The sequence below is a fragment of the Ralstonia sp. UBA689 genome (assembly GCF_002298975.1).
Taxonomy (GTDB): domain Bacteria; phylum Pseudomonadota; class Gammaproteobacteria; order Burkholderiales; family Burkholderiaceae; genus Ralstonia.
The window spans coordinates 56259-112949 of record NZ_DBMV01000037.1 but is presented as its reverse complement, the minus strand read 5'-3'; the positions used below and the strand labels follow the sequence as shown (position 1 = coordinate 112949).

Here is a 56691-nt window from a genome sequence, read left to right as displayed (position 1 = left end):
GGCGCGACTGACGGAATCGGACTTCTTCGTCATCGAGGCCGATGAATACGACACGGCCTTTTTCGACAAGCGTAGCAAGTTTGTCCATTACCGCCCTCGCACGGCCATTTTGAATAACCTGGAATTCGATCACGCAGACATCTTTCCCGATCTTGCTGCGATCGAAACGCAATTCCATCATCTCGTGCGCACCGTGCCGGGTCAGGGGCGCCTGCTCGTCAATGGTCGCGAAGACAGCTTGAAGCGCGTACTTGAGCGTGGATGCTGGTCGGAAGTCGAGTATTTCGGCGTAGAAGCCGGCGACGGTTGGAATATCGCCAATCTGGGTGACGACGATAGCTTCGATGTTGTCTTCAACGGCCAGACGCAGGGCCGGGTACGCTGGGCGCTGCAGGGTGATCACAACCGCATGAACGCGCTGGCCGCTATTGCTGCCGCACGTCACGTAGGTGTGCCGCCCGTCCAGGCCATTGAAAGCTTGGCCCGTTTCGAAAATGTGAAACGCCGCATGGAAGTGCGTGGCACCGTCGATGGCGTGACCGTGTACGACGACTTTGCGCATCACCCGACGGCCATCCGCACGACCATTGAAGGTCTGCGCCGCCGCGTCGGCAAAGCACGCATCCTGGCGGTGCTGGAGCCGCGCTCGAACACCATGAAGCTCGGTGTGATGAAGCAGCAACTGCCTGGCAGCCTGGAAGGCGCCGATCAGGTGTTCGCCTATGGCGCCGCCAACGGCCGTGATGCCATCGGCTGGGACCTGGCCGGCGCACTGGCCCCGCTGGGCGAGCGCGCGACGGCGTTTTCCGACCTGACCGCGTTGGTCGAGGCTGTGATCGCCGCCGCTCGTCCGGGCGATCATGTGCTGGTCATGAGCAATGGCGGCTTCGGCGGCGTGCACCAGAAACTGCTGGACGCGCTGGCCGAGCGCGCGAGTGTGCGTATTCGGGCCGCCAACTGATCCGCATATGCCGGCTTCCATCGTCTATCTGCACGGATTCCGCTCGTCGCCGCGCTCGTTCAAGGCGCAACTGCTAGGCAAGCGGATGGCTTCCGTTGGCCTAGCTGACCACTATGTCTGCCCGACGCTGCCGGTTTCACCGCGTGAGGCGATGGCCGAAGTCGAGGCGCTGATCGCTGACTTGAGTACGCGTGATGGCGCCCAGCCCGTGCTGATCGGGTCGTCGTTGGGGGGTTATTACGCCACTTGGTTGGCTGAGCAGCATGGCTTGCGCGCCGCGATGCTCAATCCGGCCACGCGTCCGGAGCGGGATCTCGCCAAGTACGTCGGTGAACAACCGTTGTGGCATGGCGGTGGCACGATCCGCGTCGAACCGCACCACCTGGATGAGTTGCGTGCACTGGCGGTGCGTGCCATCACCCAGCCCGAGCGTTACTACCTTCTGGCCGCCACCGGCGACGAAGTACTCGACTATCGCGAAATGCTCGCCCACTTCCCCGGAGCCGCCACCCGCGTTATTGACGGCGGCGATCACGGCATCAGCGATTTCGCGCAGTACATGGACGAAGTGCTCGTCTTCTGCGGCGTTTCTTCCGATCTGCTGGCTGCGCACCCATTTGACGGCGAGGCCGCCGGCGCATGACCGGATTTCCGTCGTACCCGCGCAGCCTATGGCGCAGCGCGTTGCCGCCGGCCGTCGTCTACGATCGGCATTGGGCGCGGTGGGCCGTTGGCACCGACTCGCTGACGGCGCGGCTGCGTGCCGCATCATCCGCCTTCCGCGTGCAGTTGCTCGGCCAGCAGCGCGCGATGCCGCTGCGCGACGAGTGGCGTTGCGTTGGCATGACCAGCCCTGCTGAAACGCTGGTCCGCGAAGTCCTGCTGATCTGCGACGAGATTCCGGTGGTCTACGCACACACTGTTGTGCACCCACGCAGCGTGGCATTGGACTGGCCGTTCCTGAAGGCGCTGGGGGCGCAACCGCTGGGTCATTCACTGTTTTCCGACCCGCGTGTTGAGCGGGGCGGTTTCGAGTTCGCGCTGCTGAACGGTCGTCACCCGCTGGTGCGCCGGGCGCATGACGCGCTGGGCGATGTGCCCGTCACCGGAACGGAGCGGCTGCCGGCCCGGCGTTCGGTGTTCCGGCGTGGGGCGAGCGCGATGCTGGTGACTGAGGTTTTCCTGCCGGCACTGGCCGACTTCAACGCGCCACAGTAAGCGTGTTTCGCGGGCCGGGCGGCTGGCCAGTGCGGTATCATCGCCCCCAACTTTTGTTCGCTGCACGTCGGGCTTTTGACGCTCGGACGTGTGGCCAATCCTCCTCATCCAAAGCGGCGTTCGCGCCGCAATCCAGACATATCCATGCAGTTGCTGTTCGAAGAAGGCGGCGAGATCCGCGCGGGCACCGTCTTGTCCCAGCAGGGCGAGGCATACCAGGTCGAGTTGCCGAGCGCCAAGCGCACCAAGGTCAAGTCGCGCGACGTGTTGTTGCAGTTCGCCCAGCCGTCGGCCGGCGAGCTGTCGCAGGCCGCGCACACGCTGTCGGCGGACATCGATCTGGATTTCCTGTGGGAATGCGCGCCAGCCGATGAATTCGGCTTTACCGATCTGGCGGGCGAGTACTTCGGCGCGGGGGCGGATGCCACGCAGCAGGCCGCGCTGGCGATCGCGCTGCACGGCTCGCCCATCTATTTCCGACGCAAGGGCCGCGGCCGCTACCAGCGCGCACCCGAAGATCAACTCAAGGCGGCGCTGGCCGGCCTAGAGCGCAAGAAGCAGCAGGCTGCCCTGCAGGCCGAGTACGAAGCTGAGTTGAAGGCGATGCGTCTGCCCGAGGCCTTCCGCGGCAAGACGCTGCAACTGCTGTTCAAGCCCGACAAAAACAGCCTCGAATACAAGGCGCTGGATGCCGCGTGCACGGCGCTGGGACTTTCGCCGATGCGGCTGATGGTGGCCGTGGGCGGTATCGCCAATGCGCGCGCGCTGCACGAGGCGCGCTTCTTGTCGGAGTGCTTTCCGAAAGGCATCGGCTTCCCTGAGGTGGCCGTGCCGGAACCGGCACTTGAGTTGCCCGCAGCCGAGGTGCGCGCGTTCTCCATCGACGACGTGACGACCACGGAAATCGACGACGCCATCTCCGTCACGCCCATCGACGATGTCACCGTGCGCATCGGCATTCACATCGCGGCGCCGGGTTTCGGCATTCAGCGCGGCGATGCGCTGGACGCGATTGCGCGCCAGCGGCTGTCGACGGTGTACTTTCCCGGCGACAAGATCACGATGCTGCCGGAGTCGGTGGTGGATCGCTACACGCTGCAGGAAGGGCGCGCGTGCCCGGCGCTGTCGTTGTATGCAACGGTCGACCGCGCGACGTGGACGGTGACCGCCAGCGAGACGCGCTGCGAATCCGTGACGGTGGCCGCCAACCTGCGCCACAACCTGCTCGACGACGTGATCACCGCCGAGGCGCTGGCCGATGGCTCGGGCGAATATCCTTTCAAGGCCGAACTGACCGTGCTGTGGCCGTTTGCGTGCGCGTTGTACGACGCTCGCCAGCAGGCACGCATTGCCAGCGGGCTGAGGCCGGAAGGCGCACAAAAGGGCGATTACTCCTTCTATCTGGACTCAGTTCCCGAGGCCGAAGGCGGTGGTGAACGCGTGCGGATCGAGCAGCGCAAGCGCGGTTCACCGCTGGACAAGATCGTCGCCGAGATGATGATCCTGGCCAACAGCACGTGGGGTCGCATGCTGTCCGATGCCGGTGTGCCCGGCATCTACCGCACGCAGAAGGCGTGGGGCATGCACCGCACGCGCATGCAGACGTATCCGGCGCCGCACGAGGGGCTGGGCGTCGCGCAGTACGCGTGGAGCACGTCGCCGCTGCGCCGCTATGTCGATCTGGTCAACCAGTGGCAGATCGCGGCGGTGGCGCAGCACGGCGTGACGGCCAAGCTGGTGGCACCGTTCAAGCCGAAGGATGCCGACTTGCTGGCCGCCGTGGCCGATTTCGAGGGCACGTACGCTGCCTACGCCGACCACCAGTCGACCATGGAGCGTTACTGGTGTCTGCGCTGGCTCAAGCAGGAAAACCGCACGCGCATGCAGGCCGTGGTGCTCAAGGACGGCGCCGTGCGCTTTGCCGAGATTCCGCTGGTGACCAAGGTGCCGGAGCTGGCGCAGACGGCGCGTGGCACGCATGTGGTGCTCGACATTCTCGACACCGACGAGATCAGCCTGGAAGTGTCGTGCCGCGTGGTGGAAATCCTCGCGCCCGCCGCCGGTGCGGAGGCTGAAGCCGAGGCGATCGAAGAGGAATTGGCGGAAGCGGAGGCCGCAGCCGATGCTCCGGCCGAGCCGCAGCCGGCCGCCGATGGCGAAGAGGCCCGCGCAGAGGCCGACGCGGCTGTGGTGCCGCCGCCGCAGGATGCCGAGAGCGGTGGATCGCCTGCCGCCGCCTAACTACAATCGCAGTCTGATCACCTTCTTCGCGCATCGCCCAGGAATCGCCCCAATGGCCGCCCTCGCAAACCGTCCGGACTGGTCCGGCAGCAGTACGCTCACCAAGGCACTGGTGGTGTCGCTTGCCGTGCACGTCCTGCTGCTGTTCGTGCGCGTGGTCGCACCCGAGGCCTTCGATATCAAGCGCGACGATCCCGGCCTGGATGTCGTGCTCGTCAACGCCAAATCGTCCACCGCGCCGGCCAAGGCGACGGCCGTGGCGCAGGTCAACCTGAACGGCGGCGGCGAATACGACCAGCAGCGCGCCACCACGCCGCTGCCCTCCGACACCAACGAGCAGACTGGCGATGCCATCAAGCTCACGCAGCGCCGTCTCGACTTCCTGGAGCTGGAACAGCGTCGCCTGCTCACGCAATCGAGAGACCGTGCACCGCTGGTCAACGAACGCCAGGTCAAGCCCGGCGAGCGTCCGCAGCCGTCGCCCACCAACGGCACCGACGACCGCACCACGCAAACCGAGATCGCCCGCCTGCAGGCCGAGATCGACCGCAACCTCGAGAACTACGCCAAGCGCCCGCGCCGCAATGTGCTGACCGCCGCCAGCGCGCGCCAGGTCGACTACGCCCGCTACTACGACGCCGTGCGCCGCAAGATCGAGACGCGCGGCACCGCCAACTTCCCGACCCAGAACGGCCGGCCGCTGTACGGCGAACTGATTGTCGTGATCAGCATCAACCGCGACGGCCAGCTCGGCTACAACCAGGACGGCTACAAGATCGAAGGCATCGAAGTGGCCAAGAGCTCGGGCAACCCGGCGCTGGATCGCCAGGCCGTGGCCATCGTGCGCTCGTCCTCGCCGTTCGGCGGCTTCCCGGCCGAGATGCGCAAGCGCGTCGACATCCAGGATGTGGTCGCCACCTTCAAATTCACCCGCGCAGGGCTGGAAACCCACCTGCAGACCCGATAATGTCGCCGCATCAAGAGGCCATCCTCGCTGCCGCGAGTGCGCCGCCCACGGACCGCTATGGCGTGATCGGCAATCCGATCTCGCACAGCAAGTCGCCCGCCATCCACGCCGCGTTTGCGCAGCAGACCGGTCAGCTCATCCGCTACGACCGCATCTACGCCGAGTTGATCGCGTTTGAAGAGACCGTGTTCACCTTCATTCGCGAAGGCGGACGCGGCCTGAACGTGACCGTGCCGTTCAAGCTTGACGCGTATGCGCTGTCAACCTCGCTCACATTGAGGGCCGAGTCCGCCGGCGCAGTCAACACGCTCAAGTTCGACGGCGACGAGATTCTTGGCGACAACACCGACGGCGTCGGCCTGATGCGCGACATCACGCACAACATTGGTAACAACCTCGAAGGCGAACGCGTGCTGCTGCTGGGTGCTGGCGGCGCGGCGCGCGGTGTGCTCCTGCCGCTGCTGGAGCACAAGCCTGCGCGCGTGTTCATCGCCAACCGCACGGCCGATCGCGCCGCCAAGCTGGTGGAGCGCTTCGAAGTCTCGGCCAAGCTGCACGAGGTGGAACTGGTGGGCGGCGGCTACGACGAACTCGCCGTCGACGACGTGTTCGACGTCATCATCAACGCCACGGCCAGCAGCCTGCAGGCGCAGGTGCCGCCGATCCCCAGCAGCGCGTTCGGACCGAACGCGCTGGCCTATGACATGATGTACGGCCCGCAACCGACGCTGTTCATGCAATTCGCCAAGCGCCATGGCGCCCGCACGTGGGACGGTCTGGGCATGCTGGTCGAGCAGGCGGCGGAATCGTTCTTCGTCTGGCGTGGCGTGCGCCCGCAGACCGCGCCCGTGCTGCTGGCCATGCGCGAAGGGCTGCAGGGCGAAGCCGCCGTTGCAGCGCGCGCTCGCCGCTGAAGCTGGGCAGACTCCCACGATGATGCGTTGGCTCGCCTACGTGATCGGCTGCTTCGTGGCAGGCGTGGTCGCGCTCAACTTCTACTTTTTCGCCGCGATTGCAAGCTGGCAGGTGTTCGATCCGTCGTCCACCGCCTTCATGCGCGCCGAGCGCATGCGCCTGTGCGGCGCGAACGTCTTTACCTGCAAGATCGATCACCGCTGGGTCGGCTACGACCAGATTTCGCGCAACCTCAAGCGTGCCGTTATCGCCAGCGAGGACGCGGATTTCGTCTCGCACAGCGGGTGGGAAGTCGACGCCATGCTCGACGCGTGGGAGAAGAACAAGCGGCGCGGCCGAGTCGTGGCCGGCGGCTCGACCATCACCCAGCAGCTCGCCAAGAACCTGTTCCTCTCGGGCGAGCGCCATTATCTGCGCAAGGGTGAGGAGCTTGCCATCACCTGGATGCTGGAGTTCTGGCTCGACAAGGAGCGCATCCTGGAGATCTACCTGAACTCGGTGGAATGGGGCGAGGGCGTATTCGGGGCGGAGGCCGCCGCGCAGCATTATTTCAAGCGCCCGGCATCGCAGTTGACGGTGGGGCAGGCGGCGCGCTTGGCCGCGGCGCTGCCAGCGCCCAAGTGTTTCGACAAGAAGAGCTATTGCGCCAACGTGCATGTGAACTTCACGCGCAAGGCCACCGTCATCGCCAACCGAATGGGCTCGGCCACGCTGCCGGATTAGCGCTGCTGAGAAAACGTCCCCTGGCGTTGTTGTTGCCGCCTTGCCGTACTTGAGTACTGTCTGCGGCGACACGCCTAGCCAGGGGCGTTTTTCAGCAGCGCTTTTTACTTGAGCCAGCCCTTGCGCCGGAAGTACACCAGCGGAATCGCCGCCGAAATGATCATCAGGACGATCGCGTAGGGGTAGCCCTCGACCCACTCCAGTTCCGGCATCACCTTGAAGTTCATACCGTAGACCGAGGCGATCAGCGTGGGCGGCATCAGCGCCACCGATACCACCGAGAACAGCTTGATGATCTTGTTCTGGTTGATGTTGATGAAGCCGACCGTGGCGTCCATCAAGAAGTTGACCTTGTCCGACAGGAACGCCGTGTGGTTTTCGATGGACTCAATGTCGCGCAGCACCTGGCGCGCTTCGTTCTGCTGGTCGGGCGAGAGCAACTGGCTGCGCAGCAGGAACGACACCGCGCGGCGTGTATCCATCACGTCGCGGCGGATGCGGCCGTTGAGGTCTTCCACGCGCGCAATGATCTCCAGCACGTCGCGGGCCGCCTGATCGGTCACCTCATCGGCCAGCACACGTTTGCTGGCATCTTCCAGCCGTTCGTAGACTTCTTCGATGGCGTCGGCCGAGTATTCCGCGTCGGTCGAGTACAGGTCCATCAGCACGTCCTTCGCGTTGCGCACCGAACCGGGGCGCAGCCGCGCACGCATGCGCACGAGGCGGAAGGCGGGGAGGTCTTCGTCGTGGATGGAGAACAGCACATCCTTGGTCAGCACGAAGGCCACGCGCACGTTGCGCGAAGAGGTTTCTTCGTCGAGCAGGAAGTCGGTGCGGATGTGGATGTGGCCGTCTTCACCCTCGAAGTAGCGGGCGGAGGCCTCCAGGTCCCCCAGTTGCTCAAGCTCGGGCAGGACCACGCCGTAGGCTTCCTTGATCCAGGCCAGCTCTTCGTCGTCCGGATCGATCACGTCGATCCAGATCGGCTTGTGCTGCAGCAACTCACTGCGGTGTTCGACCTGTTCTTGCGCGAGACGGCCTTTTTGCACAACGAACAGGTTGATCATGCGGCATTCCTTGATACGGTCGTTGGACGGGCGGGATGAAAAATCGCGCCGAGTGTAGCGTAAAGAAAGGGTGGATTTGGCCAGAAACGGTGACTTGGCGCGCATGCGTGGGGCCGATGCTACGCCCGGGAGAGTCTGCCACCGGGTCGGGCGGCGGGTAAAATGCAAGCAAGTCATGCGGCAGTCCGGCCGCGTCCTCACATTCCCGACATCATGCGATTCACTGAGCAACTGGCTGCCGCCTGGCAGCGCAACAATTCCCTGCTGTGCGTCGGGCTCGATCCCGATCCGGCGCGCCTGCCGGCATCGATGACCAGCACGGGTGGAGCGATCTTCTCATTCTGCCGCGCCATTGTTGACGCCACGGCTGATCTGGTTTGCGCGTTCAAGCCGCAGATTGCCTATTTCGCCTCGCAGCGTGCCGAAGACCAGCTCGAGCAGCTCATCAGCTACATCCACGAGGCATACCCGGGCATTCCGGTCATTCTCGACGCCAAGCGCGGCGACATCGGCTCCACCGCCGAGCACTACGCCAAGGAGGCCTTCGAGCGCTACCAGGCCGACGCCATCACGGTCAGCCCCTACATGGGCTTCGACTCCATGCAGCCGTACCTGGCGCACGCCGACAAGGGCGTGATCGTGCTGTGCCGCACGTCCAATGCGGGCGGCAGCGATGTGCAGTTCCTGGAAACCGGCGGCCGTCCCGTCTACCAGGTTGTGGCCGAGCGCGCACGCAACGTGTGGAATACCAGCGGCCAGATGGGCCTGGTGGTGGGTGCGACCTTCCCGCAGGAGATTGCCAAGGTGCGAGAGATCGTCGGCGACATGCCGCTGCTGATTCCAGGCATTGGCGCCCAGGGCGGCGATGTCGAAGCGACCGTGCGCGCCGGCCGTACCGCTGACGGCACCGGCATGATGATCAACTCGTCGCGCGCCATTCTCTACGCCAGCAGCGACAGCGATTTCGCCGACGCCGCCCGTCGCGTAGCCATTGCCACACGCGACCAGATCAACCAGTTCCGCAACTGATCCGTACCGTCCGCGCTATCGGTCCGGTTGCCGGGAGGACGCCATGACCACGTATCCGCAGCACCCCGCTTTCGGTTTGCGCAGGGAAGAAGAGGGCAAGGATCCGGACCGCACCTTGGAAAAGGAACGAGACGACACGCGTGAGCATGACCGCGATCGCCGTCGCGAGCATGACCACGATCACCAGCCGGAGCACGAGCACGAAGAGCGCCGACGGCCGGATCATCCGCACGAGACCGTGCGCGGATTAGAGCGCGAACGCTAGGACTCCGCAGATTCCAGGAAATCGAGCAGGCCGCGCAGCGCGTGTTCGGCGGCCTGCAGGCGGATCTGCTTGCGGTCGCCCTTGAAGTGGCGTGTCTGCACGCGCGTTTGCAGCCGGTTGCTCCAGCCGAAGCACACCATGCCGACGGGCTTGTCGGGCGTGCCGCCAGTCGGGCCCGCCACCCCGGTAATCGCCACCGCCACTTGCGCGCGGCTGTTGAGCACTGCGCCCTCCGCCATCGCATGCGCCACCGGCTCGCTCACCGCGCCGTGCTCGCGGATCAACGCCGCCGGCACCCCCAGCATCTGCGATTTGGCTTCGTTGGAATACGTGACGAAGCCGCGCTCAAACCATGCCGACGAGCCCGATACGTCGGTGATGGCGGCGGACACCAGCCCGCCGGTGCACGATTCAGCCGTCGCCACCATCAGGCTGCGCTTGTGCAGCGTATCGGCGGCCAGTTCAGCCAACTGGGCCAGGGCGCGGGATTCAGCCATTGCAAGACCTTCAGAGCTTCAGCACATCAGAACGAGCGCCACAGCGCAAACACGAGCAGCGTGTAGAACGCCGCCAGGATGTCGTCGACCATCACGCCATAACCGCCGCGCAGGCCGAAGCCCTTGAGCGATCGATCGTACTGGCGTATGGGCGCGGGTTTGACCATGTCGAAAAAGCGGAACCACAGGAACGCCGCGAACTGGCCGCCCAGCGTGGTGGGCGTCACGAACGCCAGCACCAGCCAGAACGCCACCATCTCATCCCACACCATGGCGCCGTGATCGGGTACGCCGAGGTCGCGTGAGGTGCGGGCGCATGCCCAGATGCCGATCACGAAACCGATGGCTGAGATCAGCAGCCAGCCCGGCCCGGGAATCCAGCGCGCGAGCACCACGTAAATCAGCCACGCATACAGCGTCCCCATTGTGCCCGGCAGGATGGGCGAGAGGCCCGAGCCGAAGCCCAGTGCCAGGATGCGCGCCGGATGGCCGAACATGAAGCGCACGGTCGGACGACGCACCTGCGCGGTCTGCCCGGCTTCGAGCGTTACCGTCTCGGGCTGGCCCGGCGCGTTGGAAGATGAGGAAGGCGGAAACGGTGCGGAAGACATCATGATGCGGAGGAGAAATGATCGAAGCTGCCGTGCGTGAAGGCGACCGGCGCGCCGTGTGCATCGACCAGGCGTAGCCCAGCCTCGGCATCGATGCGGCCGATGCGCGTGACGGCCACGCCGGCGTGTTGGCCGGCTGCGAGCACAGCGTCGCGCGCGTCAGCGGGCGCGGTGAAGCAGAGTTCGTAATCGTCACCGCCGGCCAGCGTGCACTGCAACTGGCGCGCCAGCGGCTGGGCGGCGAGTGTGGCCGAACGCGGCACGCGGTTCACCTCGACGGTTGCCCCGACGCGCGATTGCGCGAGGATGTGGCCAAGATCGCCCAGCAATCCGTCGGACACGTCGAGCGCCGCCCGGGCGACCCCGCGCAGGGCCAAGCCGAGCGCCACGCGCGGGGTTGGCATGTCCATGCGCGGCTGAACCTGGGCAAGCGCCTCGGGCGTGAGTGCCCACTCGTTGCGCAGGGCCCCCAGGGCAAGCCGTGCGTCACCGACCGTGCCTGAGACCCAAAGGTCATCGCCGGGCCGGGCGGCGTCGCGGCGTAATGCCGCAGCGGCTGGTACGTCGCCGAACACGGTCAGGCTGAGCGTGAGCGGCCCGCGCGTGGTGTCGCCGCCGATCAGTTCGCAGTGGAAGGCGTCCGCCAAGGCCAGCAGGCCTTCGGAGAACGGTCCGAGCCAAGCCGGATCGGCCGCTGGCAAGGCCACGGCCAGCGTGAATGCGCGCGGCTCGGCACCCATGGCAGCCAGGTCCGACAGATTCACGGCAAGCGCCTTGTGGCCCAGTGCACGCGGTTCCGCATCCGCAAAGAAATGTCGGCCGGCGACCAACATGTCGGTGGAAATCGCCAACTCATGGCCGGGGCGGACCCCGAGCAGCGCGCAGTCATCGCCGACGCCCAGAATGGCTTGCTTGGCGGGTCGCGTGAAATAACGACGGATCAGCCCGAATTCGGATAATTCGGCAGCGTGATCGGCGGAGTTGGCGGGGGTGGCAGGCTTGGGCACGGCAGCAGCGTTGGAAGAAGGAGGGCAAGCCCGATGGTGCCGTGGCAGGACGGTGAAATATTGTAGCGGTTGCACACAGCACTCCCACCCAAAATCCCGTTGTGAGATCGGTTTTCACTATATAAAATGACGGACCCAAGGAGGCGGACCGTAATCCCGTGACCCTCATATGGTTTCCCGGTGGCCCGCTAGATGCGACGGCCGGCGCGCGCGCTGGCCACCCGATACGAGAGACCCCCCCATGACCACGGTGGATACCCAGCCTCAACAGCCCGCCCGCACGGATGAAGAACTCAAGGCGCAGCAACGCGCCGCCCTGCGTAAAGCCGCGCTGGAATACCACGAGTTTCCGACCCCGGGCAAGATTTCCGTCACACCGACCAAGCCGCTGTCGAACCAGCGTGACCTGGCCTTGGCATACTCCCCTGGCGTGGCCGCAGCGTGCGAAGAGATTGTCAGCGACGTGACCAACTCCTTCCGCTACACCGCGCGTGGCAACCTGGTGGGCGTGGTGACCAACGGCACCGCTGTGCTTGGCCTGGGCGATATCGGCCCGGACGCCGCCAAACCAGTCATGGAAGGCAAGGCCGGTCTGTTCAAGAAATTCGCTGGCATCGACGTTTTTGATATCGAGATCAATGAAAAAGACCCGCAGAAGCTGGTCGATATCATCGCCTCGCTGGAGCCGACCTTCGGCGGCATCAACCTGGAAGACATCAAGGCGCCGGAATGCTTCTTCGTCGAGCGCGAGCTGCGCAAGCGCATGAAGATCCCCGTCTTCCACGACGACCAGCACGGCACCGCCATCGTGGTGGGCGCGGGCATCACCAACGCGCTCAAGGTGGTCGGCAAGGACATCAAGAAGGTCAAGCTGGTGGCTTCGGGCGCGGGCGCTGCAGCGCTGGCCTGCCTGGACCTGCTGGTCGATCTTGGGCTGCCGCGCGAGAACGTCTGGGTGACGGACCTCGCCGGCGTAGTCTATGAAGGCCGCACCGAGTTGATGGACCCGGACAAGGCCGTCTTCGCGCAAAAGACTGACAAGCGCACGCTGGCGGAAGTCATCGACGGCGCCGACATCTTCCTGGGTTTGTCCGCCGCTGGCGTGCTCAAGCAGGACATGGTCAAACGCATGGCCGACAAGCCGATCATCTTCGCGCTGGCCAACCCGAACCCGGAAATTCTGCCGGAGCTGGCCAAGGAAGTGCGCCCGGACGTCATCATGGGCACCGGCCGCACGGACTATCCGAACCAGGTCAATAACGTCCTGTGCTTCCCGTTCATCTTCCGCGGCGCGCTGGACGTGGGCGCGACCACCATCACGCGTGAGATGGAAGTGGCCGCCGTGCACGCGGTGGCTGAGCTGGCCCGCCAGGAGCAGAGTGACATCGTCGCCTCTGCCTACGGCATCCAGGACCTCGCGTTCGGCCCCGAGTACCTCATTCCCAAGCCCTTCGATCCGCGCCTGATCGTCAAGATCGCGCCGGCCGTCGCGCAGGCCGCCATGGATTCCGGCGTTGCGCTGCGCCCCATCGAAGACATGGACGCTTACCGCCAACACCTGCAGCAGTTCGTCTACCACTCGGGCACGCTGATGAAGCCGATCTTTTCGGCCGCCCGCAAGGTGCCGATGGACCGCAAGCGCATCGTCTTCGCCGAGGGTGAAGAAGAGCGCGTGCTGCGCGCCGTGCAGATCAGTGTGGACGAAAAGCTTGCCAGCCCAATCCTGGTTGGCCGCCCGGGCGTGATCGCCCACCGCATCGAGCGCTTCGGCCTGCGCCTGCGCGAAGGCGTGGACTTCACCGTGGTCAACCCCGAGCACGACGAGCGCTTCCGCGACTACTGGGAAACGTATTACAAGCTGATGGCACGCAAAGGCGTGACGCCGCAGTACGCCAAGCTGGAAGTGCGCCGGCGCTCCACGCTGATCGGCGCTGTCATGATCCACAAGGGCGAAGCCGACGGCATGATCTGCGGCACGGTCAGTAACACCGCCGCGCACCTGCGTTACATCGACCAAGTCATCGGCGGCACCAACTGCGTGTATGCAGCCATGAACGGCCTGGTATTGCCGGGCCGCCAGATCTTCTTGACGGATACGCACGTCAACGTCGACCCGACCGCCGAGCAACTGGCCGAGATCACCATCATGGCCGCCGAGGAGCTGTGTCGTTTCGGTATCAAACCGAAGGTCGCGCTGATGTCGCACTCGAACTTCGGTTCGTCGGAGGCGCCTTCCGCCGTCAAGATGCGCGAAACGCTCGCCATCTTGCGTGAACGTGCTCCCAACCTGGAAGTCGATGGCGAAATGCACGGCGATGCTGCGCTCGATCAGAAGCTGCGCGATTCGCTGGTGCCGGACTCGCCGCTCAAGGGTGAAGCCAATCTGCTGGTGATGCCGAACATCGACGCCGCAAATATTGCCTACAATCTGTTGAAGACGGCCGCCGGCAATAACATCGCGATTGGTCCGATCCTGCTGGGCGCCAAGAAGCCGGTGCATATCCTGACGCCGTCGGCCACGGTGCGACGCATTCTTAACATGACGGCTCTGACCGTGGTGGATGCCGCCGCGCAGGCGCAACGCTGATCCGCAGTGCAACAAAAAAGGGAGCGCACGATACTGTGCTCCCTTTTTTTTGCGCGTTAAGTTTGCGTGCGCTTACATTTGTGCAAACTTAGGTGTGGTGTCAAAAAACCCTTCAAACATTCACCGCCGGTTGATTGTTGTCATCGATGAGCGTACCCTTACGGGCTGAAGGGGTGCTTCTGAGCACATGAGGTCTGCACCGGGCTGGACGGGTTCAAAAAAGCGGTTTTCCGCGCACACGTCTGACCAGGTCGCCTTGTTCTGGTGCGCGCAATTTGCAGGCGTTTGCAGGCGGAAGGATTCCCCAAGTCTTCGGCATTCGCCCGACTTGTCTTTCCCTGTCAGTCTCTCACGCACGCATTGAGCCGCTTCGCTTTCAGCTGCAAACCGGCCGTCCTGGTATTTTGGGCGGTCACCTGCGCTTGTGACCTGCGCCGGGCTGTCCGGTCGGCGCGATTCTCCCGTTAGGGCCTGCTGATGACAAAGCGACTTGGAGCGTGGATCGGCCGCTCCGTATCTCTGGCGATGGTGCAAGGAGCGCTGGCGGCAACGTTCGCGTTGTCCGTGGCCGGCCTGCCTGCCAACGCGATTGCCCGAGATACCACCGGCATGGCCGCGGTGGGAACCATTCATGCGGCAGACTTGCCCAATGAGGCGCAGCGCACACTGACACTGATCGAGCAAGGCGGCCCGTTTCCGTATGCGAAAGATGGCGTCACGTTCGGCAACTATGAGCGGCGTTTGCCTGCGCAGCGGCGTGGCTATTACCACGAGTACACCGTCAAGACGCGCGGCGCACGCAACCGGGGTGCCAAGCGCATCATCTGCGGCGGTGACCAGCGAGCAGTCAACGACTGCTATTACACGGAAGATCACTACAACAGTTTTCAACGGATTCAGCGATGACGACCAACATGTTTGGGCTGGACGACTCGCTCACTGCACGTGATGAGCGCGTAGCCCGCGAAGCGTGGCACAAGGCGCAAAATCTGTACGATGGCGTGGTCGGGATGCAAGCCCTGGGCGCGCGCGTTGGGGGTGCGGCAAAGTTGCCGCAGAATGTGCCGCAAAACATCATGACGCAGGACATCAGCAAGACGGACGACGGAGGTCGCGAAGACGCCATGAACTTGTTCAAGACAGTGCGTCCGAACATCGTGCAGTCGATCCGCGCGTTTCGCGTGGCAGACCTGGCGGAATCGGCGGCCAGCCTCGGCCAGCATTTCCTGTACGCCAACTGCTCTACGGCGACGACCAAGAGCGAAGTGCTCGACGTGATCGCGCGCGAATTCCTGTTCCCGAAGCATTTCGGCAAGAATTTCGATGCGCTGGCCGATTGCCTGACCGACATGATCCACAAGGCCGGCCCGCAGCCGGGCTTCGTCATTGTGCTCGAAGGCCTGCCGTGCCAGCCGAAGTTCGATAAGGAGGCGCGCGAGGTGCTGCTTGACGTATTCCGCGATGCGGCCGAGTTCTGGGCCGAGCGCAAGGTGCAGTTCCGCGTGTTCTACTCCTTCGCGTGAGCTTGAAGGACGATTCAGCGCCGATGGATCGGCGCTGAAATAAGAAAGCCCGCAGATGCGGGCTTTTTGCTTTTCTGCGGTTGCCCGTTCAGGCGGCCGGCAGGGTGCCTTGCGGAGTCAGATGATTGACGGCTTCGGGCAGGCCCTCGGCAAGCTGGTTGGCGAGGTCGCTTTCATTGATGCCGAACGTGGAGGCCAGTTGCGACAGTGCGCCGGTGCCACCGAGTGCCTGAGCGATCTGCTCGCCGGAGACGGGCAGGTTCTGGCCGCTGCCGATCCACGATTTGACCTGCTCGCCCAGGCCGGCTTGCTCCAGGATCTGTTGCAGCGGGCCGATGCCGGACGGTGCCGCGGCGTCCACTGCGGCGGCATGATCGGCATTGCCGCCGCCACTCAGCAAGCCACCGAGCAGACCGCCAAGGCCGCCCGATGCGCCCGCTCCGCCAAGCAGGCTGCCCAGCGCGCCGGCGCCGCCTGCTGCACCAAGAAGGCCGCCCAGCGAACCGAGCAGGCCGCCGCCCTGGTTATCCTGTGCCTGCGCCGCAGCATCGCCGGCGCCTTGTGCGTTGCCGCCATGCTTCATTGCCAGGTAGGCCAGCGCGCCCACGGCTAGCAGCACTTTCTTGTTGCCTAGCAAGGACGATTGCGCGCCGCTGGCGTCATTGCCGCCTTGGCCGAGCACCAAATCGAGTAGACCCATGATGAAACTCCTTTGGTCAATGGCGGGTGGGGAGAGGGGCCCGCCGGGTGGGATCAAACGGTCAATCTTCCGTCGTCAAAATTCAGAATTCGCCGAGCACGGCATGCAGCGCGGACACAGCAACCAGCGCCGCCGATTCGGTTCTCAGAATACGTCGCCCAAGTGTCAGCGGTAAGAATCCGGCTGTTTCGGCAAGCGCCTCTTCGTCGGGCGACAGGCCGCCTTCGGGGCCGATCAGCAATGCGATGCCGGCACGCTCGACTTGTGTGCGTGATTGCGCTGCCCACTGCGTGAGCGACTGCGTACCGCGCGGTGACAGCAATACGCGCGGAGCCTCCGTCGACTTGGCTGCCGCCAGCCATTCGCACAGCGTGGCGACGGGCGCAACGGCCGGAACACGCGCTCGCCCGCATTGCTCGCACGCGGCTTGCACCAGCGCCTGCCAGTGCTGCACGCGTTTGCCCGCGCGCTCGCCGGAGAGCCGCACCACGCCACGCTCGGTTTGCAGTGGGACGATGGCGTGCACGCCCAGTTCGACGGCCTTCTCGATCAGCCAGTCCATCTTGTCGCCGCCGGCAATGCCTTGCGCTAGCGTGATGGCATAGCGCGCCTCGGTGTCGGGCTGTGTGGCCTCGGCGAGGCTGGCAGTGGCGTCGCGTTTGTTGATGGCGTCGAGCCGCGCGCGGAATTCCTGACCGGAACCATCGAACAGGCACACGTCGTCGCCCACGGCCAGGCGCAGTACGTGGATATGGCGCGTGACGGCTTCAGGCAGGGTGACGGCCGTGTGCGGAGTGAGCGGCGAGTCGATGTAAAAGCGGGGTAGCCCCATGCAAGCAATCCTTGTGGTGAATCAGGCGGCGATGGCTCGGCGGCAGGCGATGCCCCAGCGGTAGCCATCAGGGTCGCGCACGGCGGCGTAGCGCTCGCCCCAGAAGGCATCGTGGGGCGCCATGATGGACGTGGCGCCCTGTTCCAGCGCGCGCTGATAGACGGCGTCGACGTCTTCGCAGTACAGGTGGAAGCTCTGCGGACACTCGAAGTTCGCGCCGGCCGGAGCCTTGGCGGTGGAGCCGAACGCGCCCTCGGGCGCGAACATCAGCATCAGCTCGCCCTGGTAGGTCATCTCGACGTGGATCGGGCGGCCGTGATCACGCACCTCATCCTGTACGCCGAAGCCGAAGGCGTTCCGATAGAAGGCGATGGCCGCCGATGTGTCGTGCACGGTAAGGTACGGGACGAGCCACGGTGTGTTGGCGGGGCGGGGGAAGCTCATTGCGGGCTCTCTTCGAATGGGAAAACGCCGGACGACTAGTGTAGAGCGCCCGCAACGCCACAATCAAAAAGAAATCAAAACACCTCGCCGGGTACCTGATGGTTGCGCGCACGGCCGCCGCTGCGCGCGACCTCATCGGCGAGCCATTGGCGGAACAGTGCAAAGCCCGCGTGCTCGACCGCCTGATGCGGGTGGATCAGGTAGTACGACAGGCGCAGCGACGCCTCTGTTGTCAGCGGCCGCACTAGGCGTCCAGCGGCAATGTCGTACTCCACGAGAATGCCCTGACCGAGCGCCACGCCCTGGCCGTCGATGGCGGCCTGCAGGGCCATCAGCGCTTCGGAGAACGCCGGCCCGCGCGTGGCGTCGATCTGGCGCACGCCCACTTCGTCGAGCCATTGCTGCCAGGTCGGATGGTGCGCCAGATGCCGCCCGCCGCGCTCGTGCAGCAGCGTGTGGGCGGCCAGATCTTGCGGCATGCGGATGGCCGCCTGCAGCGTGGCGTTGCACACGGGAAAGAAGTCCGTTGAGGTGAACCATTCGACGCGCAGGTTGGGCGCGTTGACCTGCCTGTCGTCGATACACAGGTCGAACTGGCCGTGGTCTTGCACGTCGGCGGTGGAGACCTCGACGCGCACATGCGGGTGCTGGTTGAAGAAACGATACAGCCGCGGCACCAGCCACTTGGCGCCGAAGGTTGGCGGCACGGCCACGCGCAGCGGGGCGTCGGCGGTGTCCATCAGCAGGTCGGTGGCCTGTTCGAGCGCGCGCAGGGCGTCGCGCACGCGGGGGAGGTAGTTATCGCCGGCGTCCGTCAGCGCGAGCTGGTTGTTGTTGCGCCGGAACAGCTTCTTACCGAGGTGGTCTTCGAGCTGCTTGATCTGGTGACTGACGGCGGCATTGGTCACGCAAAGCTCGTCGGCTGCTCGGCTGAAGCTCAGGTGACGGCCCGCGACTTCAAAGACGCGCAATGCATTGAGGGGTGGAAGGCGCCGCGCCATGCATTCTCGTTAAGAAAAATTTAACGACACACGAAGAATTTGTAGTTTGCCACGTTTAGGGCGGGCCGAATACAAATACGCCTGGGGACGGCGGCCACCTTCGCATCCGCGATCTCAAACCAGCGAAGCGCCGGACCCCACCTACAAAAAACATCACAGGAGACGTCATGAATCGAACCACCGCTGTTCGCGGGATGCCGGCGTGCGCGCTTGGGCTCATGCTTGCGCTGGCAGGCTGGAGCGCTCCCATCCTCGCCGATACGAATGTCACCCTCTACGGCCGTGTCGCCACCGGCATTGACTACCAGAACAACGTCGCCCCCACGGCGACGGCGCCGGGCGGCAGCCTATGGCGCGCCGCCGACAACCAGTGGGGGACCAGCATGTTCGGCCTGATGGGCAAGGAGGATCTGGGTGGTGGTCTGCAGGCGGTGTTCCGGCTGGAGTCCGGCTTTGGCGCCGCCAAGGGCCGCACGAACGGTGACGCGCTGTTCAACCGCCGTTCGTACGTCGGCCTGTCGAGCCCGACCTGGGGCACGCTGACCGCCGGCAAGAACCTCTTCATCAGCAACGACGTCTGGTACCTGGACCCGACTGGTCAGCAGTTCATCGGCTCGGCCACGCTGGTGCGCGGGCGCAACTGGCCCGGCGCCAACAACGTCGTCGAATATCAGAGCCCGACCTGGGGTGGTTTCCAGATCGGCCTGCAGACCGGGTTGGGCGAGCAGCCGGGCTCTTTCACCAATAGCCGTCGGGATGGCGTCTCGGCCGTCTATTCGGCCGGGCCGGTGGAACTGCGCGCGATCTACGATGTGATTCGCGACCCGAATGGTAAGTACAGCGATATCTTCAATTTTTCGAAGGAGGCGACGCTGGGCGGTATCTTCACCATCGGCAAGGCGAAGCTGTTTGCGGTGTATGAGAACCTGTCTGCGCCCGACGCAGCAGCCGGCGCGCCCACCAAGGCCAACCATTACTGGCTGGGCGTGAACTACGAGCTCACGCCGGCGCTGACGCTGATTGGCGCGGCCTACCGCATCAACGTGAACAACGGCGGCGGCAATGCCAACCTGTTCATGCTGGGCGCGAACTACAACCTTTCCAAGCGCACGATGCTGTACGCCAGCGTCGGAACCGTGCAGAACAGCGCCAACGCCAACTTCTCGGTAGAGGCGACCAACAACAACCCGGCGCCGGGCAAGAACCAGTTGGGCGCCTATACGGGTATCGTCCACTCGTTCTGACCCCGGGCCCACTCCCCAAGCAATGCCACGCATGAACATCCTCACCATCGACACCGGTACCACCAACACGCGCGTCACCGTCTGGCGTGACGACGTTGCACTTTGCCAGGCTGCACGCCAGGTCGGTGTGCGCGACACCGCTATCACCGGCAACAAGACGACGCTGCAGCGCGGTGTGCAGGACACCATCGAAGCCGCACTGCAGAAGGTCGGCTTAGGCATGAGCCAGGTCGACCTGGTGCTGGCGTCCGGCATGATCACCTCCAACGTCGGCCTGCACGAAGTGCCGCATCTGGTGGCGCCGGCCGGCCTGCGCGACTTGGCCGCAGGCATGGTGCAGGCGAGCATCCCCGAGGTGTGTGCCCAGCCGATCTGGTTTGTGCCGGGCGTGCGCAATCCGGTGGAGAACCTCGGCCTGCACAACATCGAGTCGATGGACATGATGCGTGGCGAAGAGGTCGAGACGATGGGCCTGGTCTCGCGACTTGGGATCACCGAACCTGCGGTGATCGTGCTGCCGGGGTCGCACTCGAAGTTCGTGCATCTGGATGCGGATCAGCGCATCACTGGCTGCGTGACCACGCTGGCCGGCGAGCTGCTGCACGTGATCACGCACAACACGATCCTGGCCGATGCGTTGGATTCCGACTTCGCCAGCGAGGTCGATCCTGAGATGCTGCTGGCCGGCGCGCGCAGCGCCAGCAGCATCGGCCTGGGGCGCGCCTGCTTCATGGTGCGCACGCTGGGCCAGTTCACGATCTACGAGCGCAATGCGCGGGCCAACTTCCTGCTGGGTGCGGTGCTGGGCGCAGATCTGCTCACGCTCAAAAACAGCAGTGCGATCCGCATGAACCCGGGCACGCAGTTCGTCATTACGGGCAAGCCGCTGTTGCGCGAGGCGCTGGCCGTGCTGGTGTCGGACGACGATTTCTTCTCGGGCAAGGTGACGGTAACAAGCAGCGAACAGCAGGAACACCTGGCCGGCAGCGGCGCGATCGCCATCGCACGCGAGCGTGGTCTGGTGAAAACACTCAAGGTGGCGCAGGCCTAGCGCCGATGCCATCTCCATTCACTCACAGCAGAACAGGTGCTGCAACGACGGCACCACCAGGAGACAACATGAACCAACAACGACGCGGGACGCTTAAGACCATTCGGGCCATTGCGGCCGCCACCCTGTTTGCCATGGCCGGCGCTATTCCTGTCTTTGCCCATGCGGCCGAAGACGTGAAGATCGGCTTCCTGGTCAAACAGCCCGAAGAGCCGTGGTTCCAGGACGAATGGAAGTTCGCCGACCAGGCCGCCAAGGAGAAGGGCTTCAAGCTGGTCAAGATCGGCGTGCCCAGCGGCGGCGAGGTGCTGACCGCCATCGACAACCTGGGCGCGCAGCACGCGCAGGGCTTCGTGATCTGCGTGCCGGACGTCAAGCTCGGGCCGGCGGTGGTGGCCAAGGCCAAGCAGAACAACCTCAAGCTGATGACGGTGGACGACCGCCTGGTCGACGGCGGCGGCAAGCCGATCGAAGCCGTGCCGCACATGGGCATCTCGGCCGCCAAGATCGGCGAGCAGGTGGGCGACGCCATCACGCAGGAGATGAAGAAGCGCGGCTGGAACCTGGCCGAAGTCGGCGCCATTCGCATTGCGTATGACCAGTTGCCGACCGCCAAGGAACGTACGGACGGCGCCGTGGCCGCGCTCACCAAGGCTGGCTTTCCGGCCGCCAACGTGCTGACCAGCCCGCAGGCCAAGACGGATACCGAGGCCGCCTTCAACGCCGCCAACATCACGCTTACCAAGAACCCGAAGTTCAAGCACTGGATTGCATTCGGCCTGAACGACGAGGCGGTGCTTGGCGCGGTGCGCGCAGCTGAAGGCCATGGCGTGAAGCCGGCAGACATCATCGGTGTGGGCATCGGCGGCAGCCAGTCGGCGCTCAACGAGTTTGCCAAGCCCGAGAAGACCGGTTTCTTCGGCACCGTGCTGATCAGTCCGAAGCGCCATGGCTACGAAACCTCGGTCAACATGTACGAGTGGATCAAGAACAACAAGGCACCGGACCCGCTGATCCTGACCAGCGGCCGCCTGATGACACGCGACAACGAGAAGCAAGTCCGCCAGGAAATGGGTTTGTGATCTTGCGGACAACGTTGTTGAAGGAGACTTGCCATGTCGGCGTTTCTTGAGTTTCGTGGCATCAGCAAGGTGTTCCCGGGCGTGCGGGCGCTGTCCGATGTGTCGTTTGGCATCGAATGCGGTCGCGTGCACGGCTTGCTGGGCGAGAACGGCGCGGGCAAGTCGACGCTGCTGAAGATCCTCGGCGGCGACTATCAGCCCGATGGCGGGCAGATCGTCGTCGAGGGGCGTCCGGTGACGTTCCCGACCACGCGCGCGGCGCTGGACGCCGGCATCGCCGTCATCCACCAGGAGCTGCAGACGGTGCCCGAGCTGACGGTGATGGACAACCTGCTGCTCGGCCACCTGCCGGCCAGCGGCGGCTTCATCCGCCAGCGCGAGGCGATGGCGTGGACGCGCGAGCAACTCGCGCGCATCGGCGTCGACCTGGACCCGCGCGCCAAGCTGAAGCATCTGTCGATCGGCCAGCGCCAGATGGTGGAGATCTGCAAGGCGATCCTGCGTGATGCGCGCGTGATTGCCCTGGATGAGCCGACGAGTTCGTTGTCGATCCGCGAGACCGACATCCTCTTCCGCCTGGTGAAGGATCTGCGCGCGCAGGGCCGGGCGCTGATCTACATCTCGCATCGGTTGGATGAAATCTTTGAGCTGTGCGACGGCTGCACGATTTTCCGCGACGGTCGCAAGGTGGCGGATTTTCCGTCGATAGCCAACGTCACGCGCGATGAACTGGTCGCGCAGATGGTCGGCCGCCAGATCGACGACATCTTCGACTACCGCCCGCGCGCGCTGGGCGACGTACGCCTGCAGGTGGACGGCATCATGGGCCCGAAGTTGGCCGAGCCGGCCAGCCTGTCCGTGCGGCGCGGCGAGATCGTCGGGCTGTTCGGGCTGGTGGGTGCCGGGCGCTCGGAGCTGGCGCGGTTGATTTACGGGGCAGATCGCAAGACCGCCGGCAGCATCGCGCTGGACGGCGCGCCGATCCGTATCCGCGATGTGGCCGACGCCATCCGCTTGGGGCTGGTGCTGTGCCCGGAAGATCGCAAGGAAGAGGGCATCATCGGCTGCCGCTCGGTGTCGGAGAACATCAATATCAGTTGCCGGCGCAACCAGCGGCGCTTCGGGCTGTTCGTCAACGACCGCCAGGAAGCGAAGATCGCTGATCACTACATCGCCCGCCTGCGCATCAAGACGCCCAACCGCGAGCAGCCGATTCGCCTGCTGTCGGGCGGCAACCAGCAAAAGGCCATTCTGGCGCGCTGGCTGGCTGAGGACGACATGCGCGTGCTGATCATCGACGAGCCCACGCGCGGCATCGACGTGGGCGCCAAGAACGAGATCTACCAGGTGCTGTACGAGCTGGCCGAGCGCGGCGTCGCCGTGCTGATGATTTCCAGCGAACTGCCGGAGATCCTTGGCGTGGCGGACCGCGTGCTGGTGATGAGCGAAGGCCGCATCGCCGGTGAATTGCCGCGCGAGCAGGCCAACGAGCATGCCGTGCTCAAGCTCGCCCTGCGACCCGAATCTGCGCCCGTGGCCTCCGCGCCGCTGGCCGCCTGAGAATCAGGAGTACGTGATGTCCCAGTCTCAACCCTTGCAACATTCCGACGCCCTGGCTGCGTCGGCCCTTCATAACAAAACTGCGGCCATGAACAAGACGCGCCTGCTCCGCTTGCTGGACGATTTCAGTCTGCCGCTGATCTTCGCCATCCTGTTTGTCGCGCTGTCGTTCTCGGTCGAGTATTTCTTCTCGTGGCAGAACATGGTGGGCCTGGCGCTCTCGGTCTCGCAGATCGGCATGGTGGCCTGCACCATGATGTTCTGCCTGGCCTCGCGTGACTTCGACCTGTCGATCGGCTCGACGGTGGCGTTTGCCGGCGTGCTGTGCGCCATGATCATCAATGCCACCGGCAGCATCGCACTGGGCATCGGCGCGAGCCTGGTGGCGGGGGCGGTGATCGGCGGTATCAACGGCTTCGTGATCGCCAGGCTGAAGATCAACGCGCTCATCACCACGCTGGCTACCATGGAGATCGTGCGCGGCCTCGCCTTCATCGCTTCGCACGGGCAGGCGGTGGGCGTGTCGGAGATGGCTTTCTTCGATCTGGGCAACACCATCATCCTGGGCGTGCCGACGCCGGTGTGGGTGGCGGCGCTGTGCTTTGTCGTGTTCGGTGTGTTGCTCAACAAGACGGTCTACGGGCGCAATACGCTGGCCATTGGCGGTAACCCCGAGGCCGCGCGGCTGGCGGGCGTGAACGTCAACATGACGCGCATCGTCATCTTCCTGATCCAGGGCGTGATTGCCGCGCTGGCGGGCGTGATCCTGGCTGCGCGCATCACCAGCGGTCAGCCGAACGCAGCGCAGGGCTTTGAGTTGAACGTCATCTCCGCGTGCGTGCTCGGCGGCGTGTCGCTGCTGGGTGGCCGCGCCACCATCAGCGGGGTGCTGGTCGGCGTGCTGATCATGGGCACGGTGCAGAACGCGATGAACCTGCTGAATATCGACGCGTTCTACCAGTACCTCGTGCGCGGCGGCATCCTGCTGGCTGCGGTGTTGGTCGACCAGTTGAAGAATCGCGGTGGCCGCGACTGACGGAGACCGCATGACGATCGCAACCACGTTGTCCGACCTGCGCTGTACGCTGGGCGAAGGCATCCTTTGGGATGACGCGCTGGGCGTGCTCTGGTGGACCGACATTCAGGAATCCCTGCTGTGGCAGCACGACCCGGCGACCGGCCGTGAGCGCCAATGGCCGTTGCCGCAGCGCCTGGGCTCCTTCGTGCTGACGGGCGAACCCGGCGCGCTGATCCTGGGCCTTGCCAAGAACATCGCGCGTTTCGACATCCGCACCGGCAAGTTCACGCTGCTGGCCGATGTCGAACCCGGCAACCCCGCCACCCGCATCAACGACGGCCGGGCGGACCGCACGGGCAACTACGTCTTCGGCACCATGCACGAAGGCGGGCCCGAGCCGCTGGGCAGCTTCTACCGTTTCACACCGCTGGGCGCGCTGCAGCGTCTCGACTTGCCCAACATCGCCATCGCCAACAGCATCGCCTTCAGCCCCGACGGCGAGACGATGTACTGGTGCGATACCCCCAGCCGCCGCATCCACGCGTGCGACTACGACGGTCAGACCGGCGAGGTCGGCAACATCCGCGTGTTCGCAGACTTGCGTGACGCCGATGCCGGCACCCTCCACAAGGGCTCGCCAGACGGTTCCACCGTCGATGCCGATGGCTGCCTGTGGAATGCGGAGTGGGGCGGGAACCGCCTGACACGCTATGCGCCGGATGGGCGCGTGCTGGCGCATGTTCCAGTACCGGCATCGCAGCCGACCTGTCCGGCGTTTCGCGGCGCCGCGCGCGATGTGCTCTACGTTGCGAGCGCGCATGAGGGTTTGTCCGCGCATCGGCGGGCAGAAGACGTGAATGCGGGCGCGGTCTTCCGGCTGACCGTGCCGGGCGTGCACGGGTTGCCCGAGGCTCGTTTTGGCCATGCCCATGTTCCGGCTTGAGAACGGCGTTCTGCGCGCCGACGTGCTGCCAGGTGCGGGCGGCGGGCTGCTGCGTTTCGATGCGCTGCGTGGCGGAACAAGCGGGGGCGATGCGATCCCCGTCTTCCGCCCGGCGCACCTCGACGATGCGCTGCGCGAGCCCAAGGCGCTGGCGTGCTATCCGCTGGTGCCGTGGTCGAATCGCATCGGCGGCGGTCGCTTCATCTTCCAGGGCCGGACGATCGAAGTGCCGCGCACGCGCGATGACGAACCGTATCCGCTTCATGGCCATGGCTGGCTGATGCCGTGGCATCCGGTCGCGCAGGGCGAGACTTTCGTTGAGCTGGCCGCCATGGTGGACCGCGGCGGTCCGTATCGGTATCTGGCGTTGCAGCGCTACACGTTGGCCGGCAACACGCTGCAGATCGCGCTGACGGTGCGCAACGAAGGCATGCCGCTGCCGTTCGGCCTGGGGCTGCATCCGTTCTTCCCGCGCACACCCGACGTGCGCTTGCACGCGCCCGCCACCGGCATGTGGCAAGCCGCGCCCGATCATCTGCCGACCCTCTTGCAGGCTGCGCCCGCAGATGCCGATTTCCGTAAGCTCCGGCTGTTGGCAGCCGGCGCCGACATCGACCACAGCTTCGAGGGCTGGGACGGACATGCCGAGATTGTCTGGCCCGACCGGCGCCTTTCGCTGGCGATTTCCGCAGATACCTCGCGCTACGTGCTTTACACCCCAGTCGGCCAAGACTTCTTCTGCTTCGAGCCGGTCGACCACACCATCAACGCGCACAACCTGCCGGGCTCGTCGTGTGCGCAGCAGGATCACGGCCTGACCATTCTTGCTACCGGCCAGAGCTTGCAGCGCAGTTACCAATTCACCGTGACATCGTTCTGACGCATGACTGCAACTCCTACGTCCTTCCCGCCGCGCTTGGCCGGCAAGGTCGCCTTGGTGACCGGCGCCACGCAGGGCATCGGCGCTGCCACCGCCAAATTGTTCGCCCAGCACGGTGCGCGCGTGATCGTCAACGCGCTGGTGCGTGACGAGCGCGCCGAGGCCTTCGCGGCCTCCCTCGGCGACGCCGACAACATCCTCCTCATGCAAGCCGACGTGCGCCACCGCGATCAGGTTGACGCGATGGTGGCGGCCGGTGTCGAGCGTTTCGGCGGCATCGATGTGCTGGTCAACAACGCGGGCATCAACGTGTTTTCCGACCCGCTCAAACTGAGTGAAGACGACTGGGCGCGCTGCCTGTCGGTCGACCTGGAGGGCGCCTGGCATTGCGCGCGCGCCGTGCTGCCGCACATGCTTGCGCGCGGCGCCGGCAGCATTGTGAATATCGCATCGGTGCACGGGCACAAGATCATCCCGGGGGCGTTTCCGTATCCGGTGGCCAAGCACGGGTTGATCGGGCTCACGCGGGCGCTGGGCATTGAATATGCGGCGCGTGGCATCCGCGTCAATTCGATCTCGCCGGGGCTGATCCTCACGCCGATTGCCGAGGCCGGCTTTGCCGCCGCCCCCGACCCCGAGGCCGAGCGCCGCCGCCAGGCGGAACTGCTGCCGTGCAAGCGCATCGGTGAGCCTGAAGAGGTTGCCTACACCGCGCTGTTCCTCGCCTCCGACGAGGCACGCTTCATCAACGCGGCCGACATCCTGATTGATGGCGGCCGCTCGCAGCTCTATCACGAGTAACGCATGACCTGGACCGCTCATCTTCCGTTGATCGCCATCCTGCGAGGCATCCGCCCTGACGAGGTGCTGGCGCACACGCAGGCGCTTGTCGATGTCGGTTTCGACGCGATCGAGATTCCGCTCAATTCGCCCGATTGGGCGCAGAGCGTGCAACTGGCTGCACGCGCGTTTGGCGATCGCGCGCTGATCGGCGCCGGCACCGTGCTGCGACCAGCAGACGTCGAGCTGATGGTCGCAGCAGGCGGCAGGCTGGTTGTCACGCCCAACACGAATGCCGACGTCATTCGCGCCGCCGCCGCGCGCAAGCTGGTCACCTGCATCGGCTGCATGACCGCCACCGAGGCGTTCGCAGCACTCGACGCCGGCGCCGAAGCGCTGAAGATCTTCCCCGCTGGCGAACTCGGCCCCGGCTACGTGCGTGCGCTCAAGGCGGTGCTGCCGCCCGAGGTGCCGGTGTTTGCCGTCGGCGGCATCACGCCGGACAACCTGGTCGACTACCTTGCCGCGGGCTGCGTCGGCGCCGGGCTCGGCGGTGACCTGTATCGCCCCGGCCAGCCCCTCGAGCGCACCGCCGAACGCGCGCGCGCCTTCGTCACCGCATACCGTTCCGTCCAATCCGACCGCACGATCCATCCATGAAAATCACCCGCCTGACCACCTACCGCCTGCCTCCGCGCTGGATGTTCCTGAAAGTCGAGACCGACGAAGGCGTCACCGGCTGGGGCGAGCCCGTCATCGAAGGCCGCGCGCGCACGGTGGAAGCGGCGGTGCATGAGCTGTCCGACTACCTCATCGGCCAGGACCCGCGCCGTATTAACGACCTCTGGCAAACCATGTACCGCGCGGGCTTCTATCGCGGCGGGCCGATCCTGATGAGTGCCATCGCCGGCGTCGACCAGGCGCTGTGGGACATCAAGGGCAAGGTGCTGGGCGTGCCGGTGTACGAACTACTCGGCGGCCTCGTGCGCGACAAGATGCGGACCTATAGCTGGGTCGGCGGCGACCGCCCGGCCGACGTGATTGCCGGCATGAAGGCGCTGCAGGCCGGCGGCTTCGACCACTTCAAGCTCAACGGCTGCGAGGAGATGGGCATCATCGACACCTCGCGCGCGGTCGATGCGGCGGTGGCGCGCGTGGCGGAAATCCGCTCGGCCTTCGGCAACACGGTCGAATTCGGGCTGGACTTCCACGGCCGTGTTTCTGCGCCGATGGCCAAGGTGCTCATCAAGGAACTGGAGCCGTACCGCCCGCTCTTCATCGAAGAACCCGTGCTGGCGGAGCAGGCCGAGTGCTACGCCCGCCTGGCCGCGCAGACCCACCTGCCGATCGCCGCCGGCGAGCGCATGTTCTCGCGCTTCGATTTCAAGCGCGTACTGGAGGCAGGCGGGGTGTCGATCCTGCAGCCGGACCTGTCGCACGCGGGCGGCATCACCGAATGCCTGAAGATCGCCGGAATGGCCGAGGCCTACGATGTGGCGCTGGCGCCGCATTGCCCGCTGGGGCCGATCGCCCTGGCGGCTTGCCTGCATATCGACTTCGTGAGCTGGAACGCCACGTTGCAGGAGCAAAGCATGGGCATCCATTACAACAAGGGCGCCGAATTGCTCGATTACGTGCGCAACAAGGCCGATTTTGCGCTCGAAGGCGGCTATATCCGCCCGCCGCGCCTGCCGGGGCTGGGCGTCGACATTGACGAGGCGCTGGTCATTGAGCGCAGCAAGGAGGCGCCCGACTGGCGCAACCCGGTGTGGCGCCACGCCGACGGTTCCGTCGCGGAGTGGTAAGCAGGGCGGGCAAGGGGTGAGAAACGGGCAGTTGCAGCGCATTTCAATGACCACGATCACCCCAGCTGGGTCATCCTCGTCTGGTAAAATCGCGCCTTTCCCGCCTTCCGTCCGCAGGTTTGCATGACCGCCCCCGCCCTCCATTCGATTACCACCCAGCCCACCCAGCTGATGGCCAATGCCATCCGCGTGCTTGCCATGGACGCCGTCCAGCAGGCCAACTCGGGCCACCCCGGCATGCCGATGGGCATGGCGGACATCGCCGTGGCGCTGTGGAGCCGCCACCTGCGCCACAACCCGCTGAACCCCCGCTGGCCTGATCGCGACCGCTTCGTGCTGTCCAACGGTCACGGCTCGATGCTGCTGTACGCGCTGCTGCACCTGACGGGCTACGACCTGCCGATGTCGGAACTGAAGAACTTCCGTCAACTGCACAGCAAGACCGCTGGCCACCCAGAATATGGCATCACCCCGGGTGTTGAAACCACCACCGGCCCGCTCGGCCAGGGCATCACCAATGCCGTCGGTATGGCGCTGGCCGAACGCCTGCTGGGCCAGGAATTCAACCGCCCGGGCTTTGACATCGTCAACCATCACACTTACGTCTTCCTGGGCGACGGCTGCCTGATGGAAGGCATCAGCCACGAAGCCTGCTCGCTGGCCGGCACGCTCAAGCTGAACAAGCTGGTCGCGCTGTGGGACGACAACGGCATCTCCATCGACGGCGACGTCGTCCACTGGTTCAATGACGACACTCCGAAGCGCTTCGAAGCCTACGGCTGGAATGTGATCCGCGCCGTGGACGGCCATAACGTGGCTGCCGTGGAAGGCGCCATTGCCGAAGCCAAGACGTCCGACAAGCCGACCCTGATCTGCTGCCGCACCGTGATCGGCAAGGGCGCGCCGAACAAGGAAGGCGGCCACGACGTGCACGGCGCTCCGCTGGGCGGCGTCGAGATTGCCGCTGCGCGCGAAGCGCTGGCGTGGCCGCACGCCCCGTTCGAAGTGCCGCAAGCTGTGTACGACGCGTGGGACGCGCGCGGCCAGGGCCAAGCGCTGGAGAAGGCCTGGAACGCGCTGTTCGATGCCTATTCCGAGCGTTACCCGGCCGAAGCCGAGCAGTTCGAGCGCCGCATGCGCGGTGAGCTGCCGGCCAGCTTCGAGAAGGCCGTCGCCGAGTTCGTCGAAAAGTGCGAACTGAAGGCCGAGACCATCGCCACCCGCAAGGCCAGCCAGAACACGCTGGAAGCCTACGGCCCGGTGCTGGGCGAGCTGCTGGGCGGCTCGGCCGACCTGACCGGCTCGAACCTGACCAACTGGAGCGGCAGCAAGGCCGTGCGCGTGGATGCCTGGGGCAACCACATCAACTACGGCGTGCGCGAGTTCGGCATGAGCGCCGTCATGAACGGCATCGCGCTGCACGGCGGCTACATTCCGTATGGCGGTACGTTCCTGACGTTCTCCGACTACAGCCGCAGCGCGCTGCGCATGGCCGCGCTGATGAAGATCCGCTCGATCTTCGTCTTCACGCACGATTCAATCGGCCTGGGCGAAGACGGCCCGACGCACCAATCCATCGAGCACGTCTCGAGCCTGCGTCTGATCCCGAACATGGATGTCTGGCGCACCGCCGACACCACCGAAACCGCCGTCGCCTGGGCTGCCGCCATCGAGCGCCAGCACGGCCCGAGCTGCCTGATCTTCAGTCGCCAGAACCTGCCGTTCCAGGCGCGCAACCCGGCCACCCGCGAGGCCATCGCCCGCGGCGGCTATGTGCTGCGCGATGCTGCCGATGGCAAGCGACCGGATGTGGTCATCATCGCTACGGGTTCGGAAGTCGGCCTGGCCGTTGGCGCCGCTGATCACCTGGCCTCCGAGGGCATCCAGGCGCGCGTGGTGTCGATTCCCGCCACCACCGTGTTCGACAAGCAGGACTCGGCCTACAAGGCCAGCGTGCTGCCGGCCGGCGTGCCGCGTATCGCCGTTGAGGCTGGCGTGACCGATTTCTGGTGGAAATACCAGGTGCAGGCCGTGGTCGGCATCGACACGTTCGGTGAGTCGGCCCCGGCGGGCGTGCTGTTCAAGCACTTCGGCTTCACCGTCGAAAACGTGGCGAACACGGCCAAGAGCGTCATCGCTCCGGTTGTTTGAAAGTTAGTTGCGCGCGGCACCCACGAGGTGCCGCGTTGCTTTCGTCGATTTCACCTTTGCTATCAGGAGACTGACCATGACCATCAAGATCGGCATCAACGGCTTCGGCCGCATCGGACGCATGGTGTTCCGCGCCGCCATCGCCAACTTCAAGGACATCGAAGTCGTTGCCATCAACGACCTGCTCGAGCCCGACTACCTGGCGTACATGCTCAAGTACGACTCGGTGCACGGCCGCTTTGACGGCGAAGTGTCGGTCGACGGCAACACGCTGGTCGTCAACGGCAAGAAGATCCGCCTGACCGCCGTGAAGGATCCGTCCGAGCTGCAATGGGGCGCCGTCGGCGCCGACGTGGTGGTCGAGTCCACCGGCATCTTCCTGACCAAGGAAGGCGCACAGAAGCACATCGACGCGGGCGCCAAGAAGGTGATCATGTCGGCTCCGTCCAAGGACGACACCCCGATGTTCGTCTACGGCGTGAACCACGAAACGTACAAGGGCGAGGCGATCATCTCCAACGCTTCGTGCACCACCAACTGCCTGGCACCGGTTGCCAAGGTGCTGAACGACAAGTGGGGCATCAAGCGCGGCCTGATGACCACCGTGCACGCTGCCACCGCCACGCAGAAGACCGTTGACGGCCCGTCCAACAAGGACTGGCGCGGCGGCCGCGGCATCCTGGAAAACATCATCCCGTCCAGCACCGGCGCTGCCAAGGCCGTGGGCGTGGTGATCCCGCAGCTCAACAAGAAGCTGACCGGCATGTCGTTCCGCGTGCCGACCTCCGACGTGTCGGTGGTCGACCTGACCGTCGAGTTGGAAAAGTCCGCTTCGTACGAAGAAATCTGCGCCGAGATGAAGGCGCAGAGCCAAGGCGCGCTCAAGGGGGTGCTGGGCTACACTGAAGACAAGGTCGTGGCTACGGACTTCCGCGGCGACGCCCGCACCTCGATTTTCGACGCCGAAGCCGGTATCGCGCTGGACGGCACCTTCATCAAGGTGGTGAGCTGGTACGACAACGAGTGGGGCTACTCGAACAAGGTGCTGGAAATGGCTCGCGTGGTGGCCAAGTAATCCTGCACGTTGCCGCACGGAAAGCACGCGTGCGGGAGTTTATGATGCAAACTAAGTAATTTGACTGGTGCTTCATGCGAAGGCGGCATGATGGGTTCTCGAGCCTGTCATGCCGCCTTTGTTATAGTGCGTAACGAAAACGTTTGCGCCGAAGCAAGTTTCGAGTGCAGGCGACAGGAATTTGCTTTGAAAATCGGGGCCTGTTCCGTACACTGAACAAATACTACATTTTGACGTGGCAGCGATTTCGCCGCGTCCGGCCGTTGCTTGCGCAACGTTTGCCTTTTCGGCTTTCCAACCGTCTGAGCCAAGGCGTCCCATGGTCAACGTCGATACCAAGCTGTTGGTGATTTTTGTCGAGCTGCTCAGCAAGCGGAACGCCGCCTACGTGGCTGAAAAGATGCACATGACCGCGCCGGCCGTATCCCACTCGCTGGGCCGCCTGCGCGAGATCTTCGACGATCCGCTTTTCATCCGCGTCCCGCACGGTCTGACGCCGACGCCCAAGGCGCTCGAACTGGGCCCCAAGGTGCGCGAGATGCTTGACTTGTGGGCGGCCATCAACGAGGGCGATATCGCCACGTTCGATCCGGCCGAAGCTACCGGCACGTTCAACGTCAGCTTTGCCGGCACGCTGGGCGATGCGCTGTTCGACCGCTTCCTGCTGCGCATCAAGCGTCTGGCGCCGGGTCTGCAGGTGCGCTTGACGGAGTCCTCCTCGTGGGAGACCGACGTGGCCGCCATGCGCGCCAACGAACTGGACCTCGCGTTCTCGCCGTTCCCCACGCGTCACCCCGAGATCATGGAGGAGGTCGTGACCTCCTTCAACATGTGGGTCTGCTCGCGCAAGGGCCATCCGACCCTCGCCGACCGCTGCACGCTCGAACAGTACCTCGAGTGCGAGCACATCTTCGTCGCGCAGGGCAGCCCGGGTAACCGCGTGGCGCCGTCTCTCATTCCGCTCGACTACGCCCTGCAGCAGCGCGGCCTGAAGCGCAACTCCACCATGACCGTGCATGGCTGGCGCACCCAGGCCGAGGTCGCCTCGCAGACCGACATGATCTTCACGGTCAACTCGCTGATGAAGGATCTGGTGTGCCAGGTCTACGACCTCAACGCCTTCCCGCTGCCGGCGGAGCTTGAGACTGTGCTGGGTCTGAACATGCTGTGGCACCGCAGCCGCAATACGCATCCGATGCTGGTCTGGGCGCGCAACCTGTTCAAGCAGGTCGTGGCCGAATACACCGGCCAGGCAATTGGCGCACCGGCGCATCCGCCGCCGCTGACCGACGAATCGGGCAAGACAGGCAAGGCCAGCAAGAATGGCAAGGGCGACGCAGAAAAGGAGGGTGAGACGCGGTTGTCCGCCTGACCCCCGCGACATTCCCGCCCCAATGAAAAACGGCCGCAGACGATGCGGCCGTTTTCTTTTGCAATGGATGAACTTTGGCGCTAAGGCGTCAGCGCTTAGGGCGGTGCGGGCACGGCTCCTTCGTGCAGTTTCCGTAGAGCGATAGCGCATGCTCCTGCAGTGCAAAGCCGCGCGCGCGCGCGATGCTTTGCTGGCGCTGTTCGATCTCAGCGTCGAAGAACTCCTCCACGCGGCCGCAATCGAGGCACACGAGATGGTCGTGGTGCTTGCCCTCGTTGAGCTCGTAGATGGCCTTGCCGGATTCGAAGTTGTTGCGCGACAGCAGCCCGGCTTGCTCGAATTGCGTCAGCACGCGGTAGACCGTGGCAAGGCCAATGTCCATGTGCTCGGCGAGCAGGATGCGGTACACGTCTTCGGCGCTCAGGTGGCGCTCTTCGCTGGTCTGAAAGATCTCGAGGATCTTCAACCTCGGCACCGTGGCTTTCAGACCGATGTTCTTGAGGTCTGCAGGACTCGGCATGCGCCTGGCTCCCTAGAGTACAATGTTCGGATATTCCAATCATAAGGGTTTTGGCGGCAAAAGTCCTGCCGGACAGGCGCGCCGGATGTGCCTGCGCCCCCGCCAACCCTCTTGCACCGGGCTTACCCGGGACCGTTTGAAGGCCGATCGCTAATGACCTTTTCTTTTGCGCACAGTCCTGTCCGTTTTGCCAATGCCGCAGCCTGTCGCCGCGGCTTCGTGCTGGGCGCTGTGCTCGCCGTTTCCGCCGCGTCGGCGCTGCTGGGCGGGTGTTCGGCCTACGACAACACCACGCGCAAGATCGCCAATGCCATCACGCCGTATCGCATCGATATCGTGCAGGGCAACTTCGTTTCGCGCGAGCAGGCGGCGCAGCTCAAGGAAGGCATGACGCGCGACCAGGTGCGCTTCGTGCTCGGCACGCCGCTCCTGACCGACATGTTCCACGCCAACCGCTGGGACTACGTCTTCTCGTTCAAGCGCGGCAACACCAACGTCGTGCAGGAGCGCAAGCTGACCGTGTGGTTTGACGGCGACCGCCTGAGCAAATGGGTCGGCGCGGATGAGCTGCCGTCCGAGGCCGAGCTGATTGCCGAGATCGACGGCATCAAACGTCCGAAGAAGGAGGCTGCCGAGGCCGCTGCCGCTGCGGGCGCCGCGCCGGCAACGCGTGCACCGTCGATCCCGTCGGCCGAGGTGAGTGACCGCGTGCAGTCGACCGCCGGCTCCAAGAACACGGTGGACGTGACGCTACCGGAACACCGCACCGGCGGTGGCGGCACCGACACCAGTGTGCCGCCGCCGGCCACAAAGTCGCCCTGAAGGGTGAGCGGCCGGCAACAGGCCTGACATCTTTTGAGCGAGCGGCGGACCGGTTCCGCCGCTCGTGCGTTTTACAGACCGATTTCTCTTTTTTCTTCCGACCGTCATGAAGATTGCGATTGCAGGTGCCTCGGGCCGCATGGGCCAAATGCTGATCGACACCGTATTGCGCACCCCGGGCGTGACACTGGGCGCGGCGCTGGACCGTCCGGGCAGCGATGCCGTCGGCCAGGATGCCGGCGCCAAGCTGGGCAAGACCACGGGCGTGATCGTCACCGACGACGTGCGCGCGGGACTGTCGCAGGCCGATGTGCTGATCGACTTCACTCGCCCCGACGCGACGCTCAATCACTTGAACGTGGCGCGCGAACTGGGGACGGGCGTGGTGATCGGTACCACCGGCTTCACGGCTGAGCAGAAGGCGAGCTTCAAGACCTATGGCGAGTCGATCGGCGTGGTCTGGGCGCCCAACATGAGCGTGGGCGTGAACGCAACCTTCAAGCTGATCGAAGTGGCCGCGAAGATCCTGGCGCAGGGCTACGACGTGGAGATCATCGAGGCGCACCACAAGCACAAGATCGACGCGCCGTCGGGCACCGCGCTGAAGATGGGTGAGATCGTCGCCGAGGCGCAGGGCACCAAGCTGGCTGATCGCGCTGTCTATGCGCGCGAGGGCGAGACCGGCCCGCGCGAGAACGGCACTATCGGCTTTGCCACCATTCGCGGCGGCGATATCGTCGGTGACCATACCGTCCTGTTCGCCGGCGACGGCGAGCGCATCGAGATCACACATCGCTCCAACACGCGCCAGTCGTATGCCGAAGGTGCAGTGCGCGCGGCGGTGTTTGTGGCCGGCAAGAAGGGCCTGTACGACATGAACGACGTGCTCGGCCTGTAAGGCGGGCGGGCGCGGAAGGGGCACCGGCAGGCCTGTCCGGCGCCTTTTTGCAGCGTTGCCATCGCCCGGATGGGGTGGGTGGCGACGGTATAATCGGACCTTTTCCGTCATCTAATCCCGGCTGCGTGTGCACAGCGCCGCAGCTGCAATCGCCCGGGTGTCCGGGCGTACCGTCACCATGCAAGACAAATACTCCCCGTCCGACGTCGAACAGCAGGCGCAGCAACACTGGCAGGCAGAAGATGCCTACCGCGTGACCGAACATGCGCGCGCTGCTGACGGCTCGGACAAGCCCAAGTTCTACGCCTGCTCGATGCTGCCGTATCCGTCGGGCAAGCTGCACATGGGCCACGTGCGCAATTACACGATCAATGACGTGATGACGCGTCACTTGCGCATGAAGGGGTACAACGTGCTGATGCCGATGGGCTGGGACGCCTTCGGCATGCCGGCGGAAAACGCGGCGCTCAACAACGGCGTGGCGCCTGCCGCCTGGACCTACGACAACATCGCTTATATGAAGAGGCAGATGCAGTCGATGGGCCTAGCGATCGACTGGTCGCGCGAGGTTGCCACGTGCGACCCCGACTACTACCGCTGGAACCAGTGGCTGTTCCTGAAGATGCTGGAAAAGGGCATCGCCTACCGCAAGACCGGCACCGTCAACTGGGACCCGGTTGACCAGACCGTGCTCGCCAACGAGCAGGTGATCGACGGACGCGGCTGGCGCTCGGGCGCCGTGGTGGAAAAGCGCGAGATCCCGATGTACTACCTGGGCATCACCAAGTATGCGCAGGAACTGCTCTCCGACCTCGATCCGCTGGGCTGGCCCGAGCGCGTCAAGCTGATGCAGCAGAACTGGATCGGCAAGAGCGAGGGTGTGCGTTTTGCCTTCCCGCACAGCATTTCCGGCGATGACGGCAAGCTGATCAACGACGGCAAGCTGTACGTCTTCACCACGCGCGCCGACACCATCATGGGCGTTACCTTCTGCGCCGTGGCCGCCGAGCACCCGATTGCCACGCATGCCGCGCAGACTAACCCGGCGCTCGCCGCGTTCATCGACGAATGCAAGCACGGCAGCGTGATGGAAGCCGACATGGCGACCATGGAAAAGAAGGGCATGCCGACCGGCCTGACCGTCACGCATCCGCTCACCGGCGAGGCCGTGCCCGTGTGGGTCGGCAATTACGTGCTGATGAGCTACGGTGACGGCGCCGTGATGGGCGTGCCCGCGCACGACGAACGCGACTTTGCCTTCGCCAACAAGTACGGCCTGGCGATCAAGCAGGTCATCGACGTGAAGGGCCAGCCGTACGACACCACCGCCTGGGCGGAGTGGTACGGCGACAAGGAGCACGGCGTGCTCTTCAATAGCGGCAAGTACGACGGCCTGAATTACCAACAGGCCGTGGATGCCGTGGCCGGAGATCTGGCTGCCGAGGGCCTCGGCGAGAAGAAGACCACCTGGCGCCTGCGCGACTGGGGCATCTCGCGCCAACGCTACTGGGGCACGCCGATCCCGCTGATTCACTGCGAGAGCTGCGGCGTGGTGCCTGTACCGGAAAAAGACTTGCCAGTGCGCCTGCCCGAAGACCTTGTGCCGGACGGCACGGGCAACCCACTGAACAAGGACCCGCGCTTCCTGGAATGCACGTGCCCGTCGTGCGGCAAGCCCGCGCGCCGCGAGACCGACACGATGGATACCTTCATCGACTCGTGCTGGTACTACATGCGCTATACGTGCCCAGACGGCGCCACCATGGTCGATGCCCGCAACGATTACTGGATGCCGATGGACCAGTACATCGGCGGCATCGAGCATGCGATCCTGCACCTGCTGTACGCGCGCTTCTGGACCAAGGTCATGCGTGACCTGGGCCTGGTCAAGTTCGACGAGCCGTTCACCAACCTGCTCACGCAGGGCATGGTGCTCAACGAGACGTACTACCGCGAAGACGCTTCCGGCAAGAAGCAGTGGATCAACCCGGCGGATGTCGACGTGCAGACCGACGAACGCGGCCGGCCCGTGGGCGCCACGCTCAGGGCCGACGGCCAGCCGGTGGTGATCGGCGGTGTGGAGAAGATGTCGAAGTCCAAGAACAACGGCATCGACCCGCAGGCCCTGATCGACCAGTACGGTGCAGACACCGCGCGCCTGTTCACGATGTTTGCCGCGCCGCCCGAGCAGCAGCTCGAGTGGAACGACGCCGGCGTGGAGGGCGCATCGCGCTTTTTGCGTCGCTTGTGGAATTTCGGCGTGGCGCATGGTGATGCCATTCGCGCCGGTCACGGCAATGGCGTCGCCGACGGCGCAACGGATGCTGACCGCGCACTGCGCCGCGAGCTCTTCACCGTGCTCAAACAAGCCAACTACGATTACGAGCGCCTGCAGTACAACACCGTCGTCTCGGCGACGATGAAGATGCTCAACGCGCTGGAAGGCGCCAAGGACGCCGGTGCCGACGCGCGCCGCGAAGGCTTCGGCATGCTGCTGCGCGTGCTGTACCCGGTCGTGCCGCATATCACGCACGTGCTGTGGCAGGAGCTGGGCTACGCAGGCGCGTACGGCGATCTGCTCGACGCCCCGTGGCCGCAGGTCGACGAGGGCGCGCTGGTGCAGAGCGAGATCGAATTGGTGTTGCAGGTCAACGGCAAGGTGCGCGGCAGCATCGTCGTGCCGGCCGATGCCGATCGCGCTGCCATCGAGGCGATTGCCGCCAAGGATGAAGCCGTGCAGCGCTTTGCTGAAGGCAAGCCGCCCAAGAAGATCATCGTGGTGCCGGGTCGTCTGGTGAACGTGGTGGCCTGACGGGCCGCCCCACTCAAGGAACGCATGGTTATGTCGCTGTCTGGTCGCCTGTCCCGTCGTCGTTTTGGCCGCTCGGTCTTCGCTTTGGCGGTCGCTTTGCCGGTGCTGTCCGCTTGCGGCTTTCACCTGCGCGGCAATACCGACTTCGCCTTCAAGCGGCTGTATATCAACCTGCCGCAGAACTCGCAGATGCGCGCGCAATTGCGCCGGCTGATCGACAACGGCTCCGACACCGTCATCGTGTCGGACAAGAAGGATGCCGACGCCTTCCTCGATGTGCTGGCTGAAGACCGTACGAAGACGATTTCGTCGCTCACACCGCAGGGCGTGGTGCGCGAGTACCGCATCACTTATCGCTTCCGCTTCCAGTTGCGCGACACACACGACAACCTGCTGATCCCGCCGTCCGAGATCACGCAGTTCCGCGATCTCTCGTACAACGAGACGCAGGTGCTGGCCAAGGACTACGAAGAAGCCGCCCTCTATCGTGACATGCAGGGCGACGTCATCAACCAGCTGGTGCGCCGGCTGGCCTCCGTGAAGCTGCCGTCGTAAGCGGCGCGCGGGTTTGTCATGCAACTGCGGCTCGACGCGCTCGAAGGGCACCTGAAGCAGGCCGGGTCGAAGGGACTGGCACCGCTGTATGTGGTGCACGGCGACGAGCATCTGCTTGTGCTGGAAGCCATCGATGCATTGCGTCAGGCCGCGCGCGCGCAGGGGTTCTCCGAGCGCGAGGTGATGAGCGTTGAGCGCGGTTTTTCATGGTCGCGCGTGACAGAGGCACAGCAATCGATGTCGCTGTTCGGTGATCGCAAGATCGTCGAGCTGCGCATTCCCTCCGGCAAGCCCGGCAAGGACGGCGGCGAGGCGTTGCGTGCGCTCGCCGCCGGTACGCCGTCAGGCCCCGCTACCGACACCATCACGCTGATCACGCTGCCGCGCCTGGATTTTGCGACCGCAAAGTCGGCGTGGTTTGCGGCGCTGGAAGGCGCGGGCGTGTCGATCAAGGTCGATTCGGTGGACCGCACCAAGCTGCCCGGCTGGATCGGCGAGCGCCTTTCTCGCCAGCAGCAGCGCGTAGAGCCCGGCGAGCCTGGCCGCCGTGCCCTGCAGTTCATCGCCGACCGCGTGGAAGGCAACCTGCTGGCCGCGCATCAGGAGATCCAGAAGCTGGGCTTGCTGCATCCGCCGGGCGTGCTTTCGTTCGACGATGTGCACGATGCGGTGCTCAACGTGGCGCGCTACGACGTGTTCAAACTGTCCGAGGCCATGCTGGCCGGCGACGTGCCGCGCCTGGTGCGCATGCTCGAAGGCCTGCGCGGCGAGGGCGAAGCCACGGTGCTGGTGCTCTGGACGCTGACCGAAGAAATTCGCGTATTATCAAAAATCGCCTCGGGCGCGGCCCAGGGCAAGCCGGTGGCCTCCATGCTGCGCGAGTTGCGGGTCTGGGGCCCGCGCGAGCGGCTGGTGCCGCAGGCAGCGCAGCGGTTGTCGCAGCGCGAGCTGGAAGATGCGCTTGCCATGGCTGCGAAGCTGGATCGACAGGTCAAGGGCCTGCGCGAACCCTCGCTGCCGGCCGAGCCGTGGGACGGCCTGCTACAACTGGCGATGCGCATTGCGCGACCGGGCAGCCTTCCGGTTCCTGCATAGCCGGCCCCTCTGTTCTCACCTTGAATCTGAATCGCCGGCGCATTGGCCGGCCACGATCATCATGAAGCAGCTCGACGTGAACGAATACATGGCCCTGGTCGGCCGTCAGGCGCGCACCGCCTCGCGCGGCATGGCACGTGCCGGCACCGCGCAAAAGAACCGCGCGCTGTTGCATATTGCGGCCGCCGTCCGTCGCGATGCCGCCAAGCTCAAAGAGATCAACGCCCGCGACGTCGAGCGCGCCCGCGCCAACGGCCAGGATGCTGCCTTCGTCGACCGCCTCACGCTCACCGACCGGGCTATCGACACCATGGCCGCTGGCCTGGAGCAGATCGCCGCGCTGCCGGACCTCATCGGCGAGATCAGCAACATGAAGTTCCGCCCGACCGGCATCCAGGTCGGCCAGATGCGCGTGCCGCTTGGCGTGATCGGCATCATCTATGAGTCGCGTCCGAACGTGACGGTCGATGCAGCAGCGCTGTGCATCAAGTCGGGCAACGCGACCATCCTGCGCGGCGGCTCCGAGGCGATCGAGTCGAACGGCGCGCTGGCGGCGCTCATCGAAGAAGGGCTGGCCGATGCTGGCTTGCCGGCCAACGCCGTGCAGGTAGTGGCCACCACGGATCGCGCTGCCGTGGGCAAGCTCATCACCATGACGGAGTACGTCGACGTGATCGTGCCGCGCGGCGGCAAGAGCCTGATCGCGCGCCTGATGGAAGAGGCGCGCGTGCCGATGATCAAGCACCTCGATGGCATTTGCCATGTCTACATCGACGCCGATGCCGACATCGAAAAGGCCGTGCGCGTGTGCGACAACGCCAAGACGCAGCGCTACGCACCGTGCAACACGATGGAGACGCTGCTGGTGTCGCGCGACATTGCCGCGCGCGTGCTGCCGCCGCTGGTGAAGATTTATCAGGACAAAGGCGTTGAGTTGCGCGTGTGCCCAACCACGCGCGCCGCGCTGGAAGCTGCCGGCTTTGGCAACCTGAAGGATGCCGTCGAGGCTGACTGGCACACTGAATACCTCGCGCCGATCCTGTCGATCCGCACTGTCGACGGCCTGGACGCTGCCATTGAACACATCAACACCTACGGCTCAGCGCATACGGATTCGATCATCACCGAGAACTACTCGACCGGCATGCGCTTCCTGCGCGAAGTCGATTCGGCCAGCGTGATGATCAACGCCTCCACGCGCTTTGCCGACGGTTTCGAGTACGGCCTGGGCGCCGAGATCGGCATCTCCAACGACAAGCTGCATGCGCGCGGGCCGGTCGGGCTGGAGGGGCTGACCTCGCTCAAGTACGTCGTGTTCGGGCACGGCGAAATCCGCACCTGATGCCTTCTATTGCACATTGAGCGCCGCCACGAGCGGCGCGCAATATTTCTAACGAGAACAATCGCATGCTCTGGGTCAAGGCCTTTCACATCGTCTTCGTCGCATCGTGGTTCGCGGGGCTGTTCTACCTGCCGCGCATCTTCGTCAACCTGGCGATGGAAGCCGAGCCTGCAGCCGTCTCGCGGTTGCTGGTCATGGCGCGCAAGCTGTTTCGCTTCACCACCATGCTGGCGGTCGTGGCCGTCGTGCTGGGGCTGTGGCTGTTCCTCGGCTACGGCATCGGCAAGGGCGCGGGTTGGATGCATGCCAAGCTGGCGCTGGTGCTGGTGGTGATCGGTTACCACCACGGCTGCGGCGTGCTGCTGCGCAAGTTCGAGGCGGGTGCCAATAAGCGCTCGCACACCTTCTACCGCTGGTTCAATGAGCTGCCGGTGTTGCTGTTGTTGGCGATCACGATCCTCGTCGTGGTCAAGCCGTTCTGATTCTTCAGTTTTTTCCGATGCCGACTGCTTACTTCGCGCCGTGCCCCCGTGGGCTGGAACAGGCGCTGGCCGACGAACTGGCCGAAATCGCCATCCGCCCCGAGGTGGATGAGCTGGCCGCGTTCGAAGTCGGCCGCACCGTGCCGGGCGGCGTGCACTTCTTCGGCACGCAGGGCGCGGCGTATGCCGTTAATCTGCACAGCCGCATTGCCAGCCGGGTGCTGATGCGCCTGGCTTCGCGCGGCTACCGCTCGGAAGACGATATTTACACGCTCGCCGCCGCGCAGCGCTGGGAAGACTATTTCACGCCCGACGAGATGATCCGCGTGGACGTGACCGCGCACAAATCGCCACTGCAGAGCCTGAAGTTTGTCGGCCTACGCGTGAAGGACGGGGTTTGTGATCGTTTCCGCCAGCGCATGGGCGCGCGGCCCAGCGTTGATACCGTCTCGCCCGACGTGCGCATCTACGCGTACCTGACCGAGACCGACTGCACGATCTACCTCGACACGACCGGCGAGCCGCTGTTCAAGCGCGGCTGGCGCCAGGAGAAGGGCGAGGCACCGCTGAAGGAAAACCTCGCCGCAGGCATCCTGCGCCTGACCGGCTGGACTGGCGCCCACGGCGTGCCGTTCTACGATCCGATGTGCGGTAGCGGCACGTTTCTGGTGGAAGCCGCGCAGCGCGCGTTGGGCATTGCACCGGGCGGCCAGCGGGCCTTCGCCTGCGAGTGGTTGCTCGACCACGACGCCAAATGCTTCAAGCGCCTGCGCGAAGCCGCCGCCGATGCAGCGAGCGCTTCGATGCGCCGTTCGCCGCCGCTGGTCGCCGGCGCGGACATTTCCACCGACATGCTGGCCTATGCCGCCGCCAACTGGCAGCGCGCCGGCTTGCCGGGCGAGCCGATGCTCAAGCAGGTCGATGCGCGCTTCGGCAAGCCGCCGTTCGAGGTGCCCGGCGTGCTGCTGATGAACCCGCCGTATGGTGAACGTATCGCGGTGCGCGGTGCGCAGGGCTCGCGCCGCCGCCGGCCCGAGGGGGAGGGCGGTGAGGAAGAGGGCACGGTGTTCGAGCGCGCCAGTCGAGCGATGGGCGCCCCGCGCGACGACCTCCGCCGCCCCATGCGCGAGCAGCGTCAGCCTGAACCGCCGCCGCCCGTCGATCCGCAGGAAGAGGCCGCCGCCAACGAGTTTGCCCAGGCGTTTGCGGGTACGCTCAAGCGCGAGTTTGCGGGGTGGAAGGCCTTCGTCTTTACCGGCGATCTCTCGATGCCGCGCCGTATGCGGTTGAAGGAATCGCAGCGTACGCCGCTTTACAACGGCAATATCGAATGTCGCCTGTTCCGCTTCGACATGGTGAAGGGCGGCATGCGCGACCGTCCGGCGCGCGACGCCGCATCAACGTCTGAAAACAACAACGCCGACGCGTAAGCATCGGCGTTGCGTGAGGGCCGCGCCTGGCAATCAGGCGGCCTGCTGCTCCTGGAAGTGCTCCATCCACGCCGCGAGTTGATCGGGCGTGAGCTGCGTCTGGTTATCGACCAGTCGCAGCGCGACAGTGGTGCCTTCGCGCTTGGCCGTGACCGACCAGCCCTTGCCGTCGAGCCACAACAGGAAGGCGAGCCACTGTGCGTGCGCTTCCGATACCTTGTGCGTCGACGATGCCTCCAGGAATTCCGTCAACGTGGTGAGGTCAACGACCGCCGCTGCGTTGCCGTCACCGGGTGAAACCTTGCCATGCAGCACCTCGGCCAGCACCTCCAGCGCCTGCGCCGCAGGCTTGCTGTCGAAGCGTGAAGACAGGTCCTCGTACGCCTGCCGCACCGCGTGGCTGAACTCGCCGGTGCGCAGGCTTTCCTCGCCAACCAGTTCGGTGTAGTCCTTCATGGCCCAGTCGGGCTGTTCCGCCGCGTGCAGCCCGACCTCCGCCGCCGCACGCAGGTAATCGTTGACCGCGCTGAACGAAGACAGGCCTGACACCGCCAGGTACAGCGTCTGCAGCGCGCCGATGCGGTGCGTGAGCGTCTGGCTCTGGCGTACGGTCATCTTCTCGCGCAGCAGGGCGTCGCGCTCGCGGCGCAGGTCTGAGAATTCCAGCGCCTGCTTGAGCTCCACGCGCAGTGCGGTGATGTCCCACGGCTTCTTGATGTAGCGGTGGATCTGCCCCTGGTTGACGGCCTCCACCGTGTCCTCGATTTCCGAGTAGGCGGTGGTCAATATACGCACCAAGTGCGGATAGCGCTCGCGCGCGTAGCGCAGCAGTTCGTTGCCCAGTTCGCCGGGCATGCGCTGATCCGACACCAGTACGCCCAGCGTGGCGGCGTGCTGATCGAGCATGCGCTTGCCTTCTTCGACCGAGGTGGCGGTGACGACCGGCGCCAGTGAACCGATGGCACGGCCGAAGTACGTCAGCGCCAATGTCTCGTCGTCCACGTACAGGATCTTGGGCTCATTGCCCCCGGGATTGGTCATCCATCACTCCTCAATGTCAAATCTCAAATCAAATGCGCGGATCAGGTGCGGCATGGTTCGTGCTGTTGATGGTGTCATGGGAACGTCAAAGTCACGCGCGTGCCTGCGCTGGGTGCAGAGTCAATGGCAATCGCTCCCCCGAACGATTGCATGATCCGCGTACAAAAAATCATGCCCATGCCGTTGCCGCCTTCCTCGGCGCGCGTGGTCACGGGGTCGATGGTCAGTCGCGCGAGGACATCCGGCGCGATGCCGGGGCCGTTGTCTTGGATGCGGATGATGTGCCGCGCGTCGCTGGGCTCCGGTGCGTTGCCGGCGATGATCTCCAGCCGCGGAGCGTCGGCGCGTCGCAACGCCTGCAGCGCATTGCTCGTCAGCGATGAGAGCACCAGCATCACGCAGTTGGGCAGCGTGAGGATCGGGAAATCCTGCTCCACGCGGTACGACACCCATTCGCGCTGCGCGTTCGTGAACGGGTAGGTGTCGAACAGCGAGCGGAGCAGCCCGCCCGCGCTGTTGGGTGTGGCCGCCGTGCCCGGCTTGCCGTAGGTGTTGCGCACCGAGTTCAGGAATGTGGCGATCACCGACAGGCAGTAGCGCGCGTTGTCCTGCACGCGGTCGGCCGCGCGGCCGATTTCGGGCAGGGCTTCGGGCGCGAGTTCGGTCTGGTCCACGCGCATGCGGATACCGCGCGCAAAATTGGAGATGGCTGCCAGCGGCGTGTTCAACTCGTGCGCAAGGAAGGCCAGCGTTTCATCGATGGCCATCAGGCGCTGGGTGCGCAGCAGGCGGTCCTGGCGCAGCACCAGCGCTTCCTGCAGGGAGCGCCGCACGTCTTCGGGCTGATACGGTTTCTCCAGGATCTTGAAGACGCGGCCCGTGTTGACCGCCTGGATCAGCAGGTCCTTGTCGGCATAGGCGGTGACAAGGATGGTGGCGATGTCGCCGTACTCCGCGTCGACGAAGCGCAGCAGTTCGGTGCCGTTGCCGCCGGGCATGCGGAAGTCCGTCAGTACCACGCTGATACGCTCGTGCGCGTCCCGCAGCACGGTCTTGGCTTCCTCCACGCTGTTGGCCGTCAGTACCTCGTAGCCGCTGCCGATCGTGCGCGCGAACCACTTGCAGGCCTGCAGCTCGTCGTCGACGTAGAGGATGGTGACGGTGTCGCGCGTGGTGTCCATGATGCGTTCTACTCCGCGCGTGGCAGGTCGAACGTGAAGCGCGCCCATTCGCCTTCCTGGCTCGTCACGGCGAGCGTGCCGCCGTGGCGCTGGATCACGCTGTAGCTGATCGACAGGCCCAGCCCCAGGCCCTTGCCAACCTCGCGCGTGGTGAAGAAGGGCTCGAACACGCGCGTGAGGCTCTTCTCAGAGATGCCCGGGCCGTTATCGGTCACGACCACGTGCAACCGGCGCTCGATCCATTCTGCGGCGATCTCGATGCGCGGGTCTTCGCGCTGCACCTTGTGCATGGCCAGTGCGGCATTCGACAGCAGGTTGATCAGCACACCGATGATGGCGGCCTCGTCGCCGCGCACCAGCGTGTCTGGCGGCAGCTTCCGCTCGACGGTGATGCCGCGCAGTTCGTGGCTGGTCAGGCGGATGGCCGAATCGATGGCCTTCTCCACCAGGAAGGGGGCGTTGGCCTCGCCCTTCTCCGGGCTGCGGTAGGCGAAGGTCTTCAGGTCCGACACGATGTGCTGCACGCGCTGCATGCCTTCCTTGGCGTCGGCAAGGCATTCAAGCAGCATCGGGCTGCCCTTGGCGGCCGGATCTTCCTGCGCCACCGCAATCGCCATCAGGCAGAAGTTGACCGGGTTGTTGATCTCGTGGAGCAGGCCGGCCGACAGCGTGCCGATGGCGGCCATTTTTTCCTGCTGCAGGAGCTGGCCCTTGATGTCGGTGAGGTTCTGGTTCGTCAGGGCGAGCTGGTGATTCGTCTGCGCGACTTCTTCCTTGAGCCGGAACAACTGAAAGCGGCCGCGCTCATTGAAATACGTGCAGAACACGCCAAGCGTGGACGTGAAGATCAGGAACTGCGAGTTCACGAAGAACACGCTGCCCGCCACGCTCGATGGGTCATGGGTCAGGCACCCCAGCAGGTAGAAGGAATAGGTGAGTACCCCGAAGCCGATGGTCTGCCGCGTGTTGAACGGCAGGACGCTGCCCGCGGCAAACACCGCCAGATGCAGGCCCGTCGCATAGATCGAATGTGCGCCTTCGGTGGCGGAGATCATCCACGCGATCATGATCTGCGGGAAACACAGCCACAGCAGGGTCAGATACGACAGATGGCGCCGGCCCCAGGAGGTCGGCAGGATGAGGTAGACGACAAAGATCAGCGACGAGACAAACGCACGCGCCAGGAAGAACGGCCACAGCTTGCCAGGATACGTGTTGTAGTCCAGCCCGCTGCCCATCAAGACCAGGACGACGCCCACCAGCGCGCAAGTCCGGCTGTACGAGAGCCGGAAGCCTTCCTGCTCCGCCCGGTTGAAGGCGGTTTTGAGCGGATCGGTCACAGTGCCGGTCATCTAGATCACCGTTGCCTCGCCGAATACGTTGACGCCGGTGGCATCCACGTAGGTCGTGATGTCCTGGCATTCCTCCGGGAACGTGGCGGCCAGTTGCTGCTCGTCGCGGTAAATCAGATACCACTCGAGCAGGTGCTCCATCGTAAAGAGCCGTTCCGGATTGTTCGAGTGCACGTTGGTTGCCAGAATGCGCCCGCCTGGCCGCGTGCGGGTGGCGAAGTAGGTCAGCAGCCGGTTGCAGACTTTGTCCGAAATATAGTCGAACAGGCCGGCGCAGTAGACGGCGTCGCAGTCGCGGACTTCCGCGGCCTTGCGCGCCGGCCGTTTGATCAGCTCGTGAACCGATTGGTGGATGAACTCGGCCGACAGCGTGGTGCCGCCTTGCTTGGCGGCTTCACTCAGCCTGGCCTTGGCATAGGCCAGCGTTTCCTCGCTGAAGTCGATCAGTTCGAACTGCAGGAGCTCGGGCTCTTCGAACTCCCGCAGGAACCGCTGGACCTCCACCGCAGGCCCGCAACCGAGGTTCATGACGCGATACGGACGCCCCTCCGCCTTCGCCTTGAGCGCAAGCTGCTTGAGAAAATTGACGAGGATATCGATGCGGTTTCGATGCGCCTGCGCGACCTGCGCTTTCAGGAACGTCACGTTGACGATCTGGAAATAGGTGCTCGGGCCTTCCTGCGGGTCGCCCAGGATCTGGTTGACCATTTCATAGTCGCCGGCGTAACCCAGCGGCTTGGTGAAGGTGCGGTATACGAACGGCGAGCGTAACAGCAACGGGTGCAGCGCTGTCTGCGCGAAAGCGCGGTGCGCGGGTGCCAGGTTGGCTTCGATGTCCGACGCTTCGGTCTCCAGGATGTCCAGGTAATGCTTGACCCGCAGCATGATCGGCTCGGCCAATTCCATGAAGACGTCCGTGCGCAATTTGCCGTCGTCGCGCGGCAGTGATTTGGACAGGTCGATCTGCTCGACCCAGCGCGAGACTTCCGCCAGGAAGGCGCGCATTTCATTCACGACGAGCTGATATTCGGGGCGGATGCGGAAGCGTTCCTTCCATTCCTGCACGAACGTTCGCGCTTCTTCTCCTACCGAGGCCGGGGTGTCGGCCACCTCCAGCAGTTCACGCCATTCGTCGATCAGCGTGAGCGACACCACGGCCGTCAAGCCGGTGTTGACCAGGCTGATGACCACGGCCTTGCCGAGGTAGACCTGGCGCGTGCCGATCTTGATGGCGAGATCGGACAAGACCTCGCTCACCTGCACGATTGAATAGGGGTTGTAGATTTCCATCACCAACGCACGCCGTTGCAGTGTGATGATGGTGCCGCGGACCTGCTGCCCCTGGGAGTTGCGGAAGCTGACGGCTGGATCGATTTGGTTGGGTGAGTACACGGTGCGAATTTGCCGGAGACCTCAGGGAAAACGTCTGCCAAGCGGGACGCTCACTCCAGCAACCGCGCGCGGGGCAGCACCGCACCCCAGACAAAGCACCACACCGGCGAGCGTGCCGGTCATGCCGCCGCATCAGTTGAAAGCGTGCTTGAAGCCGTTCGCTGGCCAGGCGTATGACGCCGGCCTGGGCGTCTCTCGCTCAAACCCACTTCGAGAAGATCGGAGAATGAGACCAACTGCGGCGCTCGGGATCAAGCCCTCACGGCGTGCCGGTCAACAGCGTGGCAACGGGAATCGTGCGACCGCGAACAGACTGGAACGATGCACTCCCCTGACACCCGCGACGCGCGGCTTTGACGCGCGGCACGCTGCTGCATCCCAAATCGTCTCTCAAGGAGAATCCCGCACAGTAATACTTCCGGAGCGTCGAATCGTGCCGGCGCCCTCGACTGCCATGATGCCGAAGCAATACCACACATGCATCAGGGCAATTCAGCCGGTCCATGTTCTGACGTCATGGCTGCCGGATGACGCAATCGATTGTACTTGTCGAATGTAGCCCACACAATGTGAAACGCCGTAGCACAACGCAAATCGGATCATGCCGACTCAGCGTGCTTTGCGGCCTGTGAGCGCGTCCGGATTCTGCTTGTAATTGGTGAGGAACTGGGTGTAGCTGTAGACCTGCGCAGGCAGCAGGTGGCCGGGCATGTCGAACAGCGCGTAGTAATACGGCTCGCGCCCCAGGCACACCTCTGCGGGCAGGCAGTATTGCTCCCACTCCACGCACGCGGGGGTGTACATGCCGTCGCCCGGCCAGAAGAACGGGACGATCTGTTTGTCGCGCAGGCCCTTGAGCAGGGCCTCTGGCGCGTCATAAGCCTCGGCGTTCTCCAGGTGCGTGAGCATGCTCGCATTGGTCTCGATGACCATGAGCGTGGCGCGTCCGTCGGCGGTGAGCAGCAGCACGCCAGCCGGGTGCGGGTAGAGGTAATACTCGATAAAGCGGTAGCGGGCCGACAGTTCGAGCACGAGCTTCGTGGCCGCCGGGTCCGACAGGAAGCTGAACGAGTGGCGCGACAGCAACTCGCGCAGCGTGCTCGACAGGTTGCTGAAGTAGCGCATCTGCAGCGCTTCGATTTCCGCGCTCAGGCGTTCGGCCATGGCGGGGTGATCTTTCTTGATGTAGCGGTCGATCAGCCCGTCGTTGAAGCCCTGCACGGCGATGTTCTCGTCGGCCATGCCCGTGAGCAGGATCGTCATGCACGGCAGGTCCTTGAGCTTGGCGCAGAACTCCAGCCCGTTCATGCGCGGCATGGAGTAATCCACCACGATCACTGACGGCTGCAGGAAGCGGTTGACCTCGTGGATCTGGCGGTAGATGCGGTCGACGTCGAGCTGGATGGTGCGGCGCTCGGTGGAAAACGTCAGGTCGTCATGCGTGACGCGCACTGGCAGGAAGCCCGGCATGCGCAGCGAATGCCACTGGCGCAGCCACGCCAGCGCCTCTTCCGGATCATTGAAGGCCAGGATCGCCCGTGACGGGTCCATCTGGAAGCCCAGGCTTTCCACAAACGATTGGCTGTCGTCGACCACCACAGTCAGGGTGGGGTGGAAGTAGACCGGCAGGGCGCTGTCCTGTTGCATACGTCGGGATGGATCGGGAGGGACGGATGGGCCACGCCGGTCGATGTGGCCCGCGCGTCCCGTTTGCACTACGTTACTGCCTGCCGAAGCCGGGGGCAAGCGGAATGGGGCACGGAATGGGCCGCAACCCAATACCGCGTTGATGACGGTCAGCGCGTCCCGTTAATCCACAGATTTCACCATGTCTTCGACCACCTTCTTGGCATCGCCGAACACCATCATTGTCTTGTCCATGTAGAACAGCTCATTGTCCAGCCCCGCATAGCCGGCGTTCATCGAGCGCTTGTTGACGATGATGGTCTTGGCCTTGTACGCCTCAAGGATCGGCATGCCGGCGATCGGCGATTTCGGGTCGTTTTTGGCCGCCGGGTTGACCACGTCGTTGGCGCCCAGCACCAGCACCACGTCGGCCTGGCCGAACTCGCTGTTGATGTCTTCCATTTCAAACACCTGGTCGTACGGCACCTCGGCCTCGGCCAGCAGCACGTTCATGTGGCCGGGCATGCGCCCCGCGACCGGGTGGATGGCGTATTTGACCGTCACGCCCTTTTCAGACAGCAGTTCGGTCAGCTCCTTGAGCGCGTGCTGGGCACGAGCCACTGCCAGGCCGTAACCGGGGACGATGATGACCGTCTCGGCGTTGGAGAGCAGGAAGGCTGCGTCGTCTGGGGAGCCCGACTTGACGCTGCGCTGTGCGCCGCTGCCCGCTACCGCCCCGGCGGACGCTTCCGAACCGAAACCGCCCAGCAGCACGTTGAAGAACGACCGGTTCATCGCGCGGCACATGATGTACGACAGGATGGCACCGGACGAGCCCACCAGCGAACCCGCGATGATGAGCATCGGGTTGTTCAGCGAGAAACCGATGCCCGCCGCCGCCCAGCCCGAATACGAGTTCAGCATCGACACCACCACCGGCATGTCGGCGCCGCCGATCGGGATGATGATCAGCACGCCCAGCACGAAGGCGATGGCCGTCATGATGACGAACGGCAGCCAGCTTTGGCTGAGGAAGAACAGGATGCCGAAACCCAGCATGGCCACCGCCAGCAGCAGGTTCAGCATGTGCTGCCCGGCAAACTGCACCGGCGCGCCCTGGAACAATCGGAACTTGTACTTGCCCGAGAGCTTGCCGAAGGCGATCACGGAGCCGGAGAAAGTGATGGCGCCGACGAACGTACCGATAAACAGCTCCACGCGGTTGCCCAGCGGCAGCACGTTGTCACCGGCCATCGTGATGCCGAAGGCCGCCGGCTCGGCCACCGCAGCTACGGCAATGCACACCGCCGCCAGACCGATCAGCGAGTGCATGGCCGCCACCAGCTCGGGCATCTTGGTCATCTCGACCGTGCGCGCCACGTAGGCGCCGATGCCGCCGCCGACCACCAGGCCCGCGAAGATGAGGATGAAGCCCGTGGAGGTGCCGCTCTCGGTGCCGGCAAACATCTCGGCCTTGAGCTTGAAGATGAGGGCAATGGTCGTGACGGCGGCAATCGCCATGCCCGTCATGCCGAACGCGTTGCCGCGCCGCGCCGTGGTCGGGTGCGAGAGCCCCTTGAGCGCCTGGATGAAGCAGACCGATGCCAGCAGGTACAGCAGGGTGACGAGGTTCATGCTCATTGCTTGGCCCCCTCGTTCGCACTATTCCCGCCGGCTTTAGCCTTCGGCTCCTTCTTCTTGAACATTTCCAGCATGCGCTGTGTGACCAGGAAGCCGCCGAACACATTGACCGCTGCCAGCGCCACCGCCACCACGCCCATGGTGCGGCCCAGGCCCGTCTGCGTGAGGCCCGCCGCCAGCATGGCGCCAACGATGATGATGGCCGAGATGGCGTTCGTTACGGCCATCAGCGGCGTATGCAGCGCTGGCGTGACCGTCCAGACCACGTGGTAGCCGACGTAGATCGCCAGCACGAAGATGATCAGGTTGATCACCGTGTGATTGACCAGCTCCATTTGCTCCTCCTCGCTTCTTGGTCGATGTGCCGACGGCCCCGCGGCTATCTTCCTGCGGGGCCGGCTGGCGCGTCAGGTTTCCTTGATGGCCTTGATCTTGTTGCCCTCGCCCAGCAGCACGACCTTGGGCTTGTAGCTGGCGACTTCTTCTTCGTTCATTGGCGCGTAGGTGCAGATGATGAGCAGGTCGCCCACATGCGCGCGGCGCGCGGCGGCGCCGTTGAGCGAGATCTCGCCCGAGCCGCGCTTGCCTTTGATGATGTAGGTCGAGAAGCGCTCGCCGTTGTTGACGTTGTACAGCTCGATCTTTTCGTATTCGCGCATGTCGGCGGCGTCGAGGAGGTCCTCGTCAATGCCGCAGGAGCCTTCGTAGTCCAGATCCGCTTGGGTGACCGTCGCGCGGTGCAGCTTGGCGCGAAGCATATTGCGTTGCATGAAGCTTTCCTTGAAACAGAAATGAAATCGCCAGTCGCGGCGCAGCGGTCTGCGCCGCGGTCTCCGTTGTTATTTAGCGGTGCTCATGGCGGCGGGAGCACGCACCACCCGGCCGGCCTGGCTCAACAGGCAGGCGGCCACGATGTCGTCTTCGAGGTTGATGGCGAGGCCACCGTCCTTATTGATGATCAGCTTGAGGAAGTCGAGCACATTGCGTGCATACAGCGCGGAGGCATCGGCCGCCACCATCGACGCGAGGTTGGTGTAGCCCACCAGCGTGACGCCGTGCTTGACAACGACGCGGTCGGCTTCGGTCAGCGGGCAGTTGCCGCCCTGCGCGGCGGCCAGGTCGACCACCACCGAGCCCGGCTTCATGGCGCGCACAGTTTCTTCGGACAGCAGCGTCGGCGCGCGGCGCCCCGGGATCAGCGCGGTGGTGATGACGATGTCGGCCTGGCTTGCACGCGTGTGCACGAGTTCGGCCTGACGGCGCATCCAGTCGGGCGGCATCGGGCGGGCGTAGCCGCCGACGCCTTGGGCGATTTCGCGCTCTTCGTCCGTCAGGAACGGCACGTCGAGAAATTTGGCGCCCAGCGATTCGATCTGCTCCTTCACGGCCGGGCGCACGTCGGACGCCTCGATCACCGCGCCCAGGCGTTTGGCCGTGGCAATCGCCTGCAGGCCCGCCACACCCGCGCCGAGGATCAGCACACGCGCGGCCTTCACCGTGCCGGCGGCCGTCATCAGCATCGGCATGAAGCGCTGATAGTGGTTGGCAGCAACCATCACGGCCTTGTAGCCGGCAATGTTGGCCTGCGAGGAAAGCACATCCATGCTCTGCGCGCGCGTGGTGCGCGGCGCAGCTTCCAGCGCGAAGGCGGTGACGTTGGCACCGGCCAGCCGCGCGGTGTTCTCGTCATCAAACGGGTTGAGCATGCCGATGAGCACGGCGCCCGGTTGCATCTGCGCGAGCTCCGCCGGCTCCGGCGAGCGCACCTTGAGCACGATCTGCGCGCCAAGCGCATCGGCGGCGGTGCCGATCTTGGCGCCGGCTGCCACATAGGCCTCGTCGGGCTGGGCGGCGGCCACGCCGGCGCCGGATTGCACCGTCACCTTGTGGCCCTGCGCCACGTACTTCTTGACCGTCTCCGGGGTTGCGGCAACGCGTGTCTCGTCCGCCCGCGTCTCCTGCGGGATGCCGATGTGCATCGTGTTCTCCTCTTGTGGTGCGCGCTGGCTCGCGCTGGGTCAGGATCGACGTGCAGCTTACCCGAACTTTTTGGCTGACGGGGCCAGACTTGGGCCGCTATTCAAACGTACGCTGAGCCGCTGAACCGGCCGGGAACGCGAGCCGATCCACCGCAAACGTGTGCCGAACTGCGCACAACTGGCGCGGTGAACAGCGCACCGCCACCGCAAGCGGGAAGGGCGGCCGCCCGGTACAATAACGCCTTGTTTTTGTTACCGTTTTGCCATGAGCCAAGCCGACCGTTGGAAACCCAGCGTTACCGTTGCCGCCGTCATTGAACAGGATGGGCGCTTCCTGCTGGTGGAGGAGCACACCGATGCCGGTCTGCGCCTGAACCAGCCCGCCGGCCACCTCGACCCGGATGAGAGCCTGGTCGACGCCGTCGCGCGCGAGGCGCTGGAAGAGACTGCGCACAGTTTTGTCGCTACCGCCTTCCTCGGCTGCTACATGGCGCGGTTCCAGCCACCGCAGGGTGATTCCGTCACCTATGTACGGATGGCCTTTACCGGTGAACTTGGACCGTTCGACCCGCGCCGCCAACTCGACGAGGGCATCGTCCGCACTGTCTGGATGACGCCCGACGAGATCCGCGCCAGCCGGGATCGCCATCGCAGCCCGCTGCTGCTGGCTTGCGTGGAGGACTACCTGGCCGGCAAGCGCTATCCGCTCGACATCATCCACACGCACTCGAGCGTGTACGGTCTGGAGTCCGCCGAATGAGCAACGAGCGCACAGGTAAGCGCGTCGTCGTCGGCATGTCCGGCGGCGTGGATTCCTCGGTTACGGCGTGGCTGCTCAAACAGCAGGGCTATGACGTCGTCGGCCTGTTCATGAAGAACTGGGAGGACGATGACGACAGCGAATACTGCTCGACCCGGCAGGATTGGATCGACGTGGTGTCGGTGGCCGACCTGATTGGTGTGGACGTGGAGGCGGTCAACTTTGCCGCTGAGTACAAGGACCGCGTGTTCGCGGACTTCCTGCGCGAATACTCCGCCGGCCGCACGCCCAACCCCGACGTGCTCTGCAACGCCGAGATCAAGTTCAAGGCCTTCCTCGACCACGCGATGGCGCTGGGCGCGGACACGATCGCCACCGGCCATTACGCCCGCGTGCGCGAGGTCGATGGCCGCTTTGAGCTGCTCAAGGCGTTCGACCACACCAAGGATCAGAGCTACTTCCTGCATCGGTTGAGCCAGGCGCAGCTCTCGCGCACGCTGTTTCCACTGGGCGAGATCCCGAAGACGCGCGTGCGCGAGATTGCCGCCGAGATCGGCCTGCCCAACGCCAAGAAGAAGGATTCCACCGGCATCTGCTTTATCGGCGAGCGGCCGTTCCGCGATTTCCTCAACCGCTACCTGCCGACCAAGCCGGGCCCGATCAAGACGCCCGACGGCAAGACCATCGGCGAGCACATTGGCCTGGCGTTCTACACGTTGGGGCAGCGCAAGGGCATCGGCATCGGCGGCAGCCGCGACGGCACCGGCGACGCGTGGTACGTGGCGCGCAAGGACATGGCAGGCAATACGCTGTATGTAGTGCAGGGCCACGACCACCCCTGGTTGCTCGCGCATACGGTGCATGCGGACGATCTGAGCTGGGTTGCTGGCCGTGCGCCCGCCGAGGGCGCGCACCTAACGGCCAAGACGCGCTATCGCCAAGCGGATGCACCATGCACCGTCGCGCGTGCCGCTGACGGCGCGCTCACGCTGGCGTTCCCCGAGGCGCAGTGGGCTGTCACGCCGGGCCAGTCGGCCGTGCTGTATGACGGCGAGGTTTGCCTGGGTGGCGGCATCATTTCTGCCGCTGAGGCAGCCTTCCTCGAGAAAGCGGTCGCCTGACCGGTTTCTGCAACACTGCGTTGTGACGGCTGCGGCCGTCGTGGCACTCGTTTAAGCTGGCGCCCTGATTTTGTCTAAACAAAAGGGTTGTCATGCTGCCAAGACGCTATTGGGCCTTTGCGGGCGTTGCGCTGTTGTTTGTCGTCACCGCCGGGTTCTGGGCGACGGGGCACTTGCATTGGGCATGCGCGCTCATTCCGGGTTTGCTCGTGCTGCTGGGCATCTACGACGTTACGCAGACGCGCCACTCGGTGCTGCGCAACTACCCGCTGTGGGGCCACTTCCGCTTCCTGTTCGAGTTCATCCGCCCGGAAATCCGCCAGTACTTCGTTGAGGACGACACCGATGAGCGTCCGTTCTCGCGCGCTCAGCGCAGCATCGTCTACCAGCGAGCCAAGGGCGAAGTCGACAGCCGCCCGTTCGGCACCGAGCTGGATGTGAAGATTCCGGGGCACGAATGGATCGGCCACTCGCTTTCGCCCACGCGCATTGCCTCGTCGGACTTCCGCGTGCTGGTCGGTGAGGGGCGCGCCAAACCGTATTCGATGTCGGTGTTCAACATCTCGGCGATGAGCTTTGGTGCGCTGTCGGCCAACGCCATCCGTGCGCTCAATCGCGGCGCGAAGCTCGGCAACTTCATCCACGATACGGGTGAGGGCTCGATCTCGCCGTACCACCGGGAAGAGGGCGGCGACCTGATCTGGGAAGTCGCCTCGGGCTACTTCGGCTGCCGTGATGCCAATGGCCGTTTCGACCCGGACCGTTTTGCGGAGCAAGCGCGCAATCCGCAGGTCAAGATGATCGAGGTGAAGCTGTCTCAGGGCGCCAAGCCGGGTCACGGCGGCGTGTTGCCGGCCGCCAAGGTCACGCCTGAGATTGCCGCCACGCGCGGTGTGCCAATGGGGCAGGACTGCATCTCGCCGGCGTCGCATTCGGAGTTCAGCACGCCGCTGGGGCTGCTGCAGTTTGTGGATCGGCTGCGCACGCTCTCGGGCGGCAAGCCGACCGGCTTCAAGCTGTGCATCGGGCATCCGTGGGAATTCTTCGGCATCGCCAAGGCGATGCTGGAGTCGGGCATCCTGCCGGACTTCAT

54 protein-coding genes (2 of these 54 running past the window's edge) are annotated in these 56691 nt (G+C 64.8%); 36 read left to right on the top strand and 18 right to left on the bottom strand.

Annotated elements, in window-relative coordinates; genetic code table 11:
* The 7 genes from mpl to mtgA all read left to right on the top strand — a co-directional run.
* Positions 1 to 961, top strand: partial view of a UDP-N-acetylmuramate:L-alanyl-gamma-D-glutamyl-meso-diaminopimelate ligase gene (gene mpl, locus B4F51_RS17235; RefSeq protein ID WP_296227531.1) — the 3' portion only. 437 nt of this gene lie to the left of the window's left edge; only the last 961 of its 1398 coding nucleotides appear in the window; its start codon lies beyond the left edge, outside the window; its stop codon occupies positions 959 to 961.
* A 7-nt stretch (positions 962 to 968) separates the two neighbouring features.
* On the top strand, positions 969 to 1604 hold the full coding sequence (locus B4F51_RS17230) for a YqiA/YcfP family alpha/beta fold hydrolase (RefSeq protein ID WP_296227530.1): 636 nt from the start codon (positions 969 to 971) through the stop codon (positions 1602 to 1604).
* Positions 1601 to 2179: a chorismate--pyruvate lyase family protein gene (locus tag B4F51_RS17225; protein WP_296227528.1), complete on the top strand. Its 579-nt coding sequence runs from the start codon at positions 1601 to 1603 to the stop codon at positions 2177 to 2179. Before B4F51_RS17230 ends, B4F51_RS17225 begins: the two co-directional genes overlap by 4 nt.
* A gap of 144 nt (positions 2180 to 2323) precedes the next feature.
* The gene (locus tag B4F51_RS17220; protein ID WP_296227526.1) at positions 2324 to 4420 is read left to right on the top strand and encodes a ribonuclease catalytic domain-containing protein; all 2097 of its coding nucleotides are present in this window, start codon (positions 2324 to 2326) and stop codon (positions 4418 to 4420) included.
* A gap of 52 nt (positions 4421 to 4472) precedes the next feature.
* Positions 4473 to 5387 carry an energy transducer TonB family protein gene (locus B4F51_RS17215; protein WP_296227524.1) on the top strand — a complete coding sequence of 305 codons (915 nt, stop codon included), beginning with the start codon at positions 4473 to 4475 and terminating at the stop codon, positions 5385 to 5387.
* Positions 5387 to 6301, top strand: coding sequence for a shikimate dehydrogenase (aroE, locus tag B4F51_RS17210; protein ID WP_296227522.1), 915 nt, complete (start codon positions 5387 to 5389; stop codon positions 6299 to 6301). The genes B4F51_RS17215 and aroE overlap by 1 nt, the downstream gene beginning before the upstream one ends.
* A 22-nt stretch (positions 6302 to 6323) precedes the next feature.
* A complete protein-coding gene (mtgA, locus tag B4F51_RS17205; protein WP_296227713.1) occupies positions 6324 to 7025 on the top strand; it encodes a monofunctional biosynthetic peptidoglycan transglycosylase in 702 nt (233 codons plus the stop codon).
* 104 nt (positions 7026 to 7129) lie between these two features.
* Here mtgA and corA read toward each other — a convergent pair whose 3' ends face one another.
* Positions 7130 to 8092, bottom strand: coding sequence for a magnesium/cobalt transporter CorA (corA, locus tag B4F51_RS17200; RefSeq protein WP_296227519.1), 963 nt, complete (start codon positions 8090 to 8092; stop codon positions 7130 to 7132).
* Between the two features lie 213 nt (positions 8093 to 8305).
* On the opposite strand from corA, the gene pyrF reads away from it, so the two are divergent.
* Together pyrF and B4F51_RS17190 are read left to right on the top strand one after the other, a co-directional pair.
* Positions 8306 to 9121 carry an orotidine-5'-phosphate decarboxylase gene (gene pyrF / locus B4F51_RS17195; RefSeq protein ID WP_296227517.1) on the top strand — a complete coding sequence of 272 codons (816 nt, stop codon included), beginning with the start codon at positions 8306 to 8308 and terminating at the stop codon, positions 9119 to 9121.
* Positions 9122 to 9164: 43 nt separating this feature from the next.
* The gene (locus B4F51_RS17190; RefSeq protein WP_296227515.1) at positions 9165 to 9386 is read left to right on the top strand and encodes a metal transporter; all 222 of its coding nucleotides are present in this window, start codon (positions 9165 to 9167) and stop codon (positions 9384 to 9386) included.
* Here the strand turns inward: B4F51_RS17190 and B4F51_RS17185 are convergent.
* From B4F51_RS17185 to thiL, 3 genes are read right to left on the bottom strand one after another with little or no spacing between them, the layout of a single operon-like run.
* Positions 9383 to 9883 carry a CinA family protein gene (locus B4F51_RS17185; RefSeq protein WP_296227514.1) on the bottom strand — a complete coding sequence of 167 codons (501 nt, stop codon included), beginning with the start codon at positions 9881 to 9883 and terminating at the stop codon, positions 9383 to 9385. The two genes, B4F51_RS17190 and B4F51_RS17185, sit on opposite strands and share 4 nt — an antisense overlap.
* Before the next feature lie 26 nt (positions 9884 to 9909).
* Complete coding sequence (locus tag B4F51_RS17180) at positions 9910 to 10497, bottom strand: phosphatidylglycerophosphatase A family protein (protein WP_296227512.1); 588 nt, start codon at positions 10495 to 10497, stop codon at positions 9910 to 9912.
* On the bottom strand, positions 10494 to 11501 hold the full coding sequence (thiL, locus tag B4F51_RS17175; RefSeq protein ID WP_296227511.1) for a thiamine-phosphate kinase: 1008 nt from the start codon (positions 11499 to 11501) through the stop codon (positions 10494 to 10496). The genes B4F51_RS17180 and thiL overlap by 4 nt, the downstream gene beginning before the upstream one ends.
* Positions 11502 to 11742: 241 nt before the next feature.
* Between thiL and B4F51_RS17170 the strand changes: the two genes are divergently transcribed.
* From B4F51_RS17170 to B4F51_RS17160, 3 genes are all read left to right on the top strand, one after another.
* Positions 11743 to 14088 (top strand): NADP-dependent malic enzyme, encoded by a 2346-nt coding sequence (locus tag B4F51_RS17170; RefSeq protein ID WP_296227510.1) that lies wholly within the window; start codon positions 11743 to 11745, stop codon positions 14086 to 14088.
* A 477-nt stretch (positions 14089 to 14565) separates the two neighbouring features.
* The gene (locus B4F51_RS17165) at positions 14566 to 14994 is read left to right on the top strand and encodes a ribonuclease (protein WP_296227509.1); all 429 of its coding nucleotides are present in this window, start codon (positions 14566 to 14568) and stop codon (positions 14992 to 14994) included.
* Positions 14991 to 15611: a barstar family protein gene (locus tag B4F51_RS17160; protein ID WP_296227508.1), complete on the top strand. Its 621-nt coding sequence runs from the start codon at positions 14991 to 14993 to the stop codon at positions 15609 to 15611. The genes B4F51_RS17165 and B4F51_RS17160 overlap by 4 nt, the downstream gene beginning before the upstream one ends.
* A gap of 88 nt (positions 15612 to 15699) precedes the next feature.
* Here B4F51_RS17160 and B4F51_RS17155 read toward each other — a convergent pair whose 3' ends face one another.
* The 4 genes from B4F51_RS17155 to gcvA all read right to left on the bottom strand — a co-directional run bounded on the left by B4F51_RS17155 (position 15700) and on the right by gcvA (position 18588).
* On the bottom strand, positions 15700 to 16311 hold the full coding sequence (locus B4F51_RS17155; RefSeq protein ID WP_296227507.1) for a YidB family protein: 612 nt from the start codon (positions 16309 to 16311) through the stop codon (positions 15700 to 15702).
* A gap of 82 nt (positions 16312 to 16393) precedes the next feature.
* The gene (locus B4F51_RS17150) at positions 16394 to 17143 is read right to left on the bottom strand and encodes a 16S rRNA (uracil(1498)-N(3))-methyltransferase (RefSeq protein ID WP_296227506.1); all 750 of its coding nucleotides are present in this window, start codon (positions 17141 to 17143) and stop codon (positions 16394 to 16396) included.
* 21 nt (positions 17144 to 17164) lie between these two features.
* Positions 17165 to 17587 carry a VOC family protein gene (locus B4F51_RS17145; RefSeq protein ID WP_296227505.1) on the bottom strand — a complete coding sequence of 141 codons (423 nt, stop codon included), beginning with the start codon at positions 17585 to 17587 and terminating at the stop codon, positions 17165 to 17167.
* A gap of 74 nt (positions 17588 to 17661) precedes the next feature.
* Positions 17662 to 18588, bottom strand: coding sequence for a transcriptional regulator GcvA (gene gcvA / locus B4F51_RS17140; RefSeq protein WP_296227504.1), 927 nt, complete (start codon positions 18586 to 18588; stop codon positions 17662 to 17664).
* Between the two features lie 167 nt (positions 18589 to 18755).
* Here gcvA and B4F51_RS17135 point away from each other — a divergent pair, with 167 nt between their 5' ends.
* From B4F51_RS17135 to B4F51_RS17075, 13 genes are all read left to right on the top strand, one after another.
* Entirely contained in the window at positions 18756 to 19832 is a 1077-nt protein-coding gene (locus tag B4F51_RS17135; RefSeq protein ID WP_296227503.1) for a porin, read from the top strand.
* 31 nt (positions 19833 to 19863) lie between these two features.
* Positions 19864 to 20883, top strand: a complete 1020-nt coding sequence (locus B4F51_RS17130) for a 2-dehydro-3-deoxygalactonokinase (RefSeq protein WP_296227502.1) — start codon at positions 19864 to 19866, stop codon at positions 20881 to 20883.
* A 68-nt stretch (positions 20884 to 20951) separates the two neighbouring features.
* Positions 20952 to 21965, top strand: coding sequence for an arabinose ABC transporter substrate-binding protein (locus B4F51_RS17125; RefSeq protein ID WP_296227501.1), 1014 nt, complete (start codon positions 20952 to 20954; stop codon positions 21963 to 21965).
* 33 nt (positions 21966 to 21998) lie between these two features.
* Complete coding sequence (gene araG / locus B4F51_RS17120) at positions 21999 to 23525, top strand: L-arabinose ABC transporter ATP-binding protein AraG (RefSeq protein ID WP_296227500.1); 1527 nt, start codon at positions 21999 to 22001, stop codon at positions 23523 to 23525.
* A gap of 16 nt (positions 23526 to 23541) precedes the next feature.
* Entirely contained in the window at positions 23542 to 24561 is a 1020-nt protein-coding gene (araH, locus tag B4F51_RS17115) for an L-arabinose ABC transporter permease AraH (protein ID WP_296227498.1), read from the top strand.
* Between the two features lie 10 nt (positions 24562 to 24571).
* Positions 24572 to 25486 carry an SMP-30/gluconolactonase/LRE family protein gene (locus B4F51_RS17110; RefSeq protein WP_296227497.1) on the top strand — a complete coding sequence of 305 codons (915 nt, stop codon included), beginning with the start codon at positions 24572 to 24574 and terminating at the stop codon, positions 25484 to 25486.
* On the top strand, positions 25467 to 26366 hold the full coding sequence (locus B4F51_RS17105; RefSeq protein WP_296227495.1) for an aldose 1-epimerase: 900 nt from the start codon (positions 25467 to 25469) through the stop codon (positions 26364 to 26366). The genes B4F51_RS17110 and B4F51_RS17105 overlap by 20 nt, the downstream gene beginning before the upstream one ends.
* A gap of 3 nt (positions 26367 to 26369) precedes the next feature.
* Positions 26370 to 27167 (top strand): SDR family oxidoreductase, encoded by a 798-nt coding sequence (locus tag B4F51_RS17100; RefSeq protein WP_296227492.1) that lies wholly within the window; start codon positions 26370 to 26372, stop codon positions 27165 to 27167.
* 3 nt (positions 27168 to 27170) lie between these two features.
* Positions 27171 to 27806, top strand: coding sequence for a 2-dehydro-3-deoxy-6-phosphogalactonate aldolase (locus B4F51_RS17095; protein WP_296227490.1), 636 nt, complete (start codon positions 27171 to 27173; stop codon positions 27804 to 27806).
* On the top strand, positions 27803 to 28951 hold the full coding sequence (gene dgoD / locus B4F51_RS17090) for a galactonate dehydratase (protein ID WP_296227489.1): 1149 nt from the start codon (positions 27803 to 27805) through the stop codon (positions 28949 to 28951). The genes B4F51_RS17095 and dgoD overlap by 4 nt, the downstream gene beginning before the upstream one ends.
* A 123-nt stretch (positions 28952 to 29074) precedes the next feature.
* The gene (gene tkt, locus B4F51_RS17085; RefSeq protein WP_296227486.1) at positions 29075 to 31102 is read left to right on the top strand and encodes a transketolase; all 2028 of its coding nucleotides are present in this window, start codon (positions 29075 to 29077) and stop codon (positions 31100 to 31102) included.
* A 76-nt stretch (positions 31103 to 31178) separates the two neighbouring features.
* The gene (gene gap, locus B4F51_RS17080; RefSeq protein WP_296227484.1) at positions 31179 to 32177 is read left to right on the top strand and encodes a type I glyceraldehyde-3-phosphate dehydrogenase; all 999 of its coding nucleotides are present in this window, start codon (positions 31179 to 31181) and stop codon (positions 32175 to 32177) included.
* Between the two features lie 319 nt (positions 32178 to 32496).
* Positions 32497 to 33549 carry a LysR family transcriptional regulator gene (locus tag B4F51_RS17075; protein WP_296227482.1) on the top strand — a complete coding sequence of 351 codons (1053 nt, stop codon included), beginning with the start codon at positions 32497 to 32499 and terminating at the stop codon, positions 33547 to 33549.
* Between the two features lie 88 nt (positions 33550 to 33637).
* Here the strand turns inward: B4F51_RS17075 and fur are convergent, their stop codons facing one another.
* On the bottom strand, positions 33638 to 34069 hold the full coding sequence (gene fur / locus B4F51_RS17070; RefSeq protein ID WP_296227480.1) for a ferric iron uptake transcriptional regulator: 432 nt from the start codon (positions 34067 to 34069) through the stop codon (positions 33638 to 33640).
* 153 nt (positions 34070 to 34222) lie between these two features.
* Between fur and B4F51_RS17065 the strand changes: the two genes are divergently transcribed.
* The 8 genes from B4F51_RS17065 to B4F51_RS17030 all read left to right on the top strand — a co-directional run bounded on the left by B4F51_RS17065 (position 34223) and on the right by B4F51_RS17030 (position 43505).
* Positions 34223 to 34891 carry an outer membrane protein assembly factor BamE gene (locus B4F51_RS17065; RefSeq protein WP_296227478.1) on the top strand — a complete coding sequence of 223 codons (669 nt, stop codon included), beginning with the start codon at positions 34223 to 34225 and terminating at the stop codon, positions 34889 to 34891.
* Positions 34892 to 34997: 106 nt separating this feature from the next.
* Positions 34998 to 35789 carry a 4-hydroxy-tetrahydrodipicolinate reductase gene (gene dapB, locus B4F51_RS17060; RefSeq protein WP_296227476.1) on the top strand — a complete coding sequence of 264 codons (792 nt, stop codon included), beginning with the start codon at positions 34998 to 35000 and terminating at the stop codon, positions 35787 to 35789.
* 178 nt (positions 35790 to 35967) lie between these two features.
* On the top strand, positions 35968 to 38601 hold the full coding sequence (leuS, locus tag B4F51_RS17055) for a leucine--tRNA ligase (RefSeq protein WP_296227471.1): 2634 nt from the start codon (positions 35968 to 35970) through the stop codon (positions 38599 to 38601).
* Between the two features lie 30 nt (positions 38602 to 38631).
* Complete coding sequence (lptE, locus tag B4F51_RS17050; protein WP_296227469.1) at positions 38632 to 39156, top strand: LPS assembly lipoprotein LptE; 525 nt, start codon at positions 38632 to 38634, stop codon at positions 39154 to 39156.
* A gap of 18 nt (positions 39157 to 39174) precedes the next feature.
* The gene (gene holA / locus B4F51_RS17045) at positions 39175 to 40251 is read left to right on the top strand and encodes a DNA polymerase III subunit delta (protein ID WP_296227466.1); all 1077 of its coding nucleotides are present in this window, start codon (positions 39175 to 39177) and stop codon (positions 40249 to 40251) included.
* A 61-nt stretch (positions 40252 to 40312) separates the two neighbouring features.
* Positions 40313 to 41593: a glutamate-5-semialdehyde dehydrogenase gene (locus B4F51_RS17040; protein WP_296227464.1), complete on the top strand. Its 1281-nt coding sequence runs from the start codon at positions 40313 to 40315 to the stop codon at positions 41591 to 41593.
* 65 nt (positions 41594 to 41658) lie between these two features.
* Entirely contained in the window at positions 41659 to 42075 is a 417-nt protein-coding gene (locus B4F51_RS17035) for a CopD family protein (RefSeq protein WP_296227462.1), read from the top strand.
* Positions 42076 to 42092: 17 nt separating this feature from the next.
* On the top strand, positions 42093 to 43505 hold the full coding sequence (locus B4F51_RS17030; RefSeq protein ID WP_296227460.1) for a THUMP domain-containing class I SAM-dependent RNA methyltransferase: 1413 nt from the start codon (positions 42093 to 42095) through the stop codon (positions 43503 to 43505).
* 33 nt (positions 43506 to 43538) lie between these two features.
* Here the strand turns inward: B4F51_RS17030 and B4F51_RS17025 are convergent, their stop codons facing one another.
* The 9 genes from B4F51_RS17025 to B4F51_RS16985 all read right to left on the bottom strand — a co-directional run bounded on the left by B4F51_RS17025 (position 43539) and on the right by B4F51_RS16985 (position 53717).
* Positions 43539 to 44546 (bottom strand): response regulator, encoded by a 1008-nt coding sequence (locus B4F51_RS17025; RefSeq protein ID WP_296227458.1) that lies wholly within the window; start codon positions 44544 to 44546, stop codon positions 43539 to 43541.
* 74 nt (positions 44547 to 44620) lie between these two features.
* On the bottom strand, positions 44621 to 45727 hold the full coding sequence (phcR, locus tag B4F51_RS17020) for a two-component system hybrid sensor histidine kinase/response regulator PhcR (RefSeq protein WP_296227455.1): 1107 nt from the start codon (positions 45725 to 45727) through the stop codon (positions 44621 to 44623).
* Between the two features lie 8 nt (positions 45728 to 45735).
* Positions 45736 to 47079, bottom strand: a complete 1344-nt coding sequence (locus B4F51_RS17015; protein ID WP_296227453.1) for a sensor histidine kinase — start codon at positions 47077 to 47079, stop codon at positions 45736 to 45738.
* Positions 47080 to 48471: a class I SAM-dependent methyltransferase gene (locus B4F51_RS17010; protein ID WP_296227452.1), complete on the bottom strand. Its 1392-nt coding sequence runs from the start codon at positions 48469 to 48471 to the stop codon at positions 47080 to 47082.
* A 609-nt stretch (positions 48472 to 49080) separates the two neighbouring features.
* Entirely contained in the window at positions 49081 to 50118 is a 1038-nt protein-coding gene (locus B4F51_RS17005) for a response regulator (protein ID WP_296227451.1), read from the bottom strand.
* Between the two features lie 162 nt (positions 50119 to 50280).
* A complete protein-coding gene (locus B4F51_RS17000) occupies positions 50281 to 51738 on the bottom strand; it encodes an NAD(P)(+) transhydrogenase (Re/Si-specific) subunit beta (RefSeq protein ID WP_296227450.1) in 1458 nt (485 codons plus the stop codon).
* A complete protein-coding gene (locus B4F51_RS16995; RefSeq protein ID WP_296227449.1) occupies positions 51735 to 52073 on the bottom strand; it encodes an NAD(P) transhydrogenase subunit alpha in 339 nt (112 codons plus the stop codon). The genes B4F51_RS17000 and B4F51_RS16995 overlap by 4 nt, the downstream gene beginning before the upstream one ends.
* 72 nt (positions 52074 to 52145) lie before the next feature.
* Positions 52146 to 52508, bottom strand: coding sequence for an aspartate 1-decarboxylase (gene panD, locus B4F51_RS16990; protein WP_009241493.1), 363 nt, complete (start codon positions 52506 to 52508; stop codon positions 52146 to 52148).
* 69 nt (positions 52509 to 52577) lie between these two features.
* Positions 52578 to 53717, bottom strand: a complete 1140-nt coding sequence (locus B4F51_RS16985; RefSeq protein WP_296227448.1) for a Re/Si-specific NAD(P)(+) transhydrogenase subunit alpha — start codon at positions 53715 to 53717, stop codon at positions 52578 to 52580.
* A 265-nt stretch (positions 53718 to 53982) separates the two neighbouring features.
* Here B4F51_RS16985 and B4F51_RS16980 point away from each other — a divergent pair, with 265 nt between their 5' ends.
* The 3 genes from B4F51_RS16980 to B4F51_RS16970 all read left to right on the top strand — a co-directional run.
* Positions 53983 to 54477, top strand: coding sequence for an NUDIX hydrolase (locus B4F51_RS16980; protein ID WP_296227446.1), 495 nt, complete (start codon positions 53983 to 53985; stop codon positions 54475 to 54477).
* The gene (gene mnmA, locus B4F51_RS16975; protein ID WP_296227443.1) at positions 54474 to 55598 is read left to right on the top strand and encodes a tRNA 2-thiouridine(34) synthase MnmA; all 1125 of its coding nucleotides are present in this window, start codon (positions 54474 to 54476) and stop codon (positions 55596 to 55598) included. Before B4F51_RS16980 ends, mnmA begins: the two co-directional genes overlap by 4 nt.
* Positions 55599 to 55690: 92 nt before the next feature.
* Positions 55691 to 56691, top strand: partial view of an FMN-binding glutamate synthase family protein gene (locus B4F51_RS16970; protein ID WP_296227441.1) — the 5' portion only. Its footprint extends 598 nt past the window's final position; only the first 1001 of its 1599 coding nucleotides appear in the window; it begins with the start codon at positions 55691 to 55693; its stop codon lies beyond the right edge, outside the window.

Coding starts and splice junctions, on each gene's coding strand:
- B4F51_RS17230 (WP_296227530.1), top strand. CDS start 969: ATGCCGGCTTCCATCGTCTATCTGCACGGATTCCGCTCGTCGCCGCGC.
- B4F51_RS17225 (WP_296227528.1), top strand. CDS start 1,601: ATGACCGGATTTCCGTCGTACCCGCGCAGCCTATGGCGCAGCGCGTTG.
- B4F51_RS17220 (WP_296227526.1), top strand. CDS start 2,324: ATGCAGTTGCTGTTCGAAGAAGGCGGCGAGATCCGCGCGGGCACCGTC.
- B4F51_RS17215 (WP_296227524.1), top strand. CDS start 4,473: ATGGCCGCCCTCGCAAACCGTCCGGACTGGTCCGGCAGCAGTACGCTC.
- aroE (WP_296227522.1), top strand. CDS start 5,387: ATGTCGCCGCATCAAGAGGCCATCCTCGCTGCCGCGAGTGCGCCGCCC.
- mtgA (WP_296227713.1), top strand. CDS start 6,324: ATGCGTTGGCTCGCCTACGTGATCGGCTGCTTCGTGGCAGGCGTGGTC.
- corA (WP_296227519.1), bottom strand. CDS start 8,092: ATGATCAACCTGTTCGTTGTGCAAAAAGGCCGTCTCGCGCAAGAACAG.
- pyrF (WP_296227517.1), top strand. CDS start 8,306: ATGCGATTCACTGAGCAACTGGCTGCCGCCTGGCAGCGCAACAATTCC.
- B4F51_RS17190 (WP_296227515.1), top strand. CDS start 9,165: ATGACCACGTATCCGCAGCACCCCGCTTTCGGTTTGCGCAGGGAAGAA.
- B4F51_RS17185 (WP_296227514.1), bottom strand. CDS start 9,883: ATGGCTGAATCCCGCGCCCTGGCCCAGTTGGCTGAACTGGCCGCCGAT.
- B4F51_RS17180 (WP_296227512.1), bottom strand. CDS start 10,497: ATGATGTCTTCCGCACCGTTTCCGCCTTCCTCATCTTCCAACGCGCCG.
- B4F51_RS17170 (WP_296227510.1), top strand. CDS start 11,743: ATGACCACGGTGGATACCCAGCCTCAACAGCCCGCCCGCACGGATGAA.
- B4F51_RS17165 (WP_296227509.1), top strand. CDS start 14,566: ATGACAAAGCGACTTGGAGCGTGGATCGGCCGCTCCGTATCTCTGGCG.
- B4F51_RS17160 (WP_296227508.1), top strand. CDS start 14,991: ATGACGACCAACATGTTTGGGCTGGACGACTCGCTCACTGCACGTGAT.
- B4F51_RS17155 (WP_296227507.1), bottom strand. CDS start 16,311: ATGGGTCTACTCGATTTGGTGCTCGGCCAAGGCGGCAATGACGCCAGC.
- B4F51_RS17150 (WP_296227506.1), bottom strand. CDS start 17,143: ATGGGGCTACCCCGCTTTTACATCGACTCGCCGCTCACTCCGCACACG.
- B4F51_RS17145 (WP_296227505.1), bottom strand. CDS start 17,587: ATGAGCTTCCCCCGCCCCGCCAACACACCGTGGCTCGTCCCGTACCTT.
- gcvA (WP_296227504.1), bottom strand. CDS start 18,588: ATGGCGCGGCGCCTTCCACCCCTCAATGCATTGCGCGTCTTTGAAGTC.
- B4F51_RS17135 (WP_296227503.1), top strand. CDS start 18,756: ATGAATCGAACCACCGCTGTTCGCGGGATGCCGGCGTGCGCGCTTGGG.
- B4F51_RS17130 (WP_296227502.1), top strand. CDS start 19,864: ATGAACATCCTCACCATCGACACCGGTACCACCAACACGCGCGTCACC.
- B4F51_RS17125 (WP_296227501.1), top strand. CDS start 20,952: ATGAACCAACAACGACGCGGGACGCTTAAGACCATTCGGGCCATTGCG.
- araG (WP_296227500.1), top strand. CDS start 21,999: ATGTCGGCGTTTCTTGAGTTTCGTGGCATCAGCAAGGTGTTCCCGGGC.
- araH (WP_296227498.1), top strand. CDS start 23,542: ATGTCCCAGTCTCAACCCTTGCAACATTCCGACGCCCTGGCTGCGTCG.
- B4F51_RS17110 (WP_296227497.1), top strand. CDS start 24,572: ATGACGATCGCAACCACGTTGTCCGACCTGCGCTGTACGCTGGGCGAA.
- B4F51_RS17105 (WP_296227495.1), top strand. CDS start 25,467: ATGCCCATGTTCCGGCTTGAGAACGGCGTTCTGCGCGCCGACGTGCTG.
- B4F51_RS17100 (WP_296227492.1), top strand. CDS start 26,370: ATGACTGCAACTCCTACGTCCTTCCCGCCGCGCTTGGCCGGCAAGGTC.
- B4F51_RS17095 (WP_296227490.1), top strand. CDS start 27,171: ATGACCTGGACCGCTCATCTTCCGTTGATCGCCATCCTGCGAGGCATC.
- dgoD (WP_296227489.1), top strand. CDS start 27,803: ATGAAAATCACCCGCCTGACCACCTACCGCCTGCCTCCGCGCTGGATG.
- tkt (WP_296227486.1), top strand. CDS start 29,075: ATGACCGCCCCCGCCCTCCATTCGATTACCACCCAGCCCACCCAGCTG.
- gap (WP_296227484.1), top strand. CDS start 31,179: ATGACCATCAAGATCGGCATCAACGGCTTCGGCCGCATCGGACGCATG.
- B4F51_RS17075 (WP_296227482.1), top strand. CDS start 32,497: ATGGTCAACGTCGATACCAAGCTGTTGGTGATTTTTGTCGAGCTGCTC.
- fur (WP_296227480.1), bottom strand. CDS start 34,069: ATGCCGAGTCCTGCAGACCTCAAGAACATCGGTCTGAAAGCCACGGTG.
- B4F51_RS17065 (WP_296227478.1), top strand. CDS start 34,223: ATGACCTTTTCTTTTGCGCACAGTCCTGTCCGTTTTGCCAATGCCGCA.
- dapB (WP_296227476.1), top strand. CDS start 34,998: ATGAAGATTGCGATTGCAGGTGCCTCGGGCCGCATGGGCCAAATGCTG.
- leuS (WP_296227471.1), top strand. CDS start 35,968: ATGCAAGACAAATACTCCCCGTCCGACGTCGAACAGCAGGCGCAGCAA.
- lptE (WP_296227469.1), top strand. CDS start 38,632: ATGTCGCTGTCTGGTCGCCTGTCCCGTCGTCGTTTTGGCCGCTCGGTC.
- holA (WP_296227466.1), top strand. CDS start 39,175: ATGCAACTGCGGCTCGACGCGCTCGAAGGGCACCTGAAGCAGGCCGGG.
- B4F51_RS17040 (WP_296227464.1), top strand. CDS start 40,313: ATGAAGCAGCTCGACGTGAACGAATACATGGCCCTGGTCGGCCGTCAG.
- B4F51_RS17035 (WP_296227462.1), top strand. CDS start 41,659: ATGCTCTGGGTCAAGGCCTTTCACATCGTCTTCGTCGCATCGTGGTTC.
- B4F51_RS17030 (WP_296227460.1), top strand. CDS start 42,093: ATGCCGACTGCTTACTTCGCGCCGTGCCCCCGTGGGCTGGAACAGGCG.
- B4F51_RS17025 (WP_296227458.1), bottom strand. CDS start 44,546: ATGACCAATCCCGGGGGCAATGAGCCCAAGATCCTGTACGTGGACGAC.
- phcR (WP_296227455.1), bottom strand. CDS start 45,727: ATGGACACCACGCGCGACACCGTCACCATCCTCTACGTCGACGACGAG.
- B4F51_RS17015 (WP_296227453.1), bottom strand. CDS start 47,079: ATGACCGGCACTGTGACCGATCCGCTCAAAACCGCCTTCAACCGGGCG.
- B4F51_RS17005 (WP_296227451.1), bottom strand. CDS start 50,118: ATGCAACAGGACAGCGCCCTGCCGGTCTACTTCCACCCCACCCTGACT.
- B4F51_RS17000 (WP_296227450.1), bottom strand. CDS start 51,738: ATGAGCATGAACCTCGTCACCCTGCTGTACCTGCTGGCATCGGTCTGC.
- B4F51_RS16995 (WP_296227449.1), bottom strand. CDS start 52,073: ATGGAGCTGGTCAATCACACGGTGATCAACCTGATCATCTTCGTGCTG.
- panD (WP_009241493.1), bottom strand. CDS start 52,508: ATGCAACGCAATATGCTTCGCGCCAAGCTGCACCGCGCGACGGTCACC.
- B4F51_RS16985 (WP_296227448.1), bottom strand. CDS start 53,717: ATGCACATCGGCATCCCGCAGGAGACGCGGGCGGACGAGACACGCGTT.
- B4F51_RS16980 (WP_296227446.1), top strand. CDS start 53,983: ATGAGCCAAGCCGACCGTTGGAAACCCAGCGTTACCGTTGCCGCCGTC.
- mnmA (WP_296227443.1), top strand. CDS start 54,474: ATGAGCAACGAGCGCACAGGTAAGCGCGTCGTCGTCGGCATGTCCGGC.